At 70.0% G+C, this 56,558-nt stretch carries 54 protein-coding genes (1 of these 54 running past the window's edge); 26 read left to right on the top strand and 28 right to left on the bottom strand.

Annotated elements, in window-relative coordinates; genetic code table 11:
• Nucleotides 1-936: 936 nt before the first annotated feature.
• The 3 genes from ABZU53_RS25375 to ABZU53_RS25385 form a co-directional block, all read right to left on the bottom strand.
• On the bottom strand, nt 937-1,611 hold the full coding sequence (locus ABZU53_RS25375) for a GntR family transcriptional regulator (RefSeq protein WP_354862584.1): 675 nt from the start codon (nt 1,609-1,611) through the stop codon (nt 937-939).
• Nucleotides 1,612-1,681: 70 nt separating this feature from the next.
• Complete coding sequence (locus ABZU53_RS25380; RefSeq protein ID WP_354862582.1) at nt 1,682-2,623, bottom strand: 3-carboxyethylcatechol 2,3-dioxygenase; 942 nt, start codon at nt 2,621-2,623, stop codon at nt 1,682-1,684.
• Between the two features lies 1 nt (nt 2,624).
• The gene (locus ABZU53_RS25385; RefSeq protein ID WP_355067895.1) at nt 2,625-3,503 is read right to left on the bottom strand and encodes an alpha/beta hydrolase; all 879 of its coding nucleotides are present in this window, start codon (nt 3,501-3,503) and stop codon (nt 2,625-2,627) included.
• 195 nt (nt 3,504-3,698) lie between these two features.
• On the opposite strand from ABZU53_RS25385, the gene ABZU53_RS25390 reads away from it, so the two are divergent.
• The 7 genes from ABZU53_RS25390 to ABZU53_RS25420 all read left to right on the top strand — a co-directional run bounded on the left by ABZU53_RS25390 (nt 3,699) and on the right by ABZU53_RS25420 (nt 10,644).
• Nucleotides 3,699-4,814 (top strand): zinc-binding dehydrogenase, encoded by a 1,116-nt coding sequence (locus tag ABZU53_RS25390; RefSeq protein WP_355067897.1) that lies wholly within the window; start codon nt 3,699-3,701, stop codon nt 4,812-4,814.
• A gap of 10 nt (nt 4,815-4,824) precedes the next feature.
• The gene (locus tag ABZU53_RS25395; protein ID WP_354862576.1) at nt 4,825-5,424 is read left to right on the top strand and encodes a cysteine hydrolase; all 600 of its coding nucleotides are present in this window, start codon (nt 4,825-4,827) and stop codon (nt 5,422-5,424) included.
• Nucleotides 5,425-5,620: 196 nt separating this feature from the next.
• Nucleotides 5,621-6,442, top strand: coding sequence for a fumarylacetoacetate hydrolase family protein (locus ABZU53_RS25400; protein WP_355067899.1), 822 nt, complete (start codon nt 5,621-5,623; stop codon nt 6,440-6,442).
• Nucleotides 6,439-7,401: an acetaldehyde dehydrogenase (acetylating) gene (locus ABZU53_RS25405; protein WP_355067900.1), complete on the top strand. Its 963-nt coding sequence runs from the start codon at nt 6,439-6,441 to the stop codon at nt 7,399-7,401. The genes ABZU53_RS25400 and ABZU53_RS25405 overlap by 4 nt, the downstream gene beginning before the upstream one ends.
• 29 nt (nt 7,402-7,430) lie before the next feature.
• Nucleotides 7,431-8,462: a 4-hydroxy-2-oxovalerate aldolase gene (gene dmpG, locus ABZU53_RS25410; RefSeq protein ID WP_355067901.1), complete on the top strand. Its 1,032-nt coding sequence runs from the start codon at nt 7,431-7,433 to the stop codon at nt 8,460-8,462.
• 893 nt (nt 8,463-9,355) lie between these two features.
• Nucleotides 9,356-9,877 (top strand): hypothetical protein, encoded by a 522-nt coding sequence (locus tag ABZU53_RS25415; RefSeq protein WP_355067903.1) that lies wholly within the window; start codon nt 9,356-9,358, stop codon nt 9,875-9,877.
• Nucleotides 9,878-9,993: 116 nt separating this feature from the next.
• Nucleotides 9,994-10,644: a hypothetical protein gene (locus tag ABZU53_RS25420; RefSeq protein ID WP_355067904.1), complete on the top strand. Its 651-nt coding sequence runs from the start codon at nt 9,994-9,996 to the stop codon at nt 10,642-10,644.
• A 219-nt stretch (nt 10,645-10,863) separates the two neighbouring features.
• Here ABZU53_RS25420 and ABZU53_RS25425 read toward each other — a convergent pair whose 3' ends face one another.
• Complete coding sequence (locus ABZU53_RS25425; protein WP_355067906.1) at nt 10,864-11,250, bottom strand: AEC family transporter; 387 nt, start codon at nt 11,248-11,250, stop codon at nt 10,864-10,866.
• Between the two features lie 279 nt (nt 11,251-11,529).
• On the opposite strand from ABZU53_RS25425, the gene ABZU53_RS25430 reads away from it, so the two are divergent.
• The 4 genes from ABZU53_RS25430 to ABZU53_RS25445 are packed head-to-tail and all read left to right on the top strand — an operon-like array spanning nt 11,530 to nt 16,030.
• Nucleotides 11,530-13,797 (top strand): FAD-dependent oxidoreductase, encoded by a 2,268-nt coding sequence (locus tag ABZU53_RS25430; protein ID WP_355067908.1) that lies wholly within the window; start codon nt 11,530-11,532, stop codon nt 13,795-13,797.
• Between the two features lie 5 nt (nt 13,798-13,802).
• Complete coding sequence (locus ABZU53_RS25435; protein WP_354862537.1) at nt 13,803-14,114, top strand: antibiotic biosynthesis monooxygenase family protein; 312 nt, start codon at nt 13,803-13,805, stop codon at nt 14,112-14,114.
• A complete protein-coding gene (locus ABZU53_RS25440; RefSeq protein ID WP_355067910.1) occupies nt 14,111-15,337 on the top strand; it encodes a cytochrome P450 in 1,227 nt (408 codons plus the stop codon). The genes ABZU53_RS25435 and ABZU53_RS25440 overlap by 4 nt, the downstream gene beginning before the upstream one ends.
• Before the next feature lie 27 nt (nt 15,338-15,364).
• Nucleotides 15,365-16,030 (top strand): TcmI family type II polyketide cyclase, encoded by a 666-nt coding sequence (locus ABZU53_RS25445; RefSeq protein ID WP_354862540.1) that lies wholly within the window; start codon nt 15,365-15,367, stop codon nt 16,028-16,030.
• Nucleotides 16,031-16,203: 173 nt separating this feature from the next.
• On the opposite strand, the gene ABZU53_RS25450 is transcribed toward ABZU53_RS25445, so the two are convergent.
• The 3 genes from ABZU53_RS25450 to ABZU53_RS25460 form a co-directional block, all read right to left on the bottom strand.
• Nucleotides 16,204-16,716 (bottom strand): hypothetical protein, encoded by a 513-nt coding sequence (locus tag ABZU53_RS25450; protein ID WP_355067912.1) that lies wholly within the window; start codon nt 16,714-16,716, stop codon nt 16,204-16,206.
• 458 nt (nt 16,717-17,174) lie between these two features.
• Nucleotides 17,175-18,698 (bottom strand): glycerol kinase GlpK, encoded by a 1,524-nt coding sequence (gene glpK, locus ABZU53_RS25455; protein WP_355067913.1) that lies wholly within the window; start codon nt 18,696-18,698, stop codon nt 17,175-17,177.
• A gap of 42 nt (nt 18,699-18,740) precedes the next feature.
• A complete protein-coding gene (locus tag ABZU53_RS25460) occupies nt 18,741-19,508 on the bottom strand; it encodes an IclR family transcriptional regulator (protein WP_354862546.1) in 768 nt (255 codons plus the stop codon).
• A 190-nt stretch (nt 19,509-19,698) separates the two neighbouring features.
• On the opposite strand from ABZU53_RS25460, the gene ABZU53_RS25465 reads away from it, so the two are divergent.
• The 4 genes from ABZU53_RS25465 to ABZU53_RS25480 all read left to right on the top strand — a co-directional run bounded on the left by ABZU53_RS25465 (nt 19,699) and on the right by ABZU53_RS25480 (nt 25,080).
• Nucleotides 19,699-20,532 carry an MIP/aquaporin family protein gene (locus ABZU53_RS25465; protein WP_355067915.1) on the top strand — a complete coding sequence of 278 codons (834 nt, stop codon included), beginning with the start codon at nt 19,699-19,701 and terminating at the stop codon, nt 20,530-20,532.
• A 47-nt stretch (nt 20,533-20,579) separates the two neighbouring features.
• Complete coding sequence (glpK, locus tag ABZU53_RS25470) at nt 20,580-22,097, top strand: glycerol kinase GlpK (RefSeq protein ID WP_355067917.1); 1,518 nt, start codon at nt 20,580-20,582, stop codon at nt 22,095-22,097.
• A gap of 78 nt (nt 22,098-22,175) precedes the next feature.
• Nucleotides 22,176-23,900: a glycerol-3-phosphate dehydrogenase/oxidase gene (locus tag ABZU53_RS25475; protein WP_355067919.1), complete on the top strand. Its 1,725-nt coding sequence runs from the start codon at nt 22,176-22,178 to the stop codon at nt 23,898-23,900.
• A 172-nt stretch (nt 23,901-24,072) separates the two neighbouring features.
• Nucleotides 24,073-25,080, top strand: a complete 1,008-nt coding sequence (locus ABZU53_RS25480) for an RNA polymerase subunit sigma-70 (protein WP_355067921.1) — start codon at nt 24,073-24,075, stop codon at nt 25,078-25,080.
• A gap of 21 nt (nt 25,081-25,101) precedes the next feature.
• Here the strand turns inward: ABZU53_RS25480 and ABZU53_RS25485 are convergent, their stop codons facing one another.
• The 5 genes from ABZU53_RS25485 to ABZU53_RS25505 all read right to left on the bottom strand — a co-directional run bounded on the left by ABZU53_RS25485 (nt 25,102) and on the right by ABZU53_RS25505 (nt 27,213).
• Nucleotides 25,102-25,665, bottom strand: coding sequence for a dihydrofolate reductase family protein (locus tag ABZU53_RS25485; protein WP_355067923.1), 564 nt, complete (start codon nt 25,663-25,665; stop codon nt 25,102-25,104).
• Nucleotides 25,666-25,771: 106 nt separating this feature from the next.
• Nucleotides 25,772-26,092: a hypothetical protein gene (locus tag ABZU53_RS25490; protein ID WP_355067925.1), complete on the bottom strand. Its 321-nt coding sequence runs from the start codon at nt 26,090-26,092 to the stop codon at nt 25,772-25,774.
• Nucleotides 26,089-26,520: a MerR family transcriptional regulator gene (locus ABZU53_RS25495; protein ID WP_354863152.1), complete on the bottom strand. Its 432-nt coding sequence runs from the start codon at nt 26,518-26,520 to the stop codon at nt 26,089-26,091. Before ABZU53_RS25495 ends, ABZU53_RS25490 begins: the two co-directional genes overlap by 4 nt.
• Complete coding sequence (locus tag ABZU53_RS25500; RefSeq protein WP_355067927.1) at nt 26,520-26,894, bottom strand: rhodanese-like domain-containing protein; 375 nt, start codon at nt 26,892-26,894, stop codon at nt 26,520-26,522. Before ABZU53_RS25500 ends, ABZU53_RS25495 begins: the two co-directional genes overlap by 1 nt.
• A complete protein-coding gene (locus ABZU53_RS25505; protein ID WP_355067929.1) occupies nt 26,836-27,213 on the bottom strand; it encodes a hypothetical protein in 378 nt (125 codons plus the stop codon). The genes ABZU53_RS25500 and ABZU53_RS25505 overlap by 59 nt, the downstream gene beginning before the upstream one ends.
• A 278-nt stretch (nt 27,214-27,491) precedes the next feature.
• Between ABZU53_RS25505 and ABZU53_RS25510 the strand changes: the two genes are divergently transcribed.
• Nucleotides 27,492-27,953, top strand: coding sequence for a DUF6153 family protein (locus ABZU53_RS25510; protein ID WP_355067931.1), 462 nt, complete (start codon nt 27,492-27,494; stop codon nt 27,951-27,953).
• A gap of 119 nt (nt 27,954-28,072) precedes the next feature.
• Entirely contained in the window at nt 28,073-28,699 is a 627-nt protein-coding gene (locus ABZU53_RS25515) for a DUF305 domain-containing protein (protein WP_355067933.1), read from the top strand.
• Between the two features lie 55 nt (nt 28,700-28,754).
• Here the strand turns inward: ABZU53_RS25515 and ABZU53_RS25520 are convergent, their stop codons facing one another.
• The gene (locus ABZU53_RS25520) at nt 28,755-29,327 is read right to left on the bottom strand and encodes a DUF4396 domain-containing protein (RefSeq protein ID WP_355067935.1); all 573 of its coding nucleotides are present in this window, start codon (nt 29,325-29,327) and stop codon (nt 28,755-28,757) included.
• Between the two features lie 365 nt (nt 29,328-29,692).
• Here ABZU53_RS25520 and ABZU53_RS25525 point away from each other — a divergent pair, with 365 nt between their 5' ends.
• Both ABZU53_RS25525 and ABZU53_RS25530 read left to right on the top strand, forming a co-directional pair.
• Nucleotides 29,693-30,907 (top strand): low temperature requirement protein A, encoded by a 1,215-nt coding sequence (locus ABZU53_RS25525; protein ID WP_355067937.1) that lies wholly within the window; start codon nt 29,693-29,695, stop codon nt 30,905-30,907.
• 225 nt (nt 30,908-31,132) lie between these two features.
• On the top strand, nt 31,133-31,831 hold the full coding sequence (locus ABZU53_RS25530) for a DedA family protein (protein ID WP_355067938.1): 699 nt from the start codon (nt 31,133-31,135) through the stop codon (nt 31,829-31,831).
• A gap of 145 nt (nt 31,832-31,976) precedes the next feature.
• On the opposite strand, the gene ABZU53_RS25535 is transcribed toward ABZU53_RS25530, so the two are convergent.
• Nucleotides 31,977-32,177: a hypothetical protein gene (locus ABZU53_RS25535; protein ID WP_355067939.1), complete on the bottom strand. Its 201-nt coding sequence runs from the start codon at nt 32,175-32,177 to the stop codon at nt 31,977-31,979.
• 26 nt (nt 32,178-32,203) lie between these two features.
• Nucleotides 32,204-33,001 carry an SDR family oxidoreductase gene (locus tag ABZU53_RS25540; protein WP_354860275.1) on the bottom strand — a complete coding sequence of 266 codons (798 nt, stop codon included), beginning with the start codon at nt 32,999-33,001 and terminating at the stop codon, nt 32,204-32,206.
• 208 nt (nt 33,002-33,209) lie between these two features.
• On the opposite strand from ABZU53_RS25540, the gene ABZU53_RS25545 reads away from it, so the two are divergent.
• From ABZU53_RS25545 to ABZU53_RS25555, 3 genes are all read left to right on the top strand, one after another.
• A complete protein-coding gene (locus ABZU53_RS25545) occupies nt 33,210-33,641 on the top strand; it encodes a hypothetical protein (protein WP_354860277.1) in 432 nt (143 codons plus the stop codon).
• A 450-nt stretch (nt 33,642-34,091) separates the two neighbouring features.
• Nucleotides 34,092-34,439 carry a hypothetical protein gene (locus tag ABZU53_RS25550; RefSeq protein ID WP_354860279.1) on the top strand — a complete coding sequence of 116 codons (348 nt, stop codon included), beginning with the start codon at nt 34,092-34,094 and terminating at the stop codon, nt 34,437-34,439.
• Nucleotides 34,436-35,611 (top strand): zinc-dependent alcohol dehydrogenase, encoded by a 1,176-nt coding sequence (locus ABZU53_RS25555; protein ID WP_354860281.1) that lies wholly within the window; start codon nt 34,436-34,438, stop codon nt 35,609-35,611. Before ABZU53_RS25550 ends, ABZU53_RS25555 begins: the two co-directional genes overlap by 4 nt.
• A 281-nt stretch (nt 35,612-35,892) precedes the next feature.
• Here ABZU53_RS25555 and ABZU53_RS25560 read toward each other — a convergent pair whose 3' ends face one another.
• The 7 genes from ABZU53_RS25560 to ABZU53_RS25590 form a co-directional block, all read right to left on the bottom strand.
• Nucleotides 35,893-37,116 (bottom strand): iron-containing alcohol dehydrogenase, encoded by a 1,224-nt coding sequence (locus ABZU53_RS25560; protein ID WP_355067941.1) that lies wholly within the window; start codon nt 37,114-37,116, stop codon nt 35,893-35,895.
• Nucleotides 37,117-37,179: 63 nt separating this feature from the next.
• On the bottom strand, nt 37,180-38,640 hold the full coding sequence (locus ABZU53_RS25565; RefSeq protein ID WP_355067942.1) for an NAD-dependent succinate-semialdehyde dehydrogenase: 1,461 nt from the start codon (nt 38,638-38,640) through the stop codon (nt 37,180-37,182).
• Nucleotides 38,641-38,786: 146 nt separating this feature from the next.
• Complete coding sequence (locus ABZU53_RS25570) at nt 38,787-39,863, bottom strand: ABC transporter ATP-binding protein (protein WP_355067944.1); 1,077 nt, start codon at nt 39,861-39,863, stop codon at nt 38,787-38,789.
• A complete protein-coding gene (locus tag ABZU53_RS25575; protein ID WP_355067946.1) occupies nt 39,863-40,930 on the bottom strand; it encodes an ATP-binding cassette domain-containing protein in 1,068 nt (355 codons plus the stop codon). The genes ABZU53_RS25570 and ABZU53_RS25575 overlap by 1 nt, the downstream gene beginning before the upstream one ends.
• A complete protein-coding gene (locus ABZU53_RS25580) occupies nt 40,930-41,841 on the bottom strand; it encodes a carbohydrate ABC transporter permease (protein WP_354860293.1) in 912 nt (303 codons plus the stop codon). Before ABZU53_RS25580 ends, ABZU53_RS25575 begins: the two co-directional genes overlap by 1 nt.
• Nucleotides 41,841-42,791 (bottom strand): sugar ABC transporter permease, encoded by a 951-nt coding sequence (locus ABZU53_RS25585; protein ID WP_355067948.1) that lies wholly within the window; start codon nt 42,789-42,791, stop codon nt 41,841-41,843. The genes ABZU53_RS25580 and ABZU53_RS25585 overlap by 1 nt, the downstream gene beginning before the upstream one ends.
• Entirely contained in the window at nt 42,788-44,344 is a 1,557-nt protein-coding gene (locus tag ABZU53_RS25590; RefSeq protein ID WP_355067949.1) for an extracellular solute-binding protein, read from the bottom strand. The genes ABZU53_RS25585 and ABZU53_RS25590 overlap by 4 nt, the downstream gene beginning before the upstream one ends.
• Nucleotides 44,345-44,552: 208 nt before the next feature.
• On the opposite strand from ABZU53_RS25590, the gene ABZU53_RS25595 reads away from it, so the two are divergent.
• From ABZU53_RS25595 to ABZU53_RS25605, 3 genes are all read left to right on the top strand, one after another.
• Nucleotides 44,553-45,296: a GntR family transcriptional regulator gene (locus ABZU53_RS25595; protein WP_355067951.1), complete on the top strand. Its 744-nt coding sequence runs from the start codon at nt 44,553-44,555 to the stop codon at nt 45,294-45,296.
• Nucleotides 45,297-45,384: 88 nt separating this feature from the next.
• Nucleotides 45,385-45,954, top strand: a complete 570-nt coding sequence (locus ABZU53_RS25600) for a DJ-1/PfpI family protein (protein ID WP_222952845.1) — start codon at nt 45,385-45,387, stop codon at nt 45,952-45,954.
• Between the two features lie 97 nt (nt 45,955-46,051).
• Nucleotides 46,052-46,795: an alpha/beta hydrolase gene (locus tag ABZU53_RS25605; protein ID WP_355067972.1), complete on the top strand. Its 744-nt coding sequence runs from the start codon at nt 46,052-46,054 to the stop codon at nt 46,793-46,795.
• 142 nt (nt 46,796-46,937) lie between these two features.
• On the opposite strand, the gene ABZU53_RS25610 is transcribed toward ABZU53_RS25605, so the two are convergent.
• From ABZU53_RS25610 to ABZU53_RS25625, 4 genes are all read right to left on the bottom strand, one after another.
• Complete coding sequence (locus ABZU53_RS25610) at nt 46,938-49,277, bottom strand: lysylphosphatidylglycerol synthase domain-containing protein (protein ID WP_355067952.1); 2,340 nt, start codon at nt 49,275-49,277, stop codon at nt 46,938-46,940.
• A 272-nt stretch (nt 49,278-49,549) separates the two neighbouring features.
• Nucleotides 49,550-49,798 (bottom strand): hypothetical protein, encoded by a 249-nt coding sequence (locus tag ABZU53_RS25615; protein ID WP_354860307.1) that lies wholly within the window; start codon nt 49,796-49,798, stop codon nt 49,550-49,552.
• Between the two features lie 93 nt (nt 49,799-49,891).
• Nucleotides 49,892-50,938 (bottom strand): zinc-dependent alcohol dehydrogenase family protein, encoded by a 1,047-nt coding sequence (locus tag ABZU53_RS25620; RefSeq protein WP_355067953.1) that lies wholly within the window; start codon nt 50,936-50,938, stop codon nt 49,892-49,894.
• 377 nt (nt 50,939-51,315) lie between these two features.
• Nucleotides 51,316-52,569 carry a D-alanyl-D-alanine carboxypeptidase gene (locus ABZU53_RS25625; protein WP_354860310.1) on the bottom strand — a complete coding sequence of 418 codons (1,254 nt, stop codon included), beginning with the start codon at nt 52,567-52,569 and terminating at the stop codon, nt 51,316-51,318.
• Nucleotides 52,570-53,089: 520 nt separating this feature from the next.
• Between ABZU53_RS25625 and ABZU53_RS25630 the strand changes: the two genes are divergently transcribed.
• The gene (locus ABZU53_RS25630; RefSeq protein WP_355067955.1) at nt 53,090-54,358 is read left to right on the top strand and encodes an Ig-like domain-containing protein; all 1,269 of its coding nucleotides are present in this window, start codon (nt 53,090-53,092) and stop codon (nt 54,356-54,358) included.
• A gap of 116 nt (nt 54,359-54,474) precedes the next feature.
• On the opposite strand, the gene ygiD is transcribed toward ABZU53_RS25630, so the two are convergent.
• On the bottom strand, nt 54,475-55,320 hold the full coding sequence (ygiD, locus tag ABZU53_RS25635; RefSeq protein ID WP_355067956.1) for a 4,5-DOPA dioxygenase extradiol: 846 nt from the start codon (nt 55,318-55,320) through the stop codon (nt 54,475-54,477).
• Between the two features lie 231 nt (nt 55,321-55,551).
• Nucleotides 55,552-56,558 carry the 3' portion of an FGGY family carbohydrate kinase gene (locus tag ABZU53_RS25640; protein ID WP_355067958.1) on the bottom strand. It continues 511 nt past the right edge of the window, so 1,007 of the gene's 1,518 nt are visible here — the last part of the coding sequence; the start codon falls outside the window, past its right edge; the stop codon is at nt 55,552-55,554.

The following is a 56,558-nucleotide window of genomic DNA, read 5'->3' on the forward strand; positions in this document are numbered from 1 at the left end:
CGCTACCAGCTTCGCCTGGCCGCTCGGGCCCGGGAGATGGTCGACCAGGGTACCGCCCTGGAGGCTGCCTGCCGGATCATCATCCTCGAAGACCAACTCGAGGAAGCTCTGCGGCAGAACCAGCAGCACGGGACAGGCAACGCGACTGACCGGACCACTGACGGGTGAGGTCGCCGGCTGGCGGTGAGCGGGCCGGCCCGCCAGTGCGAACCACCTCGTGGCCGCCCCTACTCCTGCTCGTTGGACCTCTTGCCATCCCGGCCGCCGGCCGGGTTGCGGTACGAGGCCGGGGCCCGAGGCGCCGCTCATCGCTATCGTGCAGCCGCCCGCGCGGTCCGAAGTGCCGAGTTCGGGCGGCGGGCAATCGACGTCGCTCGTCCCCGCAGCGTGCTCGGCATCGTGCGGGACCGCGGCCCGTTGCCGATCATGCTGCGCGTGGTGGGACGCGGGTGTGGCGGTAGTCGCGGAGAATCTTGAAGGTCTTCATGTGGGCCGGAGCGGGGGAGCAGGTTGGGGAGCAACAGGGGTGCACTGAACGGCCTGCAACTGCACCGAACGGCACTCAACGGCGCGTAGCTGCCCCACCCCTAGCTGCGGCTTCTCGTCTGTGCAGGTCAGAGTCGGTGCAGCGTCCTGCTTACGCTCGAAGGCGTCAGTGAAGGGAGCGCCCTCTGCTTTCGGAGATCGCTGCGCGGGTGCGGAGTGGGCGATCAGTCGTCCCCGTCGAACTCGGTTTCGTTGACGAGGCCGCCCAGGGGCCCAAGATCGCGGAGGGTGTAGCCGTAGGGCGGGCGGGCGCCCGCCCAGGTAGCGGCCCTCGAGGAGGGTCTGGCTTTCCGACCGCCGACCAACGCCGATCATGGGACGCCCTCGCGTCTGCTTGCTATCCCGCAACGCGATGTCGGCGACAAGCACCAACTCCGATAGTAGCTACGATCAGTCGGCGAAGAGCCGGGTGATGGATCGGATGTGGTGGTCCATGGCGGCTCTGGCGACGGTGTCGTTGCGATCCCGGATTGCGGTTCGTATCAAGTCGTGGTCGTGATTTCGGGCATCGACGGCGCCAGCGATGGGTGCGGCGCCGGCGAAGCCGTACATCAGGAAGTCTGACAGTACCCACATGCGCTGGCTGAGGTCGGCTATGAGCGGCGAACGGGCCATCCGGTGGATGACCCGGTGGAAGCCGGCGTTGTGCTGGAAGTAGTCGCGACTGCGTTGGGCGACCTCGGGGGTGTGTTCCGCTTGATGTAGCAGCTCGAACGCGTGGTCGAGCTCTACGAGTTCCTCTGGAGTGTGTCGACGGGCCGCTGCTGCTGCGATGTCACCCTCGAACGAGCCGAACACGCCGAAGAAGTCGCGCGCCTCCTGCTGGGTGTACTGCCGGACAACACAGCCGCTCTGGGGCACGATCTCCACGAGTCCCATCGTGGCGAGTCGTCGCAGCGCCTCCATGACGGGTTGTTTGCTGACCCCGAACTCTTCCTTGATCGCATCGATCGGCACGCGGGAGCCGGGTGGGTACGTGCCCTCGACGAGCTGTTCTCGCAGGCGGTCGAACAGCAGACGTCCCAACGGGACGTCTGTTCTTCCCGATTCGGTGGCTATGCTCATCGCGGTTCCCAATCTCAGGTGCTGGCGCTGGGCACAAGCCAACCATGTCGACGAGTCTCGTCGGTCGTGCTCAGTCGAGGGTCACAGTGGTCAGGCCGAAGCCCGCAATCAGCTCACGGATCGGTCGGTAGTAGCTGTACTGAACGCTGTAAGCGCCACAGGATCCTAGTGCGGCATAGGCCGCGATCCAGGACCGCACCTCGTGTGAGGAGTTCCCGGCGATCCTGGCCATCTCCTCTGGCGTCCACGCATCCAGGCTGGTCAGGTCACCCGAGGCGAGGGTGGCCATGAGGGCGCGGTCCCAGTCGGGGGCGAGGTCCTGGATATCGGCGGTGCCTGCTGCGAAGGCCCTGGCGGTCTCGACGACGCGCTGCTCTCGTTCCTTCCGCCAGCTCGGAGTCGCGGGCAGATGGTGACCCAGCAGGACCCGGCGCTGCTCAGGCGTGGCAGTTGCCAGTCGAGCGACGGGCGGGTCGTGGGAGAGACCGCCAGAGGCGATGAGCAGGGTCCTCATCTCCAGTTGGGCAACATGGCGGCCGACTGCTTCGCCGAGAAGCCGGACTCGCTGGAGCGGGGTGAAGGGTGGTGCGACGGAGTTGAGGAAGATCGGCACCACGGGGCGGGCGGCGATGTCGCCGAAGAGGATCTCCATGGGCTGGACCGCGCCGTGGTCGAGCTCCATTTGAAGGGAGACCGCGAGGTCGATGCCTGCCGACATGACGGCCTCGGCGATCCCTCGTGCGATCTCCTCTGGCACGTTGAGGGGGCCCGGTTGGGTGCCGTAGTCGCCGACGCTGTTCGCCGCATAGCCGATGCAGAAGGGCGGCATCAGGTTGTAGAAGAAGCCGTTGTAGTGGTCCGGCCCGAAACTGATCACAAGCTCCGGGTCGAAGTCCTCCGCGAAGCGCCGGGCGGTCGTGAACGCCTGATCGAGCTCGGCTGCCACCCCAGCCTCAAGGTCGGCGTGTTCGAGCAGAGGGCTGTGAGAGGTGGCAATCAGTGCAACGGTCATCTCACACTGCTTCGTTTCCGAGCAGGAAGTCCAGGTGCACGCGGTTGAACACCGAGGTCTGCTCGTATTGTGGCCAGTGGCCGGCGTTTTCGATGACCTGCAGGCGGCCGTTGGGGATCAGCTCGGCGATGCGCCGGCCCTCGTCGACCGGGCCCGAGGGGTCCTTGGTCGTCCAGATCACCAGCGCCTCCGCCTTGATCGCACGCAGGTCGTCGTCGCTGAGCATGTTCCTCTTGCGTGTCTCGAGGTCCTGCAGAGCCATGTTCATCCGGCAGGCCCGCGGCCAGTCCGGCTGCTGGAAGATCATCTGGCGGGTCTTGATGAGGTCGGCGGTGACCATGGACGGGTCGGCCATCAGCCACTCCAGGCGCGCCTTGACCCGCTCCCAGGACGGGTCCTCCGCGGCCTGCATGGACAGCGTGTAGAGGCGCTCCATCACCTGCGGGTTGGCCATCGTGCCACCCATGGTGTTGAGCGCGATCCGCTCCACCTTGTCGGGATAAAGTTGGGCGAAACGGGCCGTTACCCAGCCGCCCAGCGATTCGCCGCTGAAGTACGCCTTGTCGTAGCCGAGCGTGTCCATGACGTGGTGGACCTGGTCGATGTAGTGGGGGATCTCCAGAGGGTGGTCGGGCTTGGCCGAGTAGCCGTGCCCGATGAAGTCGATGGCGTAGACGTTGAAGTGCTCGGCGTGCGCCTTCAGGTTCCGCACGTAGGCCTCGGCGTGACCGGTGACACCGTGCAGCATGAGCAGCAGTGGCTTGTCCTGCGACCCTGCCTTCAGGTAGCGGGTCCGGTAGGGCCCCGCCTGGATGAAGCCCTGGCTGAACTCCACCTGGGCGAGGTCTGACCACACACTGGTGAACTCACGCTCGGTCATGTCCGTCCTTCCCCTCGACGTCTCAACTAGCATGCTAGCTGGCCGATGTAATGTCCATACCGGGTGGCGCGTGATAGAACTTTTGCAGGGTGGCAGTTGTGGTAGCGATCACCTCGTGCCACGATGTGGCATGCCAATCTCCGGCGGCCCCGTTCCCCGGGAGGCTGCCGAACGCTACCTGTGAGGAGTCCGAACATGGCAACGATGCGAGCCGCGCGGCTGCACGAAGTCGGCGGCAAGTTCCAGATCGACGAGATTGAGAAGCCGGTCCCGGGTGACCAGGACGTGATTGTCCGCGTCGAGGCGGCGGCCATCGTCCAGAACCTGCGCAACGTCATCAACACCTACCCGACAGTCAAGCCCTTCCTCCCCCTGCCGCAGCTGCCTGCTGTCTTCGGCATGGACAGCGCCGGCGTCATCACGGAGGTCGGTTCCCGGGTACGCAACCTCAAGCCCGGCGACCGGGTCTACATCAACCCGGGCCTGGATTCCGGGGACTCGTGGGCCGCCCGCAACGGCGAGCCGATGAACGACCCGGCCTACACCTTCATGGGCTACTTCGGCTTCGGACCGGATTCCGCCGAGATCCACAAGGACTATCCGTACGGCGGGCTTGCGGAGTACGTGAAGGCGCCAGTCAAGAACGTCATCGTCATCCCGGAGAACGTTCCGCTCGACCACGCCACGCGCTTCGGCTACCTGGGCACGGCCTACAGCGGCCTACGCAAGGGCGACGTCCGCGCCGGCAGTAGCGTCCTGATCCACGGTGCGACCGGGACTCTCGGCGTCAACGCCGTCCTCCTGGCGCGCGCCATGGGGGCAACCCAGATCTTCGCCGTGGCGCGCAACAAGGAGCGCTTGGAGCGGGTCCGTCAGATCGACCCGGCACGCATCAAGGTCCTCTCCTTCGGCGAGCAGGAGGTTGGTGAGTGGGTCCGGTCCCACACGGATGGACGCGGCGTCGACGTGTTCCTCGACGCCACCGGTGACACCGCGACGGCTGACGTGACGATGGCTGGAATCTGGGCGCTGCGCCGTGGAGGCCGGATGGTCAGCATCGGCGCCATGCCCGAGGACCTCCCCATCCCCATGTACCGGCTCATGACCATGCACATCAGCATCATCGGGTCCCTGTGGTTCACCACCGCCGAGGGCGAGGACATGGCCCGGATGGCGGCTGCGGGCACTCTCGACCTGAGCCACCTCGACGCCTACCACTTCCCGCTCGAGCAGGCCAACGAGGCCGTGCAGGCGGCGGCCAACCACCGCGACGGCGGATTCGCCAGCGTCATCGTCCAGCCCCACAAGTGAGGACCCACTGATGAACCAGCTCAACGCGTCCAAAACCGCGCTTCTCATCGTCCACCTCCAGCACGACATCGTCACGGAGGGGACCGCCTTCGGGACGATCTTCTCTGCCGAGTACACCGCCCGCGACGTCATCACGAAGGTCAACGCCGCGGCAGAGCACCTGCGCGACAGGGGCGGAGTCGTGGTTCCGCTGCGTATCGCGTTCGCACCCGATCACTCCGACCTGAACCCCACGCTTCCGCTGCTGCAGATGGTGGCGCAGGCAGGCTGTCTCAAGGACGGCACGGAGGGCGCAGCCCTCGTTCCCGACCTCACGGTCACCGACTCCGACGTGGTCATCACGCACAAGCGACCGGGCCCGTTCACCGACTCCGCACTGGCCGACCTCCTCACCGAGCGCGGAATCGAGAACGTCATCGTGTGCGGCGTCGCAACCAACGCATCTGTCGAAGGCGCCGTGCGACAGGCCGCCGACCTCGGCTACCACACCGTGGTCCTTTCGGACGCGTCATCCGCCGCGGACGCCGGCGCCCACGAAGCATCTCTGGGCTCGATGGGGCTGTTCGCCGCCGTCGCAACCGTTGACGAGTTCACCTCTCAGCTGTCTTGACCGCTCGGCGCGCCAGCGAATCGCCCGCGCGCGCCATCTTCGGGGTCTCCGGCCATGCCTGCCGCATTTCCGGAGACCCCGACGCTCCACAGCAGACACCGGACGCGTCCGCCCATCGCACGTCGTACCGATGACAGCGGTAACCCAGCCGCGGGCCTGCCCGAGTCCTCGGCGGCGACCCGACACGAGGACACAGATGACCCAGATACCCACAAGCACCGATCGGGCCGCCGCCATCACTCAGGCGGCCGACCGGCTCGAATCCGCAGCGCGCAACGGCACGCCGTGCGAGCCGGTGCGTGACCTGCTCGGTGACAGCGACATGGAGCTGGCCTACGCGGTACAGCAACGACTCACCAGAAACCGGCTCGCTGCAGGCGCGCGTATCGTCGGCCGCAAGATTGGCCTCACCTCTCCCGCCGTACAGCAGCAGCTGGGGGTGGACCGGCCCGACTTCGGGGTGCTGTTCGACGACATGGATGTCTCCCACCTGCCCGTAATCCCGAGTGGGCGACTGCTCCAGGCCAAGGCGGAAGCGGAGATCGCGTTCGTACTAGGAGCGGACCTCAACTCCGAGAACTTGTCGGTCGACGTCGTCCGTGCCGCGGTTGACTACGCCGTCGCCGCGCTGGAGATCGTCGACAGCCGGGTGGCGGACTGGGACATCCGCATCACCGATACCGTCGCCGACAACGCTTCCAGCGGGCTCTACGTGCTCGGCTCGCAGCGGGTGACGCTCACCGACTTCGAGCCGGTCGACGTCACGATGCGGATGTACGTCGACGACGACCTGGTGTCCGAGGGCGACGGCGCCGCGTGCCTCGGCGATCCGCTCAACGCGCTGCTCTGGTTGGCTCGTACCACCCGTGAGCTCGGCGAGCCGTTGCGTGCCGGCCAGGTCGTACTCTCCGGCGCGCTCGGCCCGATGGTTGCCACTCCCACCGGCGCCAGGGTCCGAGCCGAGATCTCCTCCCTCGGCACCGTGACCGCCACGTTCTCGGCGAAGGAAATGCGATGAGCAAGATCAAGGTGGCCGTGATCGGCTCCGGCAATATCGGCACGGACCTGATGGTCAAAGTGCTGCGACTCTCCGAAACCCTCCAGATGGGCGCGATGGTCGGCATCGACCCGGAATCCGACGGTCTGGCTCGAGCCCGACGGCTAGGCGTGCCCACCACCCACGAGGGCGTGGACGGGCTGATCGCGATGGACGGCTTCGACGACATCGAGATCGTCTTCGACGCCACTTCCGCCTCCGCGCACGTGGTCAATGCCAAAAAGCTTGCCCCCTACGGCAAGAAGATAGTCGATCTCACCCCCGCTGCGATCGGCCCGTACGTAGTGCCTCCGGTCAACCTCGATGAACACCTCGACAGCGACGTCGCCAACGTCAACATGGTCACCTGCGGTGGCCAGGCCACCATCCCGATCGTGCACGCCATCTCCAGCGTCACACCGGTCCCCTACGCCGAAATCGTCGCCTCGATCTCGTCCCGCTCCGCCGGGCCGGGCACACGCGCGAACATCGACGAGTTCACCGAGACCACCAGGGCAGCGATCGAGAGGGTCGGCGGCGCCCTGCGCGGCAAGGCCGTGATCATCCTGAACCCTGCCGAACCCCCGCTGATCATGCGCGACACCGTCTTCGCGCTCATCGGTGACGCCGACCACAACGCGATCCGCTCCTCAGTGGCGGACATGGTCAAGCAGGTCGCGGCGTACGTGCCTGGCTACCGCCTGAAGCAGGAGGTTCAGTTCACCCCCATCCCGGACGACGAGCCGGTGCACACGCTGCTCCCCGCGGGCGCCGGACCGGCGACGACCAAAGTAACGGTGTTCCTCGAAGTCGAGGGCGCAGCGCACTACCTGCCCGCCTACGCCGGCAACCTCGACATCATGACCTCCGCCGCGCTCCGTACCGCGGAGGCCATCGCCGCCCGCCTCACCACCAAGGTCGCCCGTGAGGTGACCCGTTGACGACCCCTGCCGACCGAGAGACCAACGCCATGACCGGCTCCGCCCCCGTGAATCTGTACATTCAGGACGTCACCCTGCGCGATGGAATGCACGCCGTGCGCCACCGGGTCTCGCCGGACGACGTCGCGAAAATCGTCGCCGCCCTCGATGCCGCAGGCGTCGACGCGATCGAGGTCGCCCACGGTGACGGCCTCGCCGGGGGGTCACTCAACTACGGCCCCGGGTCGAACAGCGACTGGGAGTGGATCGAGGCCGCGGCCGACAACATCAAAACCGCCACTCTCACTACCCTGCTGCTGCCCGGCATCGGCACGGTCGCAGAACTCGAGCAGGCCTACCGGCTCGGCGTCCGCTCGGTGCGGGTCGCGACCCACTGCACCGAGGCCGACGTGTCCGCCCAGCACATCGCCCACGCCCGCGACCTCGGCATGGACGTCTCAGGCTTCCTGATGATGAGCCACATGGCCCCGGCCGACGAGCTGGCGAAGCAGGCGAAGCTCATGGAGTCCTACGGAGCGCACTGCGTCTACGTCACCGACTCAGGCGGTCGCCTCACCATGAACGGTGTACGCGAGCGGATCCGCGCCTACCGGGACGTCCTCGACCCCCAGACCGAAATCGGCATCCACGCCCACGAGAACCTTTCGCTGTCGGTGGCCAACTCGGTCGTAGCAGTCGAGGAGGGCGTGACCCGCGTCGATGCCTCTCTGGCCGGTCATGGTGCCGGAGCTGGCAACTGCCCCATCGAGCCGTTCATCGCCGTGGCCAACCTGCACGGATGGACCCACCGCTGCGACCTTTTCGCGCTCCAGGACGCCGCCGACGACCTCGTCCGGCCGCTCCAGGACCGCCCGGTACGCGTGGACCGCGAGACCCTCACCCTCGGATACGCCGGCGTCTACTCCAGCTTCCTCCGGCACGCCGAGGCAGCCTCGAAGCACTACGGCATCGACGTACGCACCATCCTGCTCGAGGTCGGTAAGCGGCAACTCGTCGGCGGACAGGAGGACATGATCGTCGACATCGCGCTCGACCTGTTGGCCTCTCGCGCGGCGAGCTGAGTCTCGCCCGGGGATGGTGTCCGCCGCTGTACGGTGCTAAAACGCCATGGTCCGCCATTCCCCCGCAGCGGATCGCAGTCGGGAACCTGCCAGCGGATGTGGTCGTCGGGCCAAAACAGGGCCGGCCGGTGGTGTCAGCGGCGGAGGCTGTCAGCAAGGCGCCCGTTGACGTGGGAAGTGCGGTTTGTGGCCGGTCGCGACCAGTAGCGGCCGACGGTGCGTTCGGACTTGCCGATCCGTACGGCGATGTCCGCCGGGTGCAGATGAGGGCCGCAGCGGCGCCAGTAGGCGACCGTGGTGGCGGTGCTCGTCGCCCTCGGACACCAGTATTTGTGGAGATTCGCGAGATCAACCGATCCTTGCGAATCGGCAGACGACGACACGAAGCATCCACGCGCATGGCGAACATCGGGGGGCGGTTCCGCCTGAGCTGATGCTCGTGCAGCCGTGCTGGTGGCGGCTATGAGTTGCCAACGTCGCCGTCGAGAAACTGTCCCTACCGGCAGCAACCCGACACCTGTGCGGCATCGGGCAACCCGCGCGGAACCGGGGCGAGGACGAGCAGCGGGATTCGGGGTCGCCGGACCGGCGCCGACCGGGCATGATCCTTTAGGCACCGAACCCGGCGGGCCCTCCGTCCTGTGCGGGAAGATGCGCGACACCCAGCTCATCTGGCCTGGCAGAGGCTTGGTCGCGCCGCTGAGGGGAACACTTTGCACTGCACGAAATGCGGAACCGAACTCGAAGGTCCCGGCCAAGGCCATACGTGCCGGTCCTCGACACCTCCACCCGCGCCCAGGACAGCGGGTTGGGACATCGCGACCTGGTTCGTAGCCGGTTTCGCCATTCTCTTCGCCCTAGCCGCGATCGCCGCAGCGATCCTCGGCAGCGCCGTGAGCGACCGTGCCCGCCCGCTGCCCCCGTCCGGAACCGGGGCGGCGATCGGTTACGTCCTGGCCAATTTGACTCTGATCGTCGCCGTCATCGGCCTGGGGATCAGCGGACTGATCTGGGGCCGCGGCACTCGTCAGATCGCCGAGGCGCACGGCTCCTCGGGCCGCTCGTACAGCCGCCACTGGGGCATACGCGTCTTCTCCTCCTGCGTCGTCTTGAGCGCCGCCACGGCCTGGTTGGCCGCCGACCGAACCGCCCCGCCCGTCCTGTTCGGCCAGGCAGCCCTGCGTACCCTCGGAGCCGCCGCGCTGATCGGCGGCGTGCTGCACAGCCGAAGGCGGGTTCTGCGGCTGATCGCCCACGTCGACCGCGTCGTCGCCGGACACTACTCAGCGGTCGCCGGGCAGGACCCGGCGTGGCCGTTGTCGCCCACTCCGACCAGCGACGACTGGAACGCCAGCCAATGGGACCCGGACGTGTTGCGCGACATCGAAGCCCGCCGTCACCGCGACAGAACCTGATCTCGAGGTGCGGCCGGTCGCCAGCGCGACGACGGTCGCGTACGGCGGACATCCGGATCTGCGGCATCGAGGCGTGCGACTGCGGGTTGATGTGCGCGATCGGATAGGTTGCCGGCGTGGATATCCAGGTGCTCGAGGGTGCGTTCGTTGAGGTGCCGACGGCCGATGCCAGCGGCATGGACCGGCGGGCATTCGGCGAGTTCGTGGGGCCGCGTGGGGAGTTGGCTTCGTACGCGTTCGGCTGGACCACCGGCTCGGACCCGCATGTCGCCCGACTGTCCGTTGGGATTGGTGTCGGCAATCCGGGTGGTGGCACCTTCCACGCCGTCGTCTTCGTGAACGACGGTGGTCATGCGTTCTCCCTGGTCGACGAGCCGTTTGAGCGGGTCCCGCAGGGCGGCCCGGACCTGACCGCGGAGCAGTCGCGTGCCCACGAGGACCTGCCGTTCGTTTGGTGGGTCACCGACCATGTCATGGAGCACGACCGGCGAGCCTGGTGGATGCGGCACTGGTTGCTTGGCACGGTCTGTGTCCAGACCCCTGAGGTGTTCGAACGTCATGAGCCTGTCTTGTTCGTCAGTCACGATGCGGACGACGGGGTCTGGCAGTTGGTCGGAGCCACCGACGCGAGCGGCAGCAACGGCAAAGTCGGGCACCTGCACCATGCCGTCGACGAGGACCCCAGCCTCATCGATGTTCTTGACCTGCCAGGTGGGCGCAGCGTGTCACGCGCGGGCGTCGGGAAACCCTGGACCGACAACGTCTGATCCAATCGCGGATTTCTCCTACCGCCCGTGTGTCGTTAGCCGAGACCCACGGCTCACAGGTATCCGGATCTGCCGCCGACATGGCGCAACAGCCGTCCGTCCACTCTCACTCAAGATCGCTCGCTACATCACCAGGCGATGATCGTGGCCGCAGACGTGTCCGCCAGCGCCATGGTCGGCGTGACTCACCAGGATTGCTGAACGAGTCAGCCGGCGGACCTACCCGAGCAGCGCCGCCGCCGCGGCCAGGGTGCCCAGCGACAGCGTCGTGGTCACCACCACCGCCCGGTTGGCCACCGCCTCGCCGACGCCGTACTCCTGGCCGAAGATGAACGTGTTCTGCGCTGTCGGCAGGCCCGCGCACACCACCACGGCGAGCAACTGTGGCGCCGACAGGTGCAGGGCCAGCCCGGCCGCGTACGCGATGACCGGCTGTGCGACGAGCTTCAGCGCGGTGATCACGGCCAGCTCGAGCTTGGTCGGCTCTGCTCGCGACGGCGCCGTGCGGTGCAGCGACGCGCCGAGCGCGACCAGGACGGCCGACGTGTCCACGGTGCGTACCGGGCGGCCGGGGGTTGCCCACGTGTACGTCGATCGGGGAGCCACGCGTTCAGCCTCGCATCCCGTTAGGACCGAGAAAACATGTCGGCGGGCCGGGACAGCTACCCAAGCGCCGGGCCTGCCAGGCACGGGTATCCAAGTCGTAAGGAGTCATGCCCAAGCAGATAGTTACATGACGGCGGCTTGCCGGGAGGAGATGGCGTTCCGGCCGCGTCACCGCACGGCCACACCGCCCGGGCCGCCGGTGACGACCGGGTGACGCGGACTCTGGCAGGGTCGCGGCACGAGGACGGCACGGTGCGAGGGGGCGGCATGATCAGGACGATGCTCCGGCTGCGAGCGCGGCCCGGCTGCGCGCCCGCGGTGGGGCCGGCCTGGGAGGACGTCGCCGGACAGCTCGGCGCGCTCCCCGGCGGCCTCCGGCACGAGCTGCTGCGGGACGCGCTGGACCCGTACGGCTTCGTCGTGGTCACCGAGTGGGCCGACGAGGAGGCGCTGCGCGCCTACCGGGACGGGCCGGTGGCCGCCCGCCTGTCCGACCTGCTCCGGCCGCTGACCGAACCGGCCGGCCCGCCCGACTACCCGCCGATGGTCGAGACCGGCGACGGGACCGGCCCGGTCTACGTGGACGTGGAGCTGACCGTGCCGAGCGCCCGGCTCGCCGAGTTCCATCGCGGCTACCCCGAGGTGGTGCGGCGGATGACCGCCGTGCCGGGCTACCGGCGTGAGCAGCTGCTCCACGAACCCGGCTCGGACGTGCACCACATCTTCGCCGAGTGGGACACCGCGGCCGAGTTCCTCGACTGGATCGGCGACCCGGCTCACGCCTCGGCGCAGGCCGGGCCGATCGCACCGTTCCTTCTCGACATCCGACGCCGCCTGTTCCACGTCGTGCCCGGTGGGGACGGCCGGCGACTCGACACCACAGGCAGGGAGGCCGATGTGCAGAGGACAACGGACGTACTGGTCGTCGGGGCGGGCCCGACCGGGCTGACCGCCGCCGTCGAGCTGGCCCGGCGCGGCATCGACTGCCGGGTGATCGACAAGCGGGCGACCCCGGCCGGGCAGGCCGACAAGGCGATCGGCGTGCACTGCCGCACCATGGAGATCTGGGAGGAGCAGGGCGTCGTGCGGGAGGCGATGGACGCCGGCATCTGGCTCACCGGCAACATGGTCTTCGTCAACGGCGAGCAGACCCACCGGATGAGCTGGGAGCTGCCCGGCCTGCCCTACGACCACCTCGGCCTGCCCCAGTACGAGACCGAACGCATCCTCACCGCCCGGCTGGCCACGCTCGGGGTGCGCCCGCGGCGCGGCGCCGAACTGGTGGACTTCACCCAGGACGCGGACGGCGTGACCGCCACCGTGCGCACCGCCGACGGCGCCACCGAGACCGTACGCGCGGCGTACCTAATCGGCTGCGACGGCGCGCACAGCCGGGTCCGGGACCGGCTCGGCCTCACCTTCACCGGCGGGCTGGGCCAGTTCCCGCAGCTGTTCATGCTGGTGGACGTCGACGTGGACTGGGACATGCCCGACGGGCACCTGCTGCGCTTCCTGCACACCACCGACGGGCGGATGGACGGGATGCTGGTCTGTGTGCCGCTGCGCGGCGAACACCGCTACCGCATCGCCACCCTGGCCCCACCCCGGTTCTTCGCCCGGACCGGCGGGCAGGACGCCCCGCCCGGCTTCAGCGAGGAACTCGGCGAGCCGACCCTCGACGACGTGCAGGCCGCCCTCGACCGCCTCGCCCCGCCCGGCACCCGGGCGACGAACCTGCGCTGGTCGTCGGTGTTCCGGATCAGCCACGGCATCGTCGACCGCTACCGCCACGGCCGGGTCTTCGTCGCCGGCGACGCCGCCCACCTGCACCCGCCGGCCGGCGGCCAGGGCATGAACACCGGCATCCAGGACGCCTGGAACCTGGCCTGGAAACTGGCCCTGGCGGTACGCGGGCTGGCCGCCCCCGGACTGCTGGACAGCTACGAGGCCGAGCGGCGCCCGGAGGGCGAGGAGATCGTCGGCCGCGCGGTGCGGCTGGCCGGCACCGAGGAACTGGACCGGGCCGACCTGGAACGGCAGTTCCTCCAGGAGATGTCCCTGCTGCTCAGCTACGCCGGCAGCCCGCTGGTCGGGGAGACCGTCTCCGACCCGGCCGGGCTCGGTGACGCGCCCCGTCCCGGCGAACGCGCGCCGGACGTCGAGGGTCTGCGCCGGCGCGGCGTCGGGCATCCGCTGCGGCTGCGGGACCTGACCCGGGGCACCCGGCACACGCTGCTGCTCTACGCCGACGCCACGGCCGGCGCGACGGAGCTGGCCGGGTTCGCCGACCTGTGCGCCGACGCGCGGCGGCAGGCCGGCGGGGAACTCGACGCGTACCTGCTGCTCGACCCGGACGTCGCCGAGCCGCGCCTGGCCGACCCGCCGGTGCTGCGCGACGGCGACCGCCGGTTCCGCGCCGGGTACGGCCTGGCCGGCACCGGGCTCTACCTGATCCGTCCGGACGGGCACGTCGGCTTCCGCGGCGCCCCGGTCGACGCCGACGCGCTGCGCAAGCACCTGCACCTGGTCTTCGGCGGCGCGCGGTGAGCCGGGTGCGCACGGTGCTGGCGATGCGGACCCGGCAGGGGTGCGAGGAGCGCTTCGAGGCGGAGTGGCGCGCCGCCGCCGAGGAGATCCGCACCCTGGACGGCTGCCTGCACCAGGACCTGGTCCGCGACGCCGACGACCCGAGCAGCTATCTGGTCATCAGCGACTGGGCGGACCGGGAGCGGCTGGACGCCTTCGGCCGCAGCGCGCACCGGGACCGGCTGCTGCGCGTGGTCCGGGAGCTGCGCGAGTCCGCCGAACGACACACCTACCAGGTGCTGCACAGTGTGAACAGCGAGCCGGGGGAGGCCCGATGACCGACGACGTGGTGCCGGCGAGCGAGCTGTACACGGAGGCGTTCGCGGCCAATCCCTATCCCACCTTCGCCCGGCTGCGTGCCGAGCGGCCGGTCTGCCCGGTCGGCTCGCCCCGGTTCGACTCGTGGCTGATCACCAGCTTCGACGACGCGCGCACGGCGCTGACCGACCCGCGGCTGTCCAAGGACCTCTACGGGCCCGACCAGCACTACCTGCGGATCTTCGGCCCGAACTCGGAGGGCCTGAACCGCAACATGCTCAACTCCGACCCGCCCGAGCACACCCGCCTGCGCCGGGTGGTGTCACAGGCGTTCGCGCCGCGGCGGATCGAGGCGTTGCGGCCCCGGGTGGCCGCGATCGTCGACCAGCTGATCGACAAGATGGTGCCGCAGGGCGAGGCGGACCTGATGCGGGACTTCGCCATCCCGCTGCCGATGACGGTCATCTGTGAGCTGCTCGGCGTGCCGCCGGTCGACCACGACCGGGTGCTCGACTGGACCCAGGTGATCCGCACCTCCGGCTCGACCAGCCGACCCCCGGCCGAGGAACGGGCGGCGGTGCAGGAGGCCCAGCTGCGGCTGCACCACTACCTGGCCGACCTGGTCCGGGCCAAGCGCGACGACCCGGCCGACGACATCATCGGCGCGCTGGTGGACGCGGTCGACCGGGACCACACGCTGTCCGAGGCGGAGCTGGTCACCACCACGTTCCTACTGCTGTTCGCCGGCCACCAGACCACCGCCGACTTCCTCGGCAACGCGGTGCTGGCGCTGCTCACCCACCCGGAGCAGTGGGAGCTGCTGCGGACCACGCCGAGGCTGCTGCCGACCGCGATCGAGGAGCTGCTGCGGTTCGACGGCCCGCTGCCGGTGGCCAGCCCGCGCATCGCCACCGAGGACGTCGAATACCAGGGGGTACGCATCCCGCGCGGCGCGATCGTCGGGGTGGCGATCAACGCGGCGAACCACGACCCCGCCCACTTCACCGACCCCGACCGGCTCGACCTGCGCCGGGTCCGGGGCCCGCACCTCGGCTTCGGCCACGGCGTGCACTACTGCCTGGGCGTCTCGCTGGCCCGGATGGAGGCGCTGCTCGCGCTCTCCGCGCTGCTGCGCCGGCTGCCCGGGCTGCGGCTTGCCGTCCCGCTCGCCGAGGTGCGCCGACTGCCCGCCGCCTCGCCCTTCCGCGGCCTGCTGGAACTGCCGATCACCTTCACCGTCTAGCCCGCCTACCCAGCCAAGGAGCACGTCATGGTCTTCCGGAACGTGATCGTCTGCCACATGGTCCCCGGCAGCGACGAGATCGTCGGCAACGTCTTCGGCCACTACGACCAGGCCACCCGGCCCCAGGATCTCGGCGTCATCGGCCGGTACCTGCTGTCGCACCACGACCTCTACCTGCACGTGATCGAGCGCGAGCAGGACCCGCGGATCTCCGGGCAGACGCGCGGGCTGCCCGCCTTCCAGAAGATCGCCGAGGAGATCGGCCCGTACGTGACGCCGTACCCGCGCTACTGGAAGAACCCGTCGGACTCGGTGGCCAAGGAGTTCTACCACTGGGCGCCGGAGGGCGAGCCGCCCGAGGACACCACGCTCACCGTGATCGTGGGGCGGATCAAGCCGGGCGCCGAGCCGGACGTGGCCCGGGTGTTCGGCGAGTCGGACGCCGGGTCGCTCCCGACCGACCTGGGTGTCACCGGACGCTGGCTCTACTCCATCGACGATGTCTACGTGCACCTGCTGGAGCAGGAGTCGTCGGCGGCCGAGGCGACCCGGGACCAGCACGCCGAGAAGCCGGCCTTCGGCAAGGTGATGCAGGATCTCGGCCCCTACGTGGAGCCGTACCGGCCGGACCTCTGCCACGGCCCGCAGGACCAGGTCGCGACCGTCTTCTACCGTTGGCGCGCGCAGGACTGAACCCGCGCCGAAACCACTATTCGTCGCACCCCCGTACGCCGGGCTGAAGCCGAGGCGTACGGGGTGTGACGGGCGGCGTCGTCCATCGCGACCAGTGCGGCAGGCCGCACGGACACGCGAATCGGCGGTGACCGTCCGGGTGAGGGTCACCGCCGATTGCGTGGTCGAACCGGTCAGGTGGCCGAGCAGGCGGTGTCCAGCTCCTTGATAGCGGCTTCCAGGGCCTTTTTGCTGGGCTTGGCGCCGGCGGACTTGTTGTACGCGTCGCTCAGGCCCATCATCTCGTTCTGGATTTTTTCGCTGGCGGCGGTGACTGCCTCGTTGGCGCCCATCGAGTGCGCCAGGATCGCGACCGAGCCGGCGGCCCACTGGGCACTGACCGCGAAGTGTCCGGCTGGCGGGCCGATCTTCTCGGCCTTGGTGACCTTAGCCGCGTTGTCCTTGATGTCCTTCTTGATGTCGGCGCAGGCCTTCACTGTGGCCGCGTCGTTGGCCGCGGTGCTGGTCGCGGTGGTGGCCGCACTACCGGTCGGGGCGGCGCTCGAGGCCGCCGGGGACGGCGAGGTTGCAGTGCCCGCAGATTCGGGCTGCGGATCGCAGCCGGACAGCGCGATTGCCGCCGCAACGGCCGAGCCAGTCAGGACGAGTCGAGTTCGGTTCATCGATGTTTCCCCCATGATCTTCATGTTCGGCGCACGCTACCAGCCCTGGTCGGACGGGTCGGATCAATTAGAGGGCCGACGAGCACGGAGCCCTAGGTCTGGAGCTGGATGCGGGGCGCGTGGTGACTGTGGACGACGGGTGCCGTAGTGCTCGCACGTGTCGGTCCGCGGGCGGCGAAGGTTGGTCTGCGTCGAGAACGTCCCCGACCGGACCGGTTCCGGGCAGAGGTAGCCGAGGTGCAGTTGCACCCATGGAGTGCGGGTGCACGCCGCCGTGGCGGGCGGTGAGGCGGCGTGAGCCAGACCGTCGCCGGCCGGGCTGGAGGTAGGGCCGGCCCGTCCGCTAGCCCCGACGTTCGCCGAGTACGTGCCAGTGGTGGCCGCCGCGGTGTCGCCGTTTAATCCTCGGGCGTACGGCTCGAACGGGAATCGGGTGGTGCAGGCATGGGGGATCGGCGTATCGATGAGGTGGCCCCCGAAGGTCATTCGTTGGCGGCCCGGGCCTCGGGCTTGATCCAGCCGAAGGTGCGCTCCACCGCGCGCTGCCAGTTCTCCCGTTCCTCGGCCCGCACGGCGTTGTCCATCTTGGGCACCCAGCGGGCGGCGGGGTGCCAGTTGCTGCGCAGCCCCTCCAGGTCGGGCCAGTAGCCGACCGCCAGCCCGGCGGCGTACGCCGCGCCGAGGGAGACCGTCTCGGCGACCATCGGGCGCACCACCGGCACCGCGACCACGTCGGCGACGAACTGCATCAGCAGGTTGTTGGCGGTCATCCCGCCGTCCACCCGCAGCGCCGTCAACTCCAGGCCGGAGTCGGCGTTCATCGCGTCGACCACCTCGCGGGTCTGCCAGCCGGTGGCCTCCAGCACCGCGCGGGCCAGGTGCCCCTTGGTGATGTACGAGGTGAGCCCGACGATCACGCCGCGCGCCTCGCTGCGCCAGTGCGGCGCGAACAGCCCGGAGAAGGCCGGCACGATGTAGCAGCCGCCGTTGTCGTCCACAGTGCGGGCGAGGGTCTCGATCTCCGGCGCCGAACTGATCAGCTCCAGCCGGTCGCGGAACCACTGCACCAGGGACCCGGTGATCGCGATGGAGCCTTCGAGGGCGTAGACGGCCGGCTGCCCGCCGATCTGGTAGCCGACGGTGGTGAGCAGCCCGTGGCTGGAGTGCACCGGCTCCGTGCCGGTGTTGAGCAGCAGAAAGCTGCCCGTGCCGTAGGTGCACTTGGCGTCGCCCGGCGCGAAGCAGGTCTGGCCGAACAGGGCGGCCTGCTGGTCGCCGAGCGCCGCTGCGATCCGCACGCCGGGCAGGACGGCGGTCGCGGTGCCGTACACCTCTGACGAGGAGCGGATCTCGGGCAGCATGGCGGCCGGGATGCCGAAGAAGGCCAGCGAGTCCGGGTGCCAGCCGAGCGCGCGAAGGTCCATCAGCATGGTCCGGCTGGCGTTGGTGACGTCGGTCAGGTGCAGACCGCCGTCCGGGCCGCCGGTGAGGTTCCAGATCAGCCAGCTTTCCATCGTCCCGAAGAGCACCTCGCCGCGCTCGGCCCGCTCGTACAGCCCGGGCGTGTGGTCGAGCAGCCAGCGCAGCTTGGGGCCGGAGAAGTACGTGGCCAGCGGCAGCCCACAGTGTTGCCGGAGGTCCTCGGCGCCGGGTGCCCGGGCCAGCGTCTCCACCAGTGTGTCGGTGCGGGTGTCCTGCCAGATGATCGCCGGCGCCACCGGGACGCCGGTTCGCCGGTCCCACACCACTGTGCTCTCCCGCTGGTTGGCGATGCCGATCGCGGCGACCTGGCCCGGAACGATGCCGGCCTGGGCGAGGGCCCTGGGCACCACCTTGCCGACGTTGCGCCAGATCTCCAGCGCGTCGTGTTCCACCCAGCCGGGCCGGGGGAAGTGCTGCTGGTGCTCCCGCTGCGCCACGGAGACCAGGTTGCCCCGGCGGTCGAACACGATGCAGCGGGTCGAGGTGGTGCCCTGGTCGATGGAGACGACGTAGCTGTCAGTCATTCCTCGTCCTCTCTGGGCGGATGGCGGTGCAGGGTGGACGGATCACCAGCGCGCCGCGCCGAGGTCCCGGGACACCGCGCGTGCGGCGTCGCGGACGTACGCGACGAGCGTCGGGCGGGGGTGGCGCTGCGCGTCGCAGACGCGATCGACCGGGCCGGAGAGCCCGATCGCGCCCACGACGAGGCCGCCGTAGCCGCGGATGGGCGCGGCGATACCGGCCTCGCCAAGGGTCATCTCCTCGATCTCGGCGCCCCAGCCGTTGTCCCGGATCGCGGTCAGCGCCCGGCTGAGGGTCCGGGCGGTGACCAGGGTGCGCCGGGTGTACGGCTCGGGTTCGCCCTGCATGACCGCGTTGGCGGCGCCGACGTCGTAGGCGAGCAGGACCTTGCCGAGCGCGGTGGCGTGCGGGGGCAGCAGGGACCCGACGTCGAGGGTCTGCAGGGTGTCGTCGGGCCGGAAGACGTGGTGGACCACCAGCACCTTGCCGTCCAACAGGGTGCCGATGCGGACGGCCTCGCCGCTGCGCGCGGCCAGCGGGTCGGCCCAGTTGATGGAGCGTGAGCGCAGTTCGTTGACGTCGAGGTAGCTGGTGCCCAGGTGCAGCAGGGCCGCCCCGAGCTGGTACTTGCCGGAGGTCTTGTCCTGCTCCACGAAGCCGACGTCCTGGAGCGTGCGGACGATGCCGTGCGCGGTGCCTTTGGCCAGGTCGAGAGAGCGGGCGATCTCCCCGATGCCGAGGCGGCCGGAGCTGCTGGCCAGCAGGCGGAGGATCGCCGCGGCCCGCGTGATGGACTGCACCTGACCCGGCATGGGGCGGAATGCTAATCGCGTTTTGGCGGCCGCAACAGTGTTCGGCATTGTCGACCGAGGTTCGTTGACCCGGCACCGAGGGTTTCCTACGGTTCACCGCACAGTGACGTTACTGCACCGCGGCGTCACCGACCGACCCTCCACTTCCCCCGAGGGGAGGGCTGCCACCCCCACCGTTTTTGGAGGCAAGATGGCGCAACGGTTGAAAGCGCCCGGGCTCGTTGGCGAGTTGGCCGCCGAGTTCGCCGGCACCGCGATTCTCATCCTGTTCGGCGTGGGCGTGGTCGCCCAGGTGGCCGCGGCGGGAACCGGCGAGTTCGACAGCATCGCCTGGGCCTGGGGCCTCGGCGTCACGCTCGGCGTGTACGTGGCGGGCCGCATCAGCGGCGCGCACCTCAACCCCGCGGTCACCGTCGCCCTGGCGGTCTTCAAGGGCTTCTCCTGGCGCAAGGTGATGCCGTACGCCCTGGCCCAGACCGCTGGCGCGTTCGTCGCGGCCCTGCTCATCCGCTGGAACTACAGCGAGGTGCTGTCCCGGTTCGACCCAGGCCTGACCAGCAAGAGTCAGGGCGTCTTCTCCACCCTGCCCGGTGCCGGCGTGAGCGAGTGGGGCGCGCTGCGTGACCAGATCATCGGCACGGCCATCCTGCTGTTCCTCGTCCTGGCCGTCACCGACGCGCGTAACTCGCTGCCCGCCGGCAACCTCGCCCCGCTGATCGTCGGCCTGATCGTGGTGGCGATCGGCATGGCCTTCGCCGCCAACGCCGGCTACGCCATCAACCCCGCCCGCGACTTCGGCCCCCGCCTCGCCTCGTTCCTGACCGGTTACGAAACGGCCTTCCAGGACACCAGCGGTTATCCGTACTTCTGGGTGCCGATCGTCGGGCCGCTCGTCGGTGGCATCATCGGCGCCGGCCTCTACGAGCTGATCATCGGCCGCTTCCTGCCCAGCGAGGACGAGTTGGAGCCGGGCGCCCTGGCCACCGAGAAGACCTCGGCCGAGGACGAGCTCGCCCGCATCTGACATCGCCGACCCGAATCCTTACGACGGACACAGAAGGAGACACCCGAATGGCTGACTTCGTCGGCGCGGTCGACCAGGGCACCACCAGCACCCGCTTCATGATCTTTGACCACGGCGGCAACGAGGTCGGCCGCCACCAGCTCGAACACCAGCAGATCCTGCCGCAGGCCGGCTGGGTGGAGCACAACCCACTCGAGATCTGGGAGCGGACCCAGACGGTCATCCAGACCGCGATGAACGCCCGTGGCCTGACCGCCTCCGATCTGGCCGCGCTCGGCATCACCAACCAGCGCGAGACCACCGTGGTGTGGAACCGCCGGACCGGCCGGCCCTACTACAACGCCATCGTCTGGCAGGACACCCGTACCGACCGCATCGCCTCGGCCCTGGAACGCGAGGGCAAGGGCGACGTCATCCGACGCAAGGCCGGCCTGCCTCCGGCGACGTACTTCTCCGGCGGGAAAATCCAGTGGATCCTCGAGAACGTCGACGGGGTCCGGGAGGCCGCCGAGCGCGGCGAGGCCGTCTTCGGCAACACCGACTCCTGGCTGCTGTGGAACCTCACCGGTGGCGTCGAGGACGGGGTGCACGTCACCGACCCGACCAACGCCAGTCGCACCATGCTGATGAACCTGGAGACGCTGGACTGGGACGACGAGCTGCTGTCCTTCTTCGACATCCCTCGCGCCATGCTGCCGGAGATCCGGCCGTCGTCCGACCCCCGCTCGTACGGCAGCACCCGGCAGCACGGCCCGTTCGCCGGCCGAGTCCCGATCACCGGCGACCTGGGCGACCAGCAGGCCGCCACGGTCGGGCAGGTCTGCTTCGCCCCGGGTGAGGCGAAGAACACCTACGGCACGGGAAACTTCATGCTCCTCAACACCGGCACGGAGATCGTGCGGTCGAAGGCCGGGCTGCTCACCACGGTGTGCTATCAGTTCGGCAACGACGCCCCGGTGTACGCGCTCGAAGGCTCGATCGCGGTCACCGGCTCGGCCGTGCAGTGGCTGCGCGACCAGCTCAAGATCATCAGTACCGCCGCGCAGAGCGAGATCCTGGCCCGCCAGGTGGAGGACAGCGGCGGGGTGTACTTCGTGCCCGCGTTCTCCGGCCTGTTCGCACCGTACTGGCGCTCCGACGCCCGTGGCGCGATCGTCGGCCTCTCCCGGTTCAACACCGACGCCCACATCGCCCGGGCCACTCTGGAGTCCATCTGCTACCAGAGCCGGGACGTGGCCGACGCCATGGAGCAGGACTCCGGCGTGCACCTGGAGTGCCTCAAGGTCGACGGCGGCGTCACCGTCAACGACCTGTGCATGCAGATGCAGGCGGACATCCTCGGCGTACCGGTCAGCCGGCCGGTGGTCGCCGAGACCACCGCCCTCGGCGCGGCGTACGCCGCCGGCCTCGCCGTCGGCTTCTGGAAGAACACCGACGAGCTGCGCGAGAACTGGAACGAGAGCCGGCGCTGGCAGCCGGGCTGGTCGCCGGAGCAGCGCGAGAACGGCTACGGCCGGTGGAAGAAGGCGGTCCAGCGCACCCTCGACTGGGTCGACGTCGACTGACGCCCCACCCCCCTCAAGGATCCGGGCGGCCGGCGCCCGTCGCCGGCCGCCCCACCCTCCTCAGGAGAGAGAAGACGGATGCTTTCCGCGACACTGTCACCGGCCGCCCGCGAGCGGTCCCTGGCCGCCCTCGGCAGCGGCCAGGAACTGGACGTCCTGGTGATCGGCGGCGGCGTCACCGGCGCCGGCTGCGCTCTCGACGCCGTCACCCGAGGTCTGTCGGTCGGGCTCATCGAGGCCGGCGACTGGGCCAGCGGTACGTCGAGCCGGTCCAGCAAACTCATCCACGGTGGCCTGCGCTACCTGGAGATGCTCGACTTCGGGCTGGTCCGCGAGGCCCTGCGCGAGCGGGGCCTGCTCCTGCAGCGGCTCGCCCCGCACCTGGTCCGCCCGGTGCCGTTCCTCTACCCGCTGCGCCACCGGGGCTGGGAAAGGTTGTACGCCGGCGCCGGCGTGCTGCTCTACGACACGATGAGCCTGTCCGGCCGCCACGCGCGCGGCGTGCCGACCCACCGGCACCTGAGCCGCCGCGGGGCGCTGCGCGCCTGCCCGTCGCTGCGGCCCGAGTCGCTGGTCGGCGCTCTGCAGTACTACGACGCCCAGGTCGACGATGCCCGGCTGGTGACCTTCCTCGTCCGCACCGCCGCCGCGCACGGGGCGTACCCGCTGTCGCGGGCCCGCGTCGTGGGTTTCCTGCGCGAGGGCGCCCGGGTTACCGGCGCGCGGGTGCACGACCTGGAGACCGACCGGGTGTTCGAGGTGCGCGCCCGGCAGGTCATCAACGCCACGGGGGTGTGGACCGACGACACCCAGGCCCTCGTCGGCGAGCGGGGCCAGTTCCAGGTCCGCGCCTCCAAGGGCATCCACCTCGTGGTGCCGCGCGACCGGATCCGGTCCAGCACCGGCCTGATCCTGCGCACCGAGTCCAGCGTGCTGTTCGTGATCCCGTGGGGCCGGCACTGGCTGGTCGGCACCACCGACACCGACTGGGACCTGGACAAGGCGCATCCGGCGGCGACCAGCCGGGACATCGACTACCTGCTGGAGCGCGTCAACGCGGTGCTGGCCACCCCGCTGACCCGCGACGACGTCGAGGGCGTGTACGCCGGCCTGCGCCCGCTGCTGTCCGGAGAGTCCGACGCGACCGCCAAGCTGTCGCGGGAGCACACCGTGGTCAGTCCGGCGCCCGGACTCGTGGTGGTGGCCGGCGGCAAGTACACGACGTACCGGGTGATGGCGCGCGACGCGGTCGACGAGGCGGTGCGCGGCCTCGGCGGCGCGGTGGCCGCCTCGTGCACCGACCGGGTGCCCCTGCTGGGGGCGGAGGGCTACGTCGCCCGGTGGAACCAGCGCCGCCGGCTGGCGCAGCAGTCCGGCCTGCACACCGAGCGCGTGGAGCACCTGCTGCGGCGCTACGGCGCCGCCGTCGACGAGGTGCTGGCGCTGCTGCGGGAGGACCCCACGCTCGGCGAGCCGCTCGACGGCGCGGAGGACTACCTGCGGGTGGAGGTCGTCTACGCGGCGTCCGCCGAGGGGGCGCTGCACCTGGAGGACGTGCTGACCCGGCGTACCCACATCTCGATCGAGAGCTTCGACCGGGGCCTGATGGCCGCCCGGCCGGCGGCGACGCTGATGGCGCCGGTCCTTGGCTGGGACGACGAGCGGGTCGACCGGGAGGTGGCGCACTACGTCGCGCGGGTCCGGGCCGAGCGGGCCGCGCACGAGCAGCCCGACGACGCGGCGGCCGACGCCTTCCGGCTGGACGCGCCCGACGTGGTGCCGGCGGTTGCCGTGGCGACCTGAGCGGGCTCCGGCGGTGTGCCCGCACCAGCTGGTCCTGGCACTCGTCTTTGTTCTCCGCCGGTCGAAGGCGCGCCGATGCGGCCCTAGGTGTCGGCGGCTTCACCGATCAGAAATCCTCCGCCACGTCGTCGGTTCCTTTAGCACTCACGCACCGGTGGAAGGATCAACGACCATGACCGACGCCAGACCGCTAAGCGCCACCGAGGCCGCGTTCATCGCGGCGGTCCACTCAGGCGACACGGCGCGGTTTGCGCTCATCACGGAGCGCCACCGGCGTGAGCTGCAGGTGCACTGTTACCGGATGCTCGCGAACTACGAGGACGCCCAGGACATGACGCAGGAGACGTTCCTGCGAGCGTGGAAGAAGCGGGAGTCGTTCAGGGGCCACGCGGCCGTGCGGACCTGGCTGTACCGGATCGCGACGAACGCCTGCCTCGACTTCCTGGAGAAGCGCAACGACCGCACACCCGTACCGTTCGAGCTGCCGAACCCCGACTCCGAGCTGCTGTACCTGCAGCCGTACCCCGACCGGATGCTCCCCGAGGACCCGCTGGAATCGGTGGTGGCGCGGGAGACGATCGAGCTGGCGTTCATCATCGCCGTCCAGCACCTGCCGCCGCGGCAGCGGGCGGTGTTCATCCTGCGCGACGTCCTCGGCTGGCCGGCGTCGAAAGCCGCCGACGCCCTTGAGCTGACCGTCGCTTCGGTGACCAGCGCACTGCAGCGGGCCCGTGTGACGATGCGCGAGCAGCTGCCCGACCGCCGTCTCGACTGGCGGAGCCCCGCCACCCACGAGCTGTCGAATGACGAGCGCGGCGCGGTGAAGTCGTACATCGAGGCCCATGAGCGCAACGACCTCGACGGGCTGACGTCCCTACTGCGCGACGACCTGCGTTTCGCGATGCTGCCCGATCCGGGCACCGTGACCACGACGGCCAGGGAAGCGGTGGACGGCTGGGTCTCCCATGGGCTCTTTCAACGCGGCTACGACGACTGGCGCGGTATCACCACGACGATCAACCGCATGCCTGCCGCCGCGCTGTACCTCCGCACCCCCGACGACCCGCAGTACCGGCTGTTCACCATCGCGGTCCTGCACATCGTCGACGGGAGGATCGCCGAGCTCACCGGATTCGACGCCACCGACAAACCATGGCTGGGCCTGCCTCCGACACGGTGATCAGGTGAGTCCGGCCCGTGCTCATCGCCTCGTCTCGTATCGGGTCAGTACCACGCCGCCGGGAAACGGCCGCGTCTCCACCAGGTTGAGGTTCACCCAGCTGTCCAGGGCCGTGAAGAACGGCGTGCCGCCGCCCAGCAAGGCCGGTGCGGTGACCAGCACGTACTCGTCGATCAGCCCGGCACGCATGGCCGCTGCGGCAAGTGTGGCGCCGCCGATGTCCATGGGGCCGCCGTCTTCGGCCTTGAGCCGGGTGATCTCGGTGACCGCGTCGCCGGTGACCAGCCGGGTGTTCCAGTCGACCGTGCGGGTCGTCGAGGAGAACACCACCTTCGGCATGTCCCGCCAGCGGCGGGCGTACTCGATCTCCGCCGGTGTGGCGCCGGGCTGCTGGTCGGCGGTCGGCCAGTGGGAGCTCATCGCCTCCCACAATTTGCGCCCGTACAGCGCCAGGCCGGTCGCCCCCACCCGGTCGGACCACCACTGGAACAGCTCGTCGCTCGGTACGCTCCAGCCGAGGTCATCGCCAGGCGCGGCGACATAGCCGTCCAGGCTCACGTTCATAGCGAAGATCAGTTTCCGCACCGTGCCAACCTCCCGTAAGTCCATTTAGTACGTACAGACGGGCGCGGCGCGAAAACCTCATCGGTGTGCGATCGGCCCCGCAGGTAAACCCTCGCGCCCCGGGGGGTCAGCAGCCGCATCCAGTGCTATGGCAGCCGCATCCCGCTTCAGCGGTGGCACGCTGGGCCGAGCGACGGCGGTGCAGCCACCACATGCCGAGCGCAAGAGCCACCAGTCCGGCGGCGATGGCGAACAGCGTCTTCTCCAGGATCGCGGCGCCCGCGCCGGTGAGCACCCCGGCGGCGATCAGCAGCGGCAGCGCGCAGCAGGCGGCGCAGGCGAGTACGGCGAGTCCGCCGGCAACCTTGCTGCGCCGCGGCGGCGTGTTGTCGATCTCCCCCGGGGCTGGGTTCGGGATGCGGGTCGGCGGCGGGACGGGCTGGCTCATTCGCGTTCTCCGGAGGGTCGAGTGGTGCCGATGGTCAGATACGGGATCGGGCAGTCCGTGCAGGTGCAGTTGGTGAGGCTGTTGCAGCGCGCGTCGACGACTTCGGTGAGCGTGGCGCGGATCGCGGTCAGGTCGGCGATCTTCAGATCGATTTCGGCGATCTTGTCGATGGCGCGTTGCCGCAGATCCGCGCTCGGGTGCCGGTGGCGGCCCGCGTCGAGCAGCTCGGCGACCTCGTCGAGGGTGAATCCGAGTCGCTGCGCTGCCTTGATCACGTTGAGCAGGGCGACCGTGTCGGCTGGGTAGAGGCGGTGCCCGCCGTTCGTCCGTGACGGTTCGGCGAGCAGGCCGCGGCGTTCGTAGTAGCGCAGCGTCTGGATGTTGACGCCGGCCTGCTCGGCGACCTCGCCGGTGCGCAGCCCGTCCATCACGACGCCCGTGCCGTCGACCGGGTACCGGCGAACGGCAACCCAGCCTGGGCCCAGTCGGCCTTGCCGCCGTCGTAGCCGCGTACGTCGGTGTAGCCGAGCCGCTCGAACGCCGCGGCGGCGGCCTTCGAACGCGAGCAGGCCGGGCCGGAACAGGAGGTGACCACGGTCCGGTCATGGTCCGGCGTCAGCCGGGCCGCCAGATCGGCGGACAATTCACCGGGCAGGTTCACCGCACCGGGCAGATGGTCCGCCTCGAAATGAGCTGCCTCGACGAGCGTGACCTCACCGGCATCGAGCAGTTCGCGAAGCCGCTCACAACTGATCCGCTGCACGACGCTCCTCTCGGCTCGCGGTGCGAGCGGCAGCGTCACGGGCGCGGCCCGCGAGAGAGGCCAGGACCTCGCCATGCTGGGGCGGCACCGCGACGTCCAGGGTCACGGCCTCCCCGTCGCCGATAAGCTCGACTGCGACGGTGAAGTCGAAGAACGAGCAGCATTCGGTCTCGCGAGCGGTAAGGTCACGCACCGTGGCCGCCAGGCCCGCCGGGCCGGCCAGACGCAGGCGCGTGTGGGTCGCGTCGAGCTGGTCCACCTCGCGCACAGCGGTGGCGAACAGTTCAGCAAACTCCGCCAGCCGCAACGGCTGTTGCGCCGTCGGTAGCGTGCAGGCGTCCGGAATCACGAAAGACATGCCGCCTCCTCGAACCTGGGCGCCATCGGCGCCGTCGGTCGACGGTAAGCCTGTACCTGGGTACCGGATGCAACCCCTGGGTCCACACGACCTTCGAGGCCGCTGCCGGACCGCGCCGCTACCTCCGTAAAGGAGGGCCACGATCGGGTCGCGTCGCAGCTCGCACCCGTATCGGTGCGCCCGTGCGTTGGTCGATCTGGTGGGTCAACCGTCGACTGTCCGTCACGTTCGGTGCGGGTGTCAGGGATCCCCGCCCGGTGGGTGGGTACGGTGGTTGCGTGACAGGCGCGCGGGCAGTGGGCGCCGGGCCGATGGCCCGGTGGGTGCTGCTGGCCTGCACGCTGTTCGGGCTCGCGGCGATGCACACCCTCGGACACGCCGGGATGCGCATGGGCACCCACCATGGCCACGGGCCGGCCGGTGCGGTGGCCGTGGCTGGCGGGATGGACGTGCCGGCGGAGGTGGCGGCCGCGGTGACTGCCGTGACCGATGAGTGTCCAGGCTGCGCGCACGTGAGCGGTCCGCAGGGCCCGGGGCGCGATGGCATGCCCGGTTGGAGTGTCTGCCTGGCGGTGCTCACCGGTCTGGCGGTGCTCGTGCTGTTGATCGCGCGGTGGTGGGCGAGGCCGCGTCCGGTCGGTTCGCAGATCCGCAACGTCAGCGCGCTGTCGCGGGTATCGCGGGGCCCGCCGCGGCCGGTGGGTCTGAGTCTCGCTCGGTTGTCGGTGCTGCGTACATAGAACTTGCGCTGCGCCGCTGCTGCCCGTACGCGCTGCGCGTACGGCAGGGCGTGCGCCGAGGTTCTTCTCGCACGTTCACCGATACCGAAAGGCTTCTTGTTGTGTTGACACGTTCTGTTGTGCTGCGCCGTGCCGGACTGGCCGGCGTGGCGGTGACAGCTGCGGTGCTGCTGTCGGCCTGCGGCGGCGATGACTCCACGGGCTCCGGGATGGGCCACGGCTCCGGCATGGGCACCACCGCGCCGGCGGCCTCGGCGAGCGCGGGCGCGGTATTCAACGACGCGGACGTCATGTTCGCTCACATGATGGTCGTCCACCACCGGCAGGCGATCGAGATGGCGTCGCTGGCCGATACCCGGGCCGCCAGCAGCGACGTCAAGGCGCTCGCCACGAAGATCAAGCAGGCGCAGCAGCCTGAGATCGACACCATGAACGGGTGGCTGACCGCCTGGGGCAGGCCGGCCCCGATGGCCAGCGCGAGCGGCATGGACATGGGCATGGGCCACGGCCCGATGCCCGGCGTCATGTCCGACGCGGACATGACCCAACTGGCGAAGGCCAAGGGCGCCGAGTTCGACAAGCAGTTCCTCACCATGATGATCAGCCACCATCAGGGTGCGATCACCATGGCCCAGCAGGAGACGGCGCAGGGCAGCAACCTGGACGCCAAGACTCTGGCGGCGAAGATCATCACGGACCAGCAGGCCGAGATCACCCAGATGCAGGAGCTGCTGACGAAGGTCTAGACGGTCCGCGGCGGCCGAACCCGGGACGGGTTCGGCCGCCGCGGTCGCCGGTTTCTCAGTGGGCGTGGTGGTACTGGTGCACCACCGCGTGCCCCTTGCCCCGGCTGATCATCCACCGGTTGACGGGCGTGGTCAGCAGGAACGCCACGACCAGCGACCCGGCCAGGGACGCCCAGAACAGCACGCTGGTCAGCCCGGCGTTCATCGCCCCGGGCATCGCGACGATGAACGCGTTGTCCAGCAGCTCCATGATCGCAATCGACACGGTGTCGGCGGCCAGGGCCACCTTCAGCGCGGTGCGGACGTTGACACCGGCTCGCAACACGCCGCGCATGGTCAGCCCGTAGCCGAACACGAAGGCCAGGGCGATCGACAGCACCACGGTGGCGGCGTTGTGCAGCCCGGCCGTGGTGCCGATGACCATGCCCAGGACCTCACCGATGGCGCACCCGGTCAGGCAATGCAGCGTCGCCGACGCCGCGACCGCCCAGCTCTCCACCACCCGCATCTGCTGCCGGTCGGCGTCCGGGCTGTGCTGGTTGTGGCCCTCGTGCCCATGCCCGGCGTGGCCGGCCGAGCCCGGTGCCGCAGTCGCCGTGGGGCTCTGAACGTGGCTGCTGTGATCCATGTCCGACCTCCTTCACTCGCCCACACCGTACCCCCCGGGGGTATGCATGCCAAGGGTTGAGGGGCAGCGTGCCCCCCGCGCTGCCTGTCGCACTGACCCGCCGCGACGACGACGGACCCGCAGGCGGCCGATCCTGCCGGTGCGGCTGAGCGGAACCGTCACGACCGGGTGGCCGGCGTCTGGAGTTGGGTGCGCTTGTCCCGGATGTGCCGCAGGCTTGATCGAGGGCGGCGGTGGGGACGCGGCGGGGCCGCAGCCCTCGTCGGCAGTCAGGCCTTCAGTCATCGGGAGTGCGTCTTATCTGTCGACGGCGCGGCCACGTGGTACGACTGCTTCAAGAACAAGCCGACGAAGCAGGCGGGCCGGTGACGACGAACAGAGTGGCCAATCTGCTGCGTGGGCGGGAGAGTCCGCAGCGGCCGACCTTCCTGGAACTGTTCTTCGATCTCGTGTACGTCTTCGCGCTCACCCGGATCGTGCACGAGTTGGTGCTGGACTACACCAGGGGTCACGTCGCCGAGACGTTGACCACCACCCTTTCGGAAAACGGCGAGACTCTGCTGCTGCTATTGGCCGTCTGGTGGATCTGGACCCAGACGGCGTGGATGACCAGCAGATTCGACCCGTTCCGGCCGGAGATCCAGTTCCTTGTCCTCGCGACGATGTTCGGGAGTCTGCTCCTGGCGGTCGCGATATCCGGGGCTCTCGCCGAGACCGGTTTTCTCTTCGCGAGCACGTACGTCGCGATCCAGGTGGGCCGCTCCCTTTTCTTCGTAGTTACCTTGCGGGGCCACGATCTGCGCCGCGTCAACATGCTGGCGCTCGTCTGGTTCGGCGCGTCGGCCGTGCCGTGGCTCATCGGAGCCTTCGAACCCGAGTTGACGCGCAATTCGTTGTGGGCGCTGGCCCTGGCGATCGACTACCTGGGGGGCAGACTCGGCTGGCCGGTACCGGGGCTGGGCCGCTCGCGGGTGTCCCCGTGGGCCGTCGCCGGCGAGCACCTGGCCGAACGCTACTGGCAGCTCGTCATCGTCGCGCTTGGTGAGACGATCCTGACCTCCGGCTCGAGTCTTCTACGTGGTCCGATTGTGCATGAACGAATATTGGCTCTTACCTTGTCGTTCCTCACCACGGTGTTGCTGTGGCGGATCTACTTCTACCGAGCCGGCCAGATCTTGGGCGAGGCCGTCGTGGCATCCGGCGACCCAGGCCGACTCGGTCGGTCGGCCGAGCTCTGTCACCTGCTCATGGTGTCCGGCATCCTCGTGACCTCAGCCGGTTCCGAACTCGTCTTGCTGGATCCAACCGGACACGCCAAACCCGCCTGGGTCGGCGCCATCCTCGGCGGGCCCGCGCTCTACCTCGCCGGGCGTTCACTATTCGAGTACGTGGCCTTCGCCCGCGTGTCCCTTCCGCGGCCGATCGGGATCCTCGCCCTCGTGGCCCTAGCGCCGCTGATGGTCCGTCTGCCGCCACTCAGGGTCGCTGTGGCAGCTGCCGCCGTCCTGCTCGGCGTCGCCGTCGCGGACGCGATCCGAGCCCACGGACGCCCACTGGAGCAGGCCTCGCCGCCACGCTGACCGGGCAGGCCGGGATGCCGATGCTGGTCGGCACCTTCTCAGGTCGGCGAGGGTGGCGACGCGGCGGTCAGTGCCGGCGGACAGCGGGCCGCTGCCGGGGCGAGTGCGGTGACGGCGATCGTGAAAGCCCTGCTGCCGGTGTCCTGCCAGAGGTGCGGGGAGAACGGAGGGAGCGGTCTGGCCGTCACCGCGCCCAGCCCCTGGTCATGGGATGACAATTGCCGGATGGACCAGGTGCTCAACCTGCTGGTGTCGCTGCCACCCGCCCTGGTGCTCGTCTTGGCGTTCCTCCTCCCGGCGCTGGAGGCGTCGACCTTCCTTGGCCTGGTGGTGCCGGGGGAGGTGGCCGTGCTGGTCGGCGGAGTCCTCGCCCACGACGGGAGGCTGCCGCTGTGGGCGGTGGTGGTTGTGGCGCTGGCCGGGGCGGCCCTCGGCGACCAGGTGGGTTATCTGATTGGCCGCCGTTACGGCCGGCGGCTGCTGGACCGAACGCCGCGCCGGTTCGTTCGGTCTGGTGAGCTGCGTCGTGCGCTCGACCTGATCCGTCGGCGGGGCGCCGGCGCAGTGGTGCTCGGCCGCTGGGCGGCCGCGCTGCGGGCGCTGGTGCCGGGTCTGGCGGGCATGAGCGGCATACCGCAGCGCACGTTCACACTGGCCAACGTTGCCGGCGGGGCGCTGTGGGCAGCGGCGGTGGCCGCGCTGGGTTACCTGGCTGGCGCCTCGTACGGACTGCTGGAGCGGCGACTTGGCCTGGGCGGGGAGGTGCTGCTCGCGGTTGTGGCGCTGGTGATCGCGGCACGGATCTGGGCTGGCCGGCGGGCTGCGCGCCGCGAGCGAGCCGTGCAGGAACCGACGAGGCCCAGTGACGGCCGACATCCTGGCGCTCCCGGGGAACCTCGACGCCGCCGACGTCTGCGCGGCTGAACTACTCGCCGCCGGCGGACTCGCAGCGGAGCAACGGTGGGACTTCCGTCGGGAGGGCGTCGATAACAGACGCGTTCAGGCCGTCCACATCAAGCGTTCGCAGCGGTGGCACAGCATCGAGCGAGGGGTGCTCGTCAACCCCGGGTCAGTTCCAGGGATCGGCGTTCGGATCGTCGCCGAGCAGCTGCGCGCTCTCCAGGCACAGGTTCTCGCCGAACAGTTGATTGCCGCGGGAGTCGGTGCCCCATGCGTCGTCGGCGGAGGCAGCGATGGCGCGCCATGTGTAGCCGTCAGCCGACCTGGCCGGCCTGGTAGTGCCCGGACCCTGACCTGGCCTTCGCGTCACCGACCTGTCCTTCGCGCCAGCGGCGATCAGCGGACCCGGGACGGATCGGTCGTCCGGGTACGCAGCCACGCGTCGAAGTCGCGGGCCACGATGCGTTCGTCGGTGACACCGTCGGCGGCCGGCGAGCACAGCCAGCGGATCGGCGCGGCCATGACGGCGGGATCAAGCATCTGCTCGCGAACCGCCTGGGGCATCCCGTCCGGGATCATGCCGGTACGGGTGGCCCCGCCGGGCAGGAGTACGTTGACCCATACCGAGTGCTCGCGCAGATCAGCGGCCATGATGCGGGACAGCGCCTCGGACCCCGCTCGTGACGGGCCGTAGGGCACGAAACCTCTACGGATCATGGTCTCCTCGTTGAGCGAGATGTTCACGATGCGTCCGCCGCCGGCGGTGAAGAAGGTCGGTACGACCGCGCGGGCGACCAGGAAGTAGCCGGTGAGGTTCGTGTCGATCACGTCCCGGAAACCGTCGGGCGTGACCTCCCAGAAGCCCCGAGGTTCGGTGAAAAACTCCGGGTTCACGGTTCGCATGCCGATCCCCGCGTTGTTGACCAGCACATCGAGTCCGCCCAGGAGGTCGACCGTCCGGCGGACACCGTCGGCCACCGAGCGCTCATCCCGGACGTCCATGGCGACGCCACCGACCCGCCCGCGCTCGGCGTCGATCTGCTCGGCGACCTGGGCGGTGCGGCCCTCATCGCGGCTGGTGATGACCACCCGCGCGCCGCCGTCGGCCAGCGCCTCGGCCATCGAGCGGCCAAGGCCGTTGGTCGCCCCCGTGACCAGGACCCGTACCCCGGAAAGGGACTCGTCGGTTCTCACGTCACGCACGGTCATGAACCAATCATTCCTCATTCGTGCGCGTGCCGTGCGGAGCAGGCTGACCGGCCCGGGCTGCTGGACGCGGCCGTTCCGTCCCGCGTTTGGCGGCCGGAGGCGCGGGAACACCTCGCCGATCGGGCCCAGGCGACCCGCCACGTCTGTCGTCCGGCAGCGCTGGTGATGCCGGCGAGACCCGAGAGGAGCGAGGATGAGCCCACGCAGGACAACCGTCCCGGCACGCAGATCACCCGGAGCCACCAAGGCCACCGGGGCGACGAAGATGCCGCCGAGCCGGAAGGTGGCGGCCAAGAAGGTCGCCGCTGCCACGAAGCGGGCCACCGGCGCGAGCGCAGCCAAGACGCCCGGCGAGAAGCCCACGCCGACCACGCCCCGCGTCGCCCGGAAGAAGGACGTTTCCGCCACCACGGCCTCGCCCAGCCGCAGGCCGACGGCGAAGGCGGCCGCCGCCAAGAACGCACCACCAAAGAAGGCGCCCTCAGCGAGGGCCGCGGCGAAGAAGGCGCCGGCGAAGAAGGCCGCGCCGACCCGGGCCCGTACCACGTCCGCCACCAGGGCACCGGCCAAGAAGGCGACCACCATGGAGTCGTTCGGCAACCGGCGTACGGCGCGAAAGACCTGAACTTCGACGCCTACCCGATGTGTCGCACCGGCTCGATGACCGTCGGGGAGGCGTCGCCGCAGGCGTGCGCCTCACCATCCGGCCCTGCCCGCCCACGCCGTTCGGGCACCCCGCTCGGTCCGCACACGTACCGCCGGGTCAACGGCCGGCGTCACGGGCACGGTCTCCTCGCAGAATGCCCTGGCCAGTGGAAACTCCGCGAGTGTTGCAAACGCCCCTGCGGGGTCCGCCCTTTATGAAAGGGTTTGCTCAGAACGTTGCCGATTATCGACGGCACCCGCACGAGCAGATCAAGTGACAGGGGCGGACATGAGGTGGCTGATCGGTGGTGCGGCCGCGATTGCCGGGGGGATGGTTGTCCGGCGCCTGCTCGGTGGGGCTGGCCGGGGCAATGACCAGTGGCAACGGGTTCAGGCCCGGCGGCGCGGGGCGCGGTGGCACGTGGCGACGGTGAACCGACCGGCGGGTGACGTCGCCCCGGGCGGCCAGTTCCCCGAGCCGCTGGCCGGGCTTGGCGACGCCGTCGAGGTCCAGGTCCGGCCTGCCCCCGGCGGCCGGGGGACCGAGATCGCCGTACGGCTGCGCGACGGCGCCCGACTCCCTGTTGCCGCCGCGGCCCGACGGGTCACCGGCCGGGATCCTGAACAGGCGATCCGGGCTGCGCTGCGCGAGTCGAAGCAACTGATCGAAACCAGTGAGGTCCTGCATCCGGACTATCCGCCCACGACCGAGCCGACACCGATGAACAAGCCACTGCGAATGGCCACCCAGCAGGGTCGGCGGGAGGGACGACAGTGAAGGCGCTGGTCTGGGAGGGAGCCAACGAGCTCGCGGTGCGGCAGGTGCCGGACCCGCAGATGCGTAACGAGCAGGACGTCATTGTGCGGGTCCGGCGGACTGTGACGTGTGGTTCGGACCTGCACCTGCTCGGCGGGTACATCCCGTTCATGGAACGCGGCGATGTCCTCGGGCACGAGTTCCTCGGCGAGGTCGTCGAGGTCGGTTCGCAGGTACGCAAGCACAAGGTAGGCGACCGGGTCGTCGTCTGCTCGTTCGTCTCCTGCGGCAAGTGCTGGTACTGCCAGCAACAACAGTTCTCGCTGTGCGACAACGGGAACACGAACCCGATGATCACCGAGAACGTCTGGGGCGCCGCGCCCGGAGGCTGTTACGGCTACTCGCACGCACTCGGGGGCTTCGCCGGCAGCCACGCCGAGTTCATCCGCGTCCCCTACGCCGATCAGGGCGCCTTCACCGTCCCGGACGAGGTGAGCGACGAGCGCGCGCTCTTCGCTTCCGACTCCGCGCCGACCGGTTGGATGGGCGCCGACCTCGCCGGCGTCAAACCGGGCGATGTCGTGGCGGTCTGGGGTGCTGGTGCGGTCGGGCAGATGGCGGCTCGGGCGTCCGTGCTGCTCGGTGCCGATCGGGTGATCGTGATCGACCGACTCGACAACCGGCTCCAGATGGCCCAGACACATCTCGGCGTCGAGACGCTGAACTACGAGCAGCAGGACGTCAGCGGCGAATTGCTGGAGCGCAGTGGCGGTCGAGGCCCGGACGTGTGCATCGAGGCAGTGGGTATGGAGTCGCACAGCAGCGGTCCGCAGTTCTGGTACGACCAGGTCAAGCAGCAGCTGCGCATCGAGTCCGACCGACCGATCGCCGCCCGGGAGGCGATCTACAACTGCCGCAAGGGCGGCAGCGTGTTCATCCTGGGTGTGTTCGGCGGCCTGGTCGACAAGTTTCCGCTCGGGGCGGTGATGAACAAGGGGCTGACGCTGCGCGGCGCACAGCAGCACGGACAGCGCTACATTCCCATGCTGCTGGAGCGGATGGCCCGCGGCGAGCTGGTCACGGAGCATCTCGCGACACACACGATGCCGTTGGACCAAGCGCCGCGCGGCTACGAGATGTTCAAACAGAAACTCGACGGATGCGTACGGGCCGTCTTTCAGCCGACCAGCTGATTCCGCCGTCGCCGGTGCCCCTCGCACCGTAGCGCGACCTCACTTACTGGATTGCCCTCAGCCAGCTTGTCCGTTCAGCTCTCGCCGCGGGACTTCGCTCTGGGTCATCGGTGCTCCGCACCGGTAGCCGGGCTCGGGCGCCGACGGCGAGAATCGGGGTCGTTACGCGCCGTCGCGGCAGCTCCCGTGCCGCTGACGTGGTGGTGGAGCCAGGCCGTCGAGGGGAGCGCCCCCGACCACTCGTCGTCGTGTGAAAGGCCCGCCACTGCCTCTGTTCGAAGTCAGGACGTGACGTGTCGGATCCGGTCCCCGGTCCAGGCCGCTTCGAGGATCGCGGTCAGGCTGGCGGTGTCGGTCGGGCCTGGATGGTTCTGGATCAAGCGGGTGACGCCACTGGCCATCTCCGCGAAGCGCGGGAGGTCGGCGCGTGCCACGCCGATGTCCGCCAAGGTGGCAGGGATGCCGATGTCGGCAAGGAGCCCGTCGAGCCAGGTGAGGAACATATCTGCGGCCTCGGTATCCGAGGCGTCGGTCACGTCGAGCCCGCACACCCGGGCGAGGATGGCCAACCGGTCGCTGATGGCCTCCCTGGCCGCGTCCAGCGCGTAGGGCAGGAGCAGCCCGACGCCCAGGCCGTGCGGCGTGTGCGTGGCTGCGCCGATGGGGTACTGGAGAGCGTGCGGGGCCGCGTTGCCCGCGTGGGAGAACGCCAGCCCGGCGAGCATGGACCCGTAGGACATGTCCGCCCGCGCGTCCGTGTCGCCTCCGTCCCTGACCGCACGACGCAGGCTACGGGCGATCCTCTCGGCGGCCAGGAGCGCGTAATGGTCGGTGATGGGGTTGCGGCCGAGGAAGACCTGCTCCACCGGGTCGCGCGGTCCGTGGGCCCGCCCTCGCGCGGTGTAGCTCTCCACCGCGTGACAGAACGCGTCGATGCCGGAGTGGGCGGTGACTGTCGCGGGGCAGGTGTAGGTGAGTTCGGGGTCGACGATGGCGAAGTCGGGCACGATGTGGACGCTGGAAACCCCCACCTTCAGCTCGCGGTCGGGGTCGGTCAACACCGACACGGGTGTGAGCTCGGAGCCGGTGCCGGACGTCGTCGGGACCGCGACCAGTGGGATCGTCGGCCCCGGCACCTTCGACTCGCCGTAGAAGTCGCGCGGCGTCCCGCCGTGGCGCCGGATGACGCCGACGATCTTGGCGAGGTCGATCACCGTGCCACCCCCGATGGCGAGGATCACGTCGGCGTCCACCTCGGCGGCGACCGAGACGGCCAGGGCGACATCGGCGAGTGGCACGTCTGACGTCGCGTCGGAGAACACCCCGACGACCTCGACCCTCTCCCGTACGGCGGCCACGATCTCGGCCACGCCCGGCTGCCCGAGAAGGACCTGGTCGGTCACGATGAGGACTCGCGAGCCACTCTCGGCCACCACTCGTGGGATGTTCTGCGCGACCCCTTCGCCCACTATCAGCTGGCGTGGTCCGCGGACGGTCTCAAGCATGTCAGTGCCTCTCTCGAACGTCGGCGGCGATGTGCGGGGCGGAAGCTCGGGGCGGCAGGCCGGTCACGGTAGGTCGATCGCCGCGTAGGTGAGGTCGAGGTACTCGAGGATGCCCTCGTGCGACCCCTCCTTGCCGATCCCGGACTGCTTCACGCCTCCGAACGGAGCTGACGGGTCCGAGATCAGGCCACGGTTGATGCCGACCATTCCCGTGTCCAGCCCTTCGGCGAACCGGAGCGCCCGCTGGAGGTCACGGGTGAAGACGTATCCGACCAGGCCGTGCTCGGTGTCGTTGGCCTTCGCCAGCACCTCGTCGTCGGACGTGAACGAGATGATCGGCGCCACCGGGCCGAAGATCTCCGTCTTCAGCATCCGCGCGTCGTCGGGCACGTCGACGACGACGGTGGGCGGGTAGAAGTGGCCCGGCCCATCCGGACGCTCGCCGCCCACCACGATCCGGGCGCCGCGATCGACCGCGTCGGCGACGAGCTCGTCGATCCTGGTGACCGAGGCCTCGTCGATCAACGCCCCGACGTTCACGCCGTCGTCGAGACCATGGCCCACCGAAAGCGCGCTCATCCGCTCGGCGAAGCGCGCCGTGAACTCCTCGCGCACCGGCTCCTCGACGTAGATCCGGTTGGCCGCGATGCAGGACTCCCCGATGTTGCGCATCTTGGCGACCATGGCACCGTCGAGCGCGACGTCCAGGTCAGCGTCGGCACACACGATCAGGGCCGCGTTGCCGCCCAGTTCCATGGACGTACGCAGCACGTTGTCCGCAGCCTGTCGGAGCAGCACGCGCCCGACCTCGGTCGACCCGGTGAACGACAGCTTGCGGGTCCGACTGTCGGCCAGCAGTGCGGAGACCACCTCGCCGGAACGCTTGGTGGTCAGCACGTTGACAACGCCCGGGGGTACGCCGACCTCCTCCATGATGCGGGCCAGGAACAGCATGGTGAGTGGCGTCTGGGCTGCTGGCTTGGTGATCGTCGTGCAGCCCGCGGCCAGCGCGGGAGCGATCTTGCGGGCGCCCATGGCCAGCGGAAAGTTCCAGGGCGTCACGAAGACGCACGGTCCGACCGGCTTCGGCACGGTGAGGATGCGATATCCACCAGCGGGAGCGGTGCTGTAGCGCCCCTCGACGCGCACCGCCTCCTCGGCGAACCAACGGAAGAACTCGGCGCCGTAGGCCACCTCCGCCCGAGCCTCGACGAGCGGCTTGCCCATCTCGAGCGTTATCAGCCGGGCGACCTCCTCGGATCGCTCGATCAGCGCCCGGTACGTCGCGCTCAACAACTCCGACCGTTTCCGCGGCGGGGTCGCCGCCCACTCCGTCATTGCCGTGCTCGCCGCGTCCAGAGCGGCGAGCCCGTCAACGACGTCCGCGTCCGCCACCTCGGCGATGACCTTGCCGGTGGCCGGGTCCTCGACGGCAAAGGTGGCTCCGCTCGCGGCGTCGCGCCAGGCGCCGCCGATCCGGAGCCGCCGGTGCTCGGGGGCCAGGACGTTCATCGGGTCACTCATTGCGTCGCCTCCTGTGATCCTCGTGGTGATGTCCGGCGTGCCCCAGCGAGTGCGCTGCGCGCGTGGACGGACGGGTCACCCGCCCTGGTCCGGGGCGAGGTTGCCGAGCGGGTCGAAGGTGGCCGTGGCCCCGTCTGCCGGCGCGGTTACCGCCCAGCCTCGGACAACGACAGCCCGGTGTCCGCGTCGAACAGGTGCGCACGGTCCAGGTCGACCGTGACGTGCAGCCGCTCGCCGGGCGTACCGGTGACGGTGGGTCGTGCCTTGACCTTGAGGATCTCCGTCCCCACTCGGACGTCGACCACCGTGCGGTCACCGAGCGGCTCAAGCCCGTAGAGCTCGCCGGACAACGACGCGTGCCCACGCTGTTCGACGGACAGGTCCTCCGCGCGCAGGCCCAGCAGCAGCGCCCGGCCGTCCTCAGCCGTGGTCCAGCGGGGCCGCGGCAGCGTCCAGCCGTCCGCACCGACCAGACGATCTCCCTCGGCGCGGCAGGCGAGCAGGCTGATCGGTGGGCTCCCCACGAATCCTGCGACCCACTGGTTGGCGGGACGCTCGTACACCTCGGTCGGCGTTCCGACCTGTTGCACCTTCCCCTCCTTGAGGACCGCTACCCGGTCGGCCATGGACAGGGCCTCGACCTGGTCGTTGGTCACGTAGACGAAGGTTGCTCCGAGGCTCCGGTGGATGCGGGTGAGCTCGGTGCGCATCTCGACGCGGAGCTTGAGGTCGAGGTTCGTCAGCGGCTCGTCCATGAGAAACGCGCGCGGGCGACGGACCAGCGCCCGGGCTAGGGCGACACGCTGCATCTCACCGCCCGACAACTGCGCGGGTCGACGTTGCAGCAGACGTTCGATGTGCAGCAGGCTCGACATCTGCTCGACGGCCGCGGCGATCTCGCTCGCGGAACTACGGCGTGCCCGCAGCGGTGAGGCGATGTTCTCGTACACCGTGTGTCGCGGGTAGAGGGCGTAGTTCTGGAAGACCATGGCCAGGTCGCGTGCGGCCGGGGTGTCACCTGTCGCGTCCCTCCCGTCTAGGCGCACCGACCCGGCGTCAAGCTTCTCCAGCCCGGCGATCGCTCGCAGGGTCGTCGTCTTGCCTGCCCCGGAGGGCCCGAGCACGACGAAGAACGAGCCGTCCGGCACGTCCAGCGTCACCCCGTCCAGGGCCTGGACCTTGCCGAAGGACTTGCGCAGCCCGTGCGCTGCCACGGTTCCCATCAGGCCACCAGCTCTTCCGTGCTCACGTCGTAGACCGCCGGGGTCCCGCCGGTGTGCCGCAGCCCGACCTTTGCGTCAGCGGCGAAACGAATAGTCGGTGGCATCCGAACCCGTACGTCGCGCTGGCCGCTGTGGTCGACCACGTAGATGATTTCGTCGCCCAGCCACTCCGCCGAGACCACCCGGGCCGGGATCGAGCCGTCCGCCCCTGGTTCGGTGACTTCCAGCGCCTCCGGCCGGACGCCGGCGACCAGGCGACGGTCGCGCGGCAGGCCTGGCGGTGGCGTGAGGACCAGTCCGCCCTGACCGCGCAGCTTCCCGTCGGCCACCTCCACCTCAATCAGGTTCATCGGGGGAGAGCCGATGAATGCGGCGCAGAAGAGACTCGCGGGACGGTCGTAGACCTCCAGCGGCGTGCCGATCTGCTCGACGCGGCCCTTGTTGAGGATGGCGATTCGGTGACCGAGCGACATCGCCTCGACCTGGTCGTGGGTGACGTAGACCATCGTCGCCCCCAGCTCGCCCTGCAGGTGCTTGATCTCCGTGCGCATGTCCGCCCTCAGCTCCGCGTCCAGATTGGTGAGAGGTTCGTCCATGAGGAATGCGCGCGGTCGCCGTACCAGGGCGCGAGCAAGCGCGACGCGCTGCTGCTCCCCGCCGGACAGCTGGCGCGGTCGCCGGTCCAGGAGCGGACCGAGCCGCATCAGCCGGGCGGCCTCCTCGACCCGCTTGTGCACCTCCGGCTTGGGCAGTCCCTCGGCCCGCAGCGGGAACGCCAGGTTGTCGCGGGTCTTCAGATGCGGGTAGAGAGCGTAGAACTGGAACACCATGGCGATGTCGCGCTCGGCGGGCGGCAGGTCGTTGACAAGCGTGTCGCCGATGCGGATGTCGCCCGTCGTCTGCCTCTCCAGGCCGGCTATGGCCCGCAGCGTGGTCGTCTTGCCGCAACCCGAAGGGCCGAGCATCACGAACAGCTCACCGTCGCGGATGGACAGGTCCACGTGGTCAACCGCGACCGTCCCGTCCGGGTAGCGCTTGTGCAGGGCGGTCACCTCGATGTCGGCCATCAGCGTCGCACCGCCCCGAGCGTCACACCGGCGATGAGGTGCTTGCGCACCAGGTAGGCGAAGACGAGCACCGGTAGGGCGAACACGACGGAGGCCGCGGCCACGAGACCCCAGTCCGTGGTGGTGCCACCGATGAGGCCGGCGATGGCGGGCGGAGCCGTCCGCACGTCGTCGCTGGAGGTGAGGAAGATGGCGAACACGAACTCGTTCCACGAGAAGATGAGTGCGAAGACCGCCGTCGCGGCGATGCCGGGCACGAGCAGGGGAAGGGTGAATTTCCAGAACGCCTGCAGACGGGTGTAGCCGTCGAGCATGGCGGCGTCCTCGTACTCCGCGGGCACCTCGTCGACGAATCCCTTCATCATCCAGATCGTGAACGGGACGTTAAACGCGGCGTAGATGAGGATCAGCCCGAGCTTGCTGTCGATGAGTCCGACCTGGCGGTACATCAGGAAGATCGGGATTACGACCACCACGGGCGGCATGAAGCGGGTGGACAGGATGAAGAACAGTTGGTCCTTCTTGGCCTTCACCGCGAAGCGTGAGTACGCCCAGGCCGCCGGAACCCCCAGCACGGTGGCCAGCACCGTGGACACCCCGGCGACCACGGCGGAGTTGAGAAACGCGACGGACAGGGCCGAGCGACCGCCGCCGGGAGCGACGAACACGTCCTTGAAATGGTCCAACGTGACCGTGAAGCCGAAGAACTTGGCCGGGATGGCGTAGACGTCCCGGTTCTCCTTGATGGACGTCTCGATCATCCACAGCACCGGAAAGAGCATCACGACGGCCAGCACCACCAGCAGCGCTAACTCCACCCCGGAGCGGCCCCGGCCACCAAGGCGGCGCGCGGGGGGCGTGCGATCCCGGGCAGGACCTGTGGACACGGCCTCGTCGACGGAGACGGCCATCAGCCCTCCTTGAGCTTGTTCAGGTAGCGCAGGTACAACTGCGTGAGGACGATGACGACGAGGACCATGAGGATCCCGTACGCCGAGGCGGTCCCGGTGTTGAAGCCCAGGAACGCGACCTTGTAGACGTGGAACGACAACGTCTCGGTTGAGACACCCGGGCCTCCGTTGGTGAGGATGTAGACGAGGTCGAACAGCCGGAAGGCCTCGATGGCCCGGAACATCACGGCAATGAGGAGCAGCGGCCACACCAGCGGAAGAGTGATGGTGCGGAACCGGAACCACTCGGACGCCCGGTCGATCGAGGCGGCCTCGTACAGGTACTTGGGAACCGCGGTCAGGCCCGCAAGGGCGATGAGCATGATGAACGGCGTCCACTGCCAGGTGTCGACCACGACCAGCGAGATCAATGCCGTTCGCTGTCGGGTGAGCCACTCCACCTGCCCCAGACCGAGCGAGCCGAGCATGCTGTTGATCACGCCGAATTGCGCGTCGAGCATGAATCGCCAGAACAGCCCGACCACGACCGGCGACAGCATCATCGGAACCAGGAACAGGGTGGTCAGCAGTCCTCGCCCGTGCGTACGACGCGAGATCAGGTAGGCGATGCCGAAGCCGAGCACGGTCTGCAGGCCGACCGCGCCGACCACGTAGATCAACGTCGTCAAGGCCCTCTGGTGGACCTGCGCCGACGTCAGGATGGCGGTGTAGTTCCCGAATCCGACGAACCCGGCGGGCCCCCCGCGGGTGGCCGAGTAGTCGGTGAACGACAGGTACAACGCCCACAGCAACGGGAACACCGACATGGCGAGCAACAGCAGCAGCGCGGGGGAGATGAAGGCCACGGCGAGCCCGCGGTCGGTCAGCCGGCGGGACCGACCCGGTGCAGGTGGCGCCGCGGACGCCACCTGCCCGGGGTTGTCGGTCGACAGGGGGACGGGGGCACTCACAGTCCGCCGCCGCCCTTGCGGCCGCTGGAGTCGAGCACGCCCTGCTGCTCCTTGGCGATGTCGTCGAGCGCATCCTTCGGCTTCTTCGCGCCGTTGAGAGCGGCGTTCACGTTGGTGTTCTCGATGTCGACGAGGCGCGCGTACTCGGGCACGTTCCACATGTCCCGCATCCGCGGAACCGAGTCGGTGTAGACCTGGTTGAACGGCCCGGCATTGAGGAACTCGGGCGACTCCAGGGCATCCGTACGCGACGGCACGCCACCGGCCGCGGCCCACTTCTTCTGAATGTCAGGCCGCTCGAACCACTTCATGAAGTTCAGGGCCTCGGCCTGGTTCGCCTTGGCGGAGTAGGCCGACACGTGCATCCCCATACCGCCGAGGGGGACCAGGTTCGTCTTCTGGCTCGGCAGGGTGGCGAAGCCCAGCTTGTCGAGAATCTGCTCCCGCGTCTTGCCGAGCGTCGACTGCTTCGGATCGAGCAGGCCGCCGCTCGCGGCGATCCAGTTGAACGCGATGCACGCCTTGCCCTGGGCGACCGCCGCGTTCACCTCGTCGATGAACCAGTTGCCGGAGCCCTTGGCGGTCAGCGGCTTCATCTTGTTGACCAGGACGTCCATCGCCTCCTGGCCCGCCGCGTCGTTGAGGACGCCCTCGATCTTGCGGGTCTTGGCGTCCCAGAGGTTGCCGCCGTAGACCCCGTTGACCGTGTTGTAGGTGACGGCTGCGGCGTCGGAGCCGTTGGCCTGGTGGAAAGCCAGCCCGCTGACGCCGGGGTTGTCCGCCTGGCACTTCTCGGCAGCTGCGATCATCTGGTCCCAGGTCTGCGGCGGCTTGTCGCCGATCAGGTCCTTGCGGTAGATCATCGTCCAGGTGTCGCCGAGCAGCGGCAGTCCGTACAGGCTGGCGTTCTCGTCGCGCTTGCCGGTCTCCGCCTGGGGGAACTGGCCGTAGGCCGCCAGCAGGTACGGGTTGTAGGCCGTGACGTCGATGTTGTTCTTGACGAAGTCGGTGATGTCGAGGATGTTGCCGTTCGTCACGGCCTCGCCGATGTGTTGCGAGTCCAGGATCGCGATGTCGAAGTCGGTCTTGTGCGCGGCGAACTGGGTGAACATCGCGTCGTGCCAGTTCGCGTTCGGCACGGTGTTGACCTTGATGGTCGCGTTCGGCCGCTCTTTTGTGTACTCGGCGTTCGCGAAGGCTTCCAGCGCCTTGGCGGGCGGCCAGTCGAACCAGATGAAGCTGAGAGTCAGCGGGTCCTTGGTGAGCTCCGGGATGGTCGCCGGTGCCTTGGGGGCACTCGCCTTCCCGCCGTCGTCCTTGCCGTCGCCGCATGCCGTCACGGTCGTGGCGACCAGCAGCATGGCCGCCGCCGCCAGCTGCACCTTTCGGCCAGGAACGGATATTCGTCCTATTCGCCGTGGATTCCGCATCTTCTCGCCTGCTTTCTGGGTGGGGACTTCTAGAGCCTCGCTATGTGCTTCGCCGAGCAGTTGCTGGGTTGTTCGGGTGTGTTGCCGGGCTGTCGCGGGGGCCGACCCGGGGACCGGCGTCACGAGTACGCCGCGATGTACTGGGCCTTCACGCCGTCGAGCAGGCCCTCCAGGTGATCGACGTGGCCATGGCGGGCGGTTCCGCGATGGTGGCGGATGAAGATCATCCGTCGCGTTTCCTATACGATCTGGTTGGGGGCGTCAGAATGCCGCAGCGTTGTGACTGGTGTCAACAGGTTCCCGAAGGCGCAAGAAAGGACCTCAGGTCACGATGGACGACGAAGCGATGATCGCGCGGGGCCGCAGGGCCATGCCGGGTGGAATGCCGCCGGGAAGATCTCGTGGCCGGCTTGCCGACGAGGTGTACGACACGCTGCTCGGACAGCTGATGTCGCTCCGGATCGAGCCCGGCTCCCGCGTCACGATCGACGTCCTGGCGCGAGAGTTGGGGGTCTCGCAGACGCCGATCCGAGACGCCCTGAATCGCATGGAGGCCGAGGGTCTGGTCGTGCGGGTGCCCCACGCCGGCTACCGCATTCCCCCCCAGATCACCCGTCACCGATTCGAGGACATGCTCGAGGTTCGCCTGCTCCTCGAGCCGGCGGCGGCGCGCAGATCCGCCGAGCGGGCGTCCTCAGAGCAGGTGGCCGGTCTGCGACGAATGCTGGAGGAGATGGCGGAGCTCGAGGGGGGTAGCGGGCTGCTGGCCTATGGCGCCTTCGGGCTACGCGACGCCGCTTTTCACGATCTCGTCGCCCTGAGCGCGGAGAACCAGGTCATCCGTGAAACGCTCGCTCGCCTGCACAGCCACGTGCACCTCTTCCGGCTGCACCACGACACCCAGGTCACTCACCTGGCGATGGCCGAGCACGAGGACGTGGTGGCCGCGATCGCCGCGCGTGACCCCGACGCCGCCGCCTATGCGATGCGTCGGCACATCCTGCGGTCCGGCGAGCGTTTCCGACGATTGTTCGACGAGGTCAAGGACGTGGACGGAATGGCGCTGGAGGGTTGACGGGCGGGCTGGGCCGAGGAATGCTGACTCGATCGGATCGGATTGGATCCACCTCACCGCCACCGCCACCAGATGCGAGGAGAAGCAGGTGCCCAGAGCGCTGCTCCTGACCGGCGACGCCGCCGAGGAACTCGACACCATGTATCCCTACTACCGCGTGCAGGAGGGCGGCTGGGACGTCGACGTCTCGTCACGGACGATGCGTGACGTGCAACTGGTCATCCACGAGTTCGACCCCAACTCCGACGCCTACGTGGAGAAGAACGGCCGGAAGCTGCCGGTCGACGTGCCCTGGGCCGAGGTCGACGTCGAGCGCTATGACGCCCTCATCATCCCCGGTGGACGTGCCCCCGAGTGGATCCGGGTCGACGCCGACGTCAGGCGCATCACCGAGCACTTCTTCGCACGCAACCTCCCCATCGCGCTGGTGTGCCACGGCGCGCAGGTGCCAGCCGTGTACGGGCTGCTGAAGGGTCGGAAGACGGCGTGCTTCCCACCCATCACCGGTGACATGGAGAACGCGGGCGCGACGGTCATCGACGCTCCCGACGTCGTGGACGGCAACCTCGTCTCCTGCCGGGGATGGCCCGACATGCCGCAGTTCGGCCGGGCGATGATGGAGCTCTTCTCGAAGTCCGTCAACTCCGCCTCGGCGTGAACACACCTGGTCTGTCCCGGTGACGGCACTTCGGACCGTCACAGTCGACGGTTCCCCCGTCCACGTCCTGGAGAGCGGCACCGGGCCCGCGGTGCTGATGCTGCACGGCTCCGGACCCGGCACGACCGGGTCCGGCGCCTGGGCGACGACGGCGCAGGCGCTGGGCGCGTCCTGGCACCTGGTGGCTCCCGACCAGGCGGGGTTCGGCCGTACACCGGTCCCGGCGGGCTCCAGGGGTGGGCTCCGGCTGTGGACGGAGCAGGCTGCGGGCCTGATGGATGCTCTCGGTATCGAGCACTACGCCGTGGTGGGTCACTCCATGGGCGGTGCCGTGGCGCTGGCGTTGGCGGCCGCGCGCCCCCAGCAGGTCACCCGTGTCGTGGCGGTCTCGACGATGGGCGCCCCCGGAGCGCCGCTGTCCGCCGAGCTCGACGCGGTCTGGGCCGCCCCCGCCGGCCCGCTCGGGGCCCGAGACATGCTGAGTCGCCTCGTCCTCGACCAAGCGCTCGTCACGGATGCGGCCGTCGATGCCCGTGCGGCTGCGATGCGAGCGGGGGCGGCCACATTCGCGTCGTTGTTCCCTCCACCTCGGGCACGATGGGTCGACGATCTCACCCTCTCGGCGCAGACGCTGGCAGCGATCCGCGCGCCCGTGCTGCTCGTTCACGGCGCCGAGGACCGAGTCACCCCGCTCGCGACGGCAGCCCAGCCTCTGCTCGAACACCTGGCCGATGTCCGTCTGCACGTGCTCGGCCGATGCGGGCACGTGCCGGCGATCGAGCACCCGCACGAGTTCAGGCAACTGCTGTCGTGTTTCCTCCGCCGCGACCGAGGTCACTGATTGCTGCGGCAGGTCCGCAGCCCGTGCTCAAACAGATCGCAGTCGCGGAGGAACGCCGAGCCCCATGACTGTTCGCCCTGCGCATGGAACAGGGTGATGCAGCGTTCGTGGCAGCGCGCGGATTCGGCCAGTTGCCTGGTGGTCATAGCAGCCGGCGGCGGGTCAGGACCCGGAAGGCCAGGTAGCCCGGCGGTACCGGGAGCCAGAACGTCGCGAGGCGGTAGATCAGGGTGCCTGCGACGGCGGCGTCCAGCGGCAGCCCGTAGAGCAGCAGGCCGGAGACGAGCGCGGCCTCGGTGGCGCCGAGGCCGCCGGGGGTGGGCGCGGCGGACGAGACACCCTCACCGACGAGGCAGACCAGGATCACCGGGGGCAGGTGCGCGAGGGGGACCGGGCCGATGGCGAGCAGCGCGAGGTAGAGACAGAGGCCGTAGGTGAGGGTGAGCGCCATCGACGCGACGGCGAGCCGCCGCAGCCCGTGCTGGTGGCGCAGTTCGCGCAGCGCGGTCACGACCTGGCCGGCCGCCGCGCGTCCGCGGCGCCGGATCCGGGGTACGGCGAGCACGGCGGCGAGGACGAGCAGGACAGCCAGGGTGCCCAGCAGCAGCGGCAACGCCCTGGCCGCGTCGTGGGTGAGGATGCGGGCGGGTTGGCGGGCGAACGGCAGCAGCACCGGCAGGAGCAGCACCACCGAGAACACGCCGGCGGTACGGGAGACGGCCACGGCGGTGCCCGCGGCGGCGGCGACGAGTCCCTTCTGGTGCAGGTACCGCAGGCTGAGGGCGGCGCCGCCGAGGCTGCCGGGTGCCAGCCGGTTGGCGAACGACGCGGCGACCTGCACCAGGGTGGCCTCGCCCAGCGGGACCCGGTTGGCCGCGGCCAACCGGAGCACGAGGCCGCTGAGCAGGTAGGTCAGGGCGGAGCCGAGCAGCGTCGCTGCGACCGCGACCGGGTTGGCGTGCACGATCAGACGCATGGCGGTGCGTATCTCGCCGAGCTGGGGGAGCAGCAGGTGCACAATCAACCCCAGGACCAGCAGCTCCAGGACCGCGCGGCGGCTGATCCGGACCACCTTCGCCGCCGGGCGGTCACGGTCGGGGCAGCGCCGCAGGATCTCCTGGCGTAGGCAGGTCAGCATGCCGGGGTGCCCGCGCAGGGCGGCACGGCCGGCGCGCGAGAGCACCGGAGGTTGCAGGAACGGCACGCTGTCCGCGACCGCCGCGACGCCCAGGCGGTCGATCGCCCCGGCGACCACGCTGGCCGGGTCGACCCGCGTGGACACAGTGACCATCAGCTCGACGACGTCGCGGGCCTGCTGCTCGGCCGAGGCGTCGTCGGTGCCGAAGCCCAGGTCAACCAGGTAGGCGCGGTCCCGGCCGACGAGCACGTTCGCGGCGCGCAGGTCGCGGTGCGCGATGCCCGCCCGGTGCAGGTGGGCCAGCTGTTGCCAGGCGTCGCGCACGGCGGCGAGCGGGACCGGCCCGACGACGGCGTGCAGCGGGGCGGCGTCGATGAACTCCTGCACCAGTACGGCGTCGCCGCCGGGCATGGCGGCGGTCGTGACGACGGCCGGTATCCGGACGCCGGCGCGCTCGGCCAGCAGGGTCAGACACGTTTCGTGTTCGCTCTGCTGGCGGGCGCTCAGGTACGGCGGCGTGTCGGCCACGTGGCGGTAGCGCACCCGTCGGTAGAGCTTGTAGAACCAGTCCGCGTCGCGCTGCTCACCGCCGGTCACCTTGACGAACAGTCGCCGCCCGTCGGTGGTGACCGCCTGCCACGGCTGCGAGCCGCGGGCGTCGCCGTGGATCGGCGCCCACCGTGCCACGTCGATCCCGCGCCGCCGCAGCGCCGCCCGCAGAGGGGGCACCGACCGTTGCGGTCCAACCTCGCCGACCACGAGCCGGGTCAGACACACCGCGAGCCAGCCGACGAGGAAGCCACCGACCACGTCCACCGGCAGGTGCGCCCCGACGTGGATCCGCGCGACGGCGACCAGCCCGATCACCGCCCAGGCCGCGCGGCGCCATCGGGGCCCGCCGGCCCGCGCCGCGACGAGCGCCAGGGCCGTGGCGACCGCGACGTGTCCCGACGGGTACCCGAAGCGCCCGGTGATCGTCTCGCGCAGGACCACGTCGGCGAGCAGCGCCGCCGGGCGCTGCCGGGCGACCGCGGCCTTGACGGCGACCGCGAGCCAGTACGCCAGGTTCCCGGCCAGCAGGAGACTCCACGCCGTGCCGATCCGGCGTGCGACGACGGCTGCCGCGGCGGTGACGAACACCGCCGGGTACGAGCCGAGCTGCATGACCAGTACCAGGACCGGGGCCAGCCCGGCGGGAAGGTGATTGAGAAGGGCGAACAGGTCCCGCTCCCACGGCGGCACCGGACGGCTGCGGATGGCGGCGCTCAGCGCTGCCAGCAGGCCGGTCGAGACGGTCAGGCTGACCAGCAACAGCGGCGACGGGCGATGCGTTCGCGCTCCCACCGGTCCTCGGCCGCCCCTCATCCGGCGCAGTGCCTCCGTCGACCCGAACCCTACGGATCGCCCGCCCACCGCGTGGCCTTTCTCGTCACCGGTCAACCCGTTGGGGGGTGACAATCAGCGGGTGGACAGGGCGGTCGGCGGTGCTGGTCGGGCTGCCGCCGCTCCTCGTCCTGACGCTGGTGATCGTCCAGCCGGCCCTGGAGTCCTCGACCCTGCTCGGGTTGGTCGTGCTCGGCGAGACGGCGATCCTGATCGGCGGGCTGGTGGCACTGTCAGCGCCCGGTGGATTGACCTGCGGCGAGCAGCCGCTTGATCTCTGCGGCGGCCGGATGAGCCGGTGCGACGGCCAGAAAACGCCGCAGCGTCTGCTCCGCCTCGGCGGACCGGGAATCCGGCTCGCGGGCCAGGACCTCTCGGGCGGTTCGTTGCGCGCCGCTGCCGTCGCCGGCCCGCAGCAGCGCGAAGGCGAGCCGCAGCCGGATCCCATCGTCGGGCCGGTCCCGCAACGCCTCCTGGTACATCTCCCGGCCGTCTTCGGTGCCGCGGCGGCGAGCTACTCCGCGGCCTACGCGTACCTGGGACGTGTCCGCTGTCCGACCCGAGCGTCGTCCTGGTCAAGGCTGGACGATGCACATCCCGCCGGGGGCGGGCCGGTCCATTCCGGTCAGGGCGTCGGGCACCTCGGCGAGCCCGATGGTGCGGGTGATCAGCTCGGCGGGGCGCAGCACGCCGGCGGTGACCAGCCGGAGCAGTTCCGGGTAGGCGTGCGCGGCCATGCCGTGGCTGCCCCGCAGCTCCAGCTCGTACGCGATCACCAGGTCCATCGGCAGGGCCGGGCGGCCCTGGGCGGCGGGGAGGAGGCCGACCTGCACGTGCCGCCCGCGCCGCCGCAGGCTCTCGATCGAGGCGGTGCAGGTGGCGTGGCTGCCCAGGGCGTCGAGCGACAGGTGGGCGCCGCCGCCGGTCACCTCCCGGACGGCCGCGGCCACCGCGCCGGGCCCGGTGAGGGCAGAGCCGTCCAGACACACCGCGGCCCCGAAACGGCGGGCCAGCTCGAGCGCGCCGGGGGCGACGTCGACCGCCACCACCTGCGCGCCGTAGGCCGCGGCGATCATCACCGCGGACAGCCCCACGCCGCCGCAGCCGTGCACCGCCACCCACTCGCCCGCGGCGACCCGCCCCTGGCCGACCACCGCGCGGAACGCCGTGGCGAACCGGCAGCCGAGCGCCGCCGCGGCCGGGTAGCCCAGCTCGTCGGGGAGCCGGACCAGGTTGACGTCGGCGTGCTGCACGGCCACGTACTCGGCGAACGAGCCCCAGTGGGTGAAGCCGGGCTGCGTCTGCCGCTCGCAGACCTGCTGGTCGCCGGAGAGGCAGGCCGGGCACTGCCCGCACGCGCAGACGAACGGCACGGTGACCCGGTCGCCGGGGTGCCAGCCGCGTACGCCGGCGCCGACCGCCGTGACCACGCCGGCGAACTCGTGGCCGGGCACGTGCGGCAGGCGGACGTCCGGGTCGTGCCCCTGCCAGCCGTGCCAGTCGCTGCGGCACAACCCGGTCGCCTCGACCCGGATGACGGCGCCCCCGGGCGGCGGCACCGGGTCCGGGACGTCGCGGACCTGGGGCCGAACACCGAACTCGTCGAAGATCACGGCACGCATGCGCCGCATCCTCACATGCGCCGGCCACCGCGCCCGACGGGGGGACCGAGCGGGAAATCGCGGGGATGGTGGCAGGGTGACGGCCGACGACCACCGGGGCGACATCATCGAGATCGGCGCGTGATGGCCATCGACACGGTCGCCGGCTGGATGGCGCGTGCCGTGCCCCGGGCCAGCGCCCGGGAATTTGGCTACCGCCCCCCGAGATGCACTGGTGCCTCGACTCGGCGGACTGGCCGAGCCTTCGCGGGCTGCACCCGAACATCTCGGAGGTGTCGGAGCTGCGGTCGCCGCGGGGCCGGGGTCCGCTGGGGTGGCTGCCGGCGAACGTCCACCGGATCCCGGTCCTGCGCGGGCGGCGCGCCGGCGTGGTCCGCCTACGGTTCGGACGGGGACGGGTCGGCCGCTGATCGCTCGCTCTGCGCGGTCCGGTCAGCTGCTTGCCGCATGGCCCTGCGCCACCGGGGCGCCGCCAGGAGCACGACGGCCAGGGCCGCGGCGGCGCCGAGGCCGAGGACCGCCGGGAAGGACAGCAGCGACCGGTCCCCGGCCTGACCGTGGTGCTCGCCCTCGCCGGCGGCCGCGGCATGGTCGTCCGTCTTCTCGCCCGGGGTGACCAGGCGGCCGACGGACGCGCCGGGGGAGAGGGCGAAGCCCCAGTCGAGCAGGGCTCCCGCCTCGCCCAGGCTGCCCAGCGGCGCGGTCTCCGCGCCGAGCAGGGTCACCGCGAGCCGCCGCCCGTTGCGCTCGGCCACCCCGACGTACGTCTGTCGAGCCAGGTCGGTGAAGCCGGTCTTTCCGCCGAGCGTTCCCGGGTAGTGGTCCAGCAGCGTGTTGTCATGGGTGATGGCGAAGCCCGGGGTGCCCGCGTCGCCGGCTATCTGGGCCACCCGGGTCGCGATGTACCGCCGGAAGTCCTCGCGGGCGTAGGTGGCCCGCGCGATCAGCGCCAGGTCGTACGCGCTGGTGTACTGGCCGGGACCGTCCAGACCGGAGGGCGTCGCCGCGTGGGTCTGATTCGCGCGCAGCCGGTGCGCCTCGTTGTTCATCGCCTGCACCCCGCCCGGCCGGCCGGCGGCGGCGCCGCCGACGCGGGCCAGCACGTTGGCCGCGTCGTTGCCCGACTTGAGGAGCAGCCCCAGCCACAGGCTCTCGATCGAGTAGCGGCCACCCTCGACCACCCCCATCAGCGAGCTGGCCGGATCGAGATCCTGCAGATCAGCCCGGGTCACCTCGACCATCTGGGCCGGGTCCAGGCGGGGCATCAGGGCCGCGGCCAGCAGCATCTTCTGCACGCTGGCCGGCGTGCGGAGCTCGTGCGGGCCGCACCCGCCCAGCACCGCGCCACTGTCGAGGTCCGCCACGAGCCACGAGGTGGCCGTCACCGCCGGCGCCGTCGGCGCACCCACCGGAATGGCCAGGCCGGTCGTGGCCAGCGCGGCACCGCCGACCGCCCGATCGGCGGCACCGACCGGTGGTGGAGACGCTCCGGCGGGCGGCGGCACCGCCGGCTTCACGGCCGGGCAGGGCATGTCGGGCGTGGCGGCCGTGCGCGTCGGTGACCCGGCCACCAGAACCGGCGTGGCCAGGAAGGCGCTGAGTGCTACGGCGGTAACGCGAATGATGGTCACGTCAATGCACCGTAATTCGCCGATCTGGCGAGCCCAGCCGGGTTGCCGAAAGTAGTCCAGCGACGGCTCGAAATCCGCCACCGCAACGGGCTCGCGTTCCTTCTGCTTCTTCGCGAAGCTTTCGCCCGACGGTCCGGCTTCATGGCAGCTTGGGGGGCGGCGGAGTGCCTGCCGGACGTGCCCGGCCCGGCGGCGATCCGTGCGCTGCTGGCGAACCGGCGCACGACGGTCGAGTCGCGCTCGATCCGGATCAGCCGGGAGTTGCGGGTGGCTCCCGGGCCGAGTCGCCGTAAGCGGAAGCGCCGGCGCAACGCGGCCGGGACGGGATGGGCGAGCAGTGGCGTACTCATTTTGTCGGAACGGTCACGAACGGAAATGACCGGGCCGGTTCACGCCATAAGGGAATGCGTGGGGAAAGGTTTCCGGAGCCTTGCGCGACGGTTCCGCTGAAATCGCCGCCGACATCTCTCCGCCGTGGTGAAAATGTGGGCAGAGGGAAAGCCATGAACGGGGGGACAATATGGAGCTGAGGCAGCGATTGAGGCTGCTGTCGGTGACCATCGCGGCCACGCCGTTGGTCCTGGCGGGATGCACCGCCGACCGCCTGCCGGGAGCCCGACAAGCGAACACGGCACCGCCGCAACTGACCGTGACACCCGGCGACCACGCGGGGGACGTGCCGGTCAGCGCGGAGGTGGGGGCCACCGTCAAGGACGGGAAGATCACCTCGGTGCGGTTGACCGACGACAAGGGTGCGCAGGTGCCGGCGGAGCCGCGGGAGGACGGGTCGAGCTGGGTGCCGGCCAAGCCGTTGCAGAATTCGCGGACGTACACGGCGGAGGTGACCGCGACCGGTGGCAAGGGCCGGACGACCACGCAGAGAACGACGTTCAGGACAATGGCGAAACCGGGCAACAGACAGGCCGTGACCACCGTCCTGAATTTCGCCGCAGACCAGACGTACGGGACGGCCATGCCGGTGGTGGTCACGTTCGACCCGGCGATTCCGAAGGAGGCCCGGGCGGACGTGCAGCGGCGGTTGTTCGTGAAGACGGATCCACCCCAGCCGGGGACCTGGTCCTGGCTGGACGACGGCAAGCAGGTCGAGTACCGGGCGCCCGACTTCTGGAAGCCGGGCACGAAGATCAGCGTGCGGAGCGCGCTGGAAGGGCTGCCGATCGGTAAGGACGCCATCGGCGACGCGGACCGGTCGGGCACCTCGAAGATCGGCCGGCAGGTGTCGCTGGACATCGACAACGCCACCAAGCAGATGGCGGTCTACCGGGACGGCAAGCTGCTGCGCAAGATTCCGGTCAGTCTCGGCAAGCCGAGCACACCGAGCTCCAGCGGCACCATGGTGGTCATGGAGAAGTTCGACTACACGACCTTCAACACTATGGGCGACCCGAATGGCGGTTACATCGTCGACGTCGAGGACGCCCAGCGGCTCACCAACGGCGGCGAGTTCATCCACGCCGCACCGTGGTCGGTGGGGGATCAGGGCAACACCAACGTCTCGCACGGCTGCACCAACGTCTCCAACGAGAACGCCGACTGGCTGATGGGGATCACACAGGTCGGCGACCTGGTGACGGTCAAGGGCACCGAGGTGGCGCTGGATCCGGGCAACGGCTGGACGGCCTGGAATGTCGGCTGGGACGAGTTCGCCAAGGGCAGTGCGCTGGCCGTACCGGTCGGGCTGAGGCCCACGGTCACGGCCACTCCGCACCCGGGAGCGGTGGCCGGCGGGTCGGCGCCCGCCCCCACCCGCTCCAACAGCGGCGGCTGATCCGGTCGTACGCCTTCGCACGATCGCGCCGCGGCCTGCGGTTCCGGACGCTCTCCGGCCGCAGGTCGCGGCGTTGTCAGCTCTGCGGGCCACCTTCCGTCAGGTCGCGCGCAACCCTAGATGTTCGAGCCGTCGGCCGGCAGGTCGTCGGGCGGCTGTGGGGATCCGCCTTCGCCAGCTGCGTCGGGGCAGGGCAGCCCGAGGGTGTAAGCCGTCATCGACAACGATCCGTAGGCGTAGCCGTCCACGAGGACGTCGGTGTCCGGCGCGTCGGCGGTGGCGGCCAGACCGGCGAGGTAGAGCGCGGGAATGAAGTGATCCGGTGTCGGCACCGCGTGGCGGAAGTCGCGGTGGGTGTCGAGCGTCGCGAATTCGCCCGGATCGGTCAACATGCGGGTCTTGGCGTCCTCGTCGAAGCGCTGGGCCCAGTCGTAGCCGTCGTCGGTCAGCTTCCAGTCCATGCCGCGTAGGTTGTGCACGACGTTGCCGCTGGCGATGATGAGCACTCCGCGTTGTCTCAGTGGAGCGAGTTTGGCGCCGAGCTGGAAATGGTAGTCCAAGGGCTTGTCGGCGTTGATGCTGAGCTGTACGACCGGGACCGAGGCGTCCGGGAAAGCGTGCGTCAAGACAGACCAGGTGCCGTGGTCGATGCCCCAGCTGTCGAGGTCGGCGCCGACCCAGGTCGGGTGAACAGTGTCGCTGATCTCCGTAACCAGGTCGGGCAGCCCCGGCGCGGGGTACTCCACCTCGAACAACGCCTGCGGGAAGCCGTAGAAGTCGTGGATGGTCCGCGGCCGGGGCATCGCGGTGACGGCGGTGGCGTTGGTGTACCAGTGCGCGCTGATGACCAGGATGACACGGGGCCGCGGCACCGCGGCGCCGAACGCCCTCCACGAGGTGGTGTATCGGTTGACCTCGAGAGCGTTCATGGGGTTGCCATGGCCGATGAACGCGGCGGGCATCAGTGCACCTGAGCCGCCGGGGGTCTCTGCGGTCACGTCGGGCCCTTCCGGAGTCGCCGTCGGAGCGTCACCTGAAGTGTCGGGTAGATCTTCAGGGTAGACCGCTGACCGCCGGTCGACAGCGAACTCCGGATCGGACCCGCAGGGGGAGGAGGGTTGGTCGATTCGGTGTCTCGCACGCGGGGGCCGCCCCGTAGCGGGCTCCGGTGACCTGCAACCCCTGGGCGCACGTCAGGTCGTGCTGTAGCGCTCGACCTCCGACCACACGGAGGACATGCCGGCGAGACAGCGGTCGAACACCTGGGAGTGCGCAAGGTATGCGGCCCGGTCGGGTCCCGGGTACACGCACAGGTCGTCCTCGTCGTTGACGGTCCACGGCGGCACGTCGTGGGCAAGGGCGCCGGGCAGCAGGGAGGCGACTCCGCGGGCTCCCAGCTCGCTGGTGAGCTGGCGCCGGACGGGTCGCCCCAGCACGTCGGCGAAGATCTGCGCCCAGACCGTCGACCGGGCGCCTCCGCCGGCCAGCCGCCAGGGGCGGTCCCCGACGTCCGCGCCGCTGGCCAACACCCGGTCCAGCTGCACCCGGTGGTACTGGGCGACCCCCTCGATGACCGCTCGGGTGAGGTGGCCGCGGCGGTGATTGCTGGAGATGCCGAGGAAGGTGCCGGACGCCGACGGGTGCTCGGGCGAGCCGTTGACGAACGGTAGGAACAGCAGACCGTCCGCGCCGGGTGGCACGGTGGCCGCTTCCCGCAGGAGTTCCGCCGCGGCGACGCTGCCGACCTGGTCGTGCGCGACCCCGGCGCAGGCGAGCCACTCCAGGTTCGCCGCGGAGGTCGGCGCGACCTCCATGGCCAGCATCGTGGCCGGGTCGGGCATGAACGCGCTGAGGGTTACCTCGGGGGCGGGCGCACGCGCGGGGACGACGACGCCGTTGATCGCCCAGGTGCCGACGATGATCGTCCCGTCCCCGACCTCCCGGCCCCCGGCGCCGAGGGTCGCCGCCACGCAGTCCATGCAACCCGCGATGACCGGCAGGCCCTCGGGGAGCCCGCTGCGGGCCGCGGCGGCGGCGCTCAGCCCGGCGACCACCGCGTCGGAGCGCCGCAGCGGCGGGAACCGGTCGAGGTCGGTGGCCGGCAGCCCGACGAGTTCGAGCGCCGTGGCGGTGTAGGCGCGGGTGCCGAGCGCGACCATGCCGGAGGCGCTGGCGTCGCTGTAGTCGGCGCTGGCCACGC

Origin of the sequence: Micromonospora sp. NPDC005194, from assembly GCF_040608335.1 — a bacterium.
Taxonomy (GTDB): Bacteria; Actinomycetota; Actinomycetes; order Mycobacteriales; family Micromonosporaceae; genus Micromonospora.

Coding starts and splice junctions, on each gene's coding strand:
- ABZU53_RS25375 (WP_354862584.1), bottom strand. CDS start 1,611: ATGAGCATAGCCACCGAATCGGGAAGAACAGACGTCCCGTTGGGACGT.
- ABZU53_RS25380 (WP_354862582.1), bottom strand. CDS start 2,623: ATGACCGTTGCACTGATTGCCACCTCTCACAGCCCTCTGCTCGAACAC.
- ABZU53_RS25385 (WP_355067895.1), bottom strand. CDS start 3,503: ATGACCGAGCGTGAGTTCACCAGTGTGTGGTCAGACCTCGCCCAGGTG.
- ABZU53_RS25390 (WP_355067897.1), top strand. CDS start 3,699: ATGGCAACGATGCGAGCCGCGCGGCTGCACGAAGTCGGCGGCAAGTTC.
- ABZU53_RS25395 (WP_354862576.1), top strand. CDS start 4,825: ATGAACCAGCTCAACGCGTCCAAAACCGCGCTTCTCATCGTCCACCTC.
- ABZU53_RS25400 (WP_355067899.1), top strand. CDS start 5,621: ATGACCCAGATACCCACAAGCACCGATCGGGCCGCCGCCATCACTCAG.
- ABZU53_RS25405 (WP_355067900.1), top strand. CDS start 6,439: ATGAGCAAGATCAAGGTGGCCGTGATCGGCTCCGGCAATATCGGCACG.
- dmpG (WP_355067901.1), top strand. CDS start 7,431: ATGACCGGCTCCGCCCCCGTGAATCTGTACATTCAGGACGTCACCCTG.
- ABZU53_RS25430 (WP_355067908.1), top strand. CDS start 11,530: ATGCTCCGGCTGCGAGCGCGGCCCGGCTGCGCGCCCGCGGTGGGGCCG.
- ABZU53_RS25440 (WP_355067910.1), top strand. CDS start 14,111: ATGACCGACGACGTGGTGCCGGCGAGCGAGCTGTACACGGAGGCGTTC.
- ABZU53_RS25445 (WP_354862540.1), top strand. CDS start 15,365: ATGGTCTTCCGGAACGTGATCGTCTGCCACATGGTCCCCGGCAGCGAC.
- ABZU53_RS25450 (WP_355067912.1), bottom strand. CDS start 16,716: ATGAAGATCATGGGGGAAACATCGATGAACCGAACTCGACTCGTCCTG.
- glpK (WP_355067913.1), bottom strand. CDS start 18,698: ATGACTGACAGCTACGTCGTCTCCATCGACCAGGGCACCACCTCGACC.
- ABZU53_RS25460 (WP_354862546.1), bottom strand. CDS start 19,508: ATGCCGGGTCAGGTGCAGTCCATCACGCGGGCCGCGGCGATCCTCCGC.
- ABZU53_RS25465 (WP_355067915.1), top strand. CDS start 19,699: ATGGCGCAACGGTTGAAAGCGCCCGGGCTCGTTGGCGAGTTGGCCGCC.
- glpK (WP_355067917.1), top strand. CDS start 20,580: ATGGCTGACTTCGTCGGCGCGGTCGACCAGGGCACCACCAGCACCCGC.
- ABZU53_RS25475 (WP_355067919.1), top strand. CDS start 22,176: ATGCTTTCCGCGACACTGTCACCGGCCGCCCGCGAGCGGTCCCTGGCC.
- ABZU53_RS25480 (WP_355067921.1), top strand. CDS start 24,073: ATGACCGACGCCAGACCGCTAAGCGCCACCGAGGCCGCGTTCATCGCG.
- ABZU53_RS25490 (WP_355067925.1), bottom strand. CDS start 26,092: ATGAGCCAGCCCGTCCCGCCGCCGACCCGCATCCCGAACCCAGCCCCG.
- ABZU53_RS25495 (WP_354863152.1), bottom strand. CDS start 26,520: ATGGACGGGCTGCGCACCGGCGAGGTCGCCGAGCAGGCCGGCGTCAAC.
- ABZU53_RS25505 (WP_355067929.1), bottom strand. CDS start 27,213: ATGTCTTTCGTGATTCCGGACGCCTGCACGCTACCGACGGCGCAACAG.
- ABZU53_RS25520 (WP_355067935.1), bottom strand. CDS start 29,327: ATGGATCACAGCAGCCACGTTCAGAGCCCCACGGCGACTGCGGCACCG.
- ABZU53_RS25530 (WP_355067938.1), top strand. CDS start 31,133: ATGGACCAGGTGCTCAACCTGCTGGTGTCGCTGCCACCCGCCCTGGTG.
- ABZU53_RS25545 (WP_354860277.1), top strand. CDS start 33,210: ATGAGCCCACGCAGGACAACCGTCCCGGCACGCAGATCACCCGGAGCC.
- ABZU53_RS25560 (WP_355067941.1), bottom strand. CDS start 37,116: ATGCTTGAGACCGTCCGCGGACCACGCCAGCTGATAGTGGGCGAAGGG.
- ABZU53_RS25565 (WP_355067942.1), bottom strand. CDS start 38,640: ATGAGTGACCCGATGAACGTCCTGGCCCCCGAGCACCGGCGGCTCCGG.
- ABZU53_RS25570 (WP_355067944.1), bottom strand. CDS start 39,863: ATGGGAACCGTGGCAGCGCACGGGCTGCGCAAGTCCTTCGGCAAGGTC.
- ABZU53_RS25575 (WP_355067946.1), bottom strand. CDS start 40,930: ATGGCCGACATCGAGGTGACCGCCCTGCACAAGCGCTACCCGGACGGG.
- ABZU53_RS25580 (WP_354860293.1), bottom strand. CDS start 41,841: ATGGCCGTCTCCGTCGACGAGGCCGTGTCCACAGGTCCTGCCCGGGAT.
- ABZU53_RS25595 (WP_355067951.1), top strand. CDS start 44,553: ATGGACGACGAAGCGATGATCGCGCGGGGCCGCAGGGCCATGCCGGGT.
- ABZU53_RS25605 (WP_355067972.1), top strand. CDS start 46,052: ATGCTGCACGGCTCCGGACCCGGCACGACCGGGTCCGGCGCCTGGGCG.
- ABZU53_RS25615 (WP_354860307.1), bottom strand. CDS start 49,798: ATGTACCAGGAGGCGTTGCGGGACCGGCCCGACGATGGGATCCGGCTG.
- ABZU53_RS25620 (WP_355067953.1), bottom strand. CDS start 50,938: ATGCGTGCCGTGATCTTCGACGAGTTCGGTGTTCGGCCCCAGGTCCGC.
- ABZU53_RS25630 (WP_355067955.1), top strand. CDS start 53,090: ATGGAGCTGAGGCAGCGATTGAGGCTGCTGTCGGTGACCATCGCGGCC.
- ygiD (WP_355067956.1), bottom strand. CDS start 55,320: ATGCCCGCCGCGTTCATCGGCCATGGCAACCCCATGAACGCTCTCGAG.